We start from the raw sequence: 44395 nt of genomic DNA on the forward strand, positions 1-44395 counted from the left end.
TACCAACTGAGCTACGCCCACCATATCGCGTTACTTGTGCCAAAGCTGCCTAATGGCGCACCCGGCAGGACTCGAACCTGCGACCATCCGCTTAGAAGGCGGATGCTCTATCCAGCTGAGCTACGGGCGCCTTGTTAGCTGTACCCTTGGAGGACTACAAACTAAGTGCTTTCCAGTCTCGCAAAACCTTGATTTCGCTCGACCTTCTTAACCAGTGCTAGGCTGTGCCCGACAAGTGCGACGAATAGTATAGAGCGACCTGCAGGTCGTCAAATCCTTTTTGAAAAAAATTCATTTAATTAAAGGGCTTAGGGGAATTTGCTGACCAAGCGCCTTTGCCCTCACCGTTTGACATGCGAGAATGCGTTCTCTTTTTTTCCCCTCTCGATGGTTAATCACGCGCAATGACTGCACAACTAATCGACGGCAAATCAATCGCCGCCAGCCTGCGCCAGCAGATCGCCCAACGGGTAGCCGAACGTCGCGAGCAAGGCTTGCGCACTCCCGGCCTCGCGGTGATCCTGGTCGGCAGCGATCCTGCCTCTCAGGTTTATGTCTCGCACAAGCGTAAAGACTGTGAAGAGGTCGGCTTCCTCTCCCAAGCCTACGACCTGCCTTCCGAAACCACTCAGGAAGCACTGACCGATCTGATCGATCGACTGAACGACGACCCGGCAATCGACGGCGTTCTGCTTCAACTTCCTCTGCCTGAGCACCTGGACGCGTCCAAGCTGCTGGAGCGTATCCGCCCGGACAAGGACGTCGACGGTTTCCATCCTTATAACGTCGGCCGTCTGGCCCAGCGCATTCCGCTGCTGCGTCCGTGCACGCCGAAAGGCATCATGACCCTGCTGGAAAGCACCGGTGTCGATCTGTACGGAATGGATGCAGTGGTCGTCGGCGCTTCCAACATCGTTGGCCGCCCGATGGCCATGGAGCTGCTGCTGGCCGGCTGCACCGTGACCGTGACTCACCGCTTCACCAAGGACCTGGCCGGCCACGTCGGCCGCGCCGATCTGGTGGTGGTTGCCGCCGGCAAGCCGGGCCTGGTCAAGGGCGAGTGGATCAAGGAAGGCGCGATCGTGATCGACGTCGGCATCAACCGTCAGGACGACGGCAAACTGGTCGGTGACGTCGTGTACGAAACCGCCCTGCCCCGCGCCGGCTGGATCACACCAGTACCGGGCGGCGTCGGCCCGATGACCCGTGCCTGCCTGCTGGAAAACACCCTCTACGCGGCAGAAACCCTGCACGCTTAAAGCGCTTTTTCCGCTCCAGAAGAACCCCGCCTTGTGCGGGGTTTTTCGTATCCTCGAAAAAACCTTTACCGTTCGCCGGAAACCCCTATTTTTACAGGGCTTTTCACGACTTTTTCATGCCCTTCAAACAACCATCGACAGATCTTCAGCCATACTCCTAGAATGCGTCGTTTTACGACACAGTCCGTTACAAAAAACGGCATTTCCAACCTTCATGAGTTCGCCCGCGTGAATATTCGTCTGTCCATCCTGAGCCTGGTTTTTGCATTTTCAGGCACGCTCCTCACGCCAACGGTCAACGCCGCCGAAACCACCGCTGCCCCCCGAGACGCTTCACAGTTGAAGATTGCCTCCGGCAGCGCCCTGCTGATGGATCTGCAGACCAACAAAGTCATCTATTCCAGCAATCCGGACGTGATCGTGCCGATCGCTTCCGTCAGCAAATTGATGACCGGCCTGGTCGTGGTTGAAGCCCACCAGAACATGGACGAATGGATTGACGTCGACATCAGCCACACCCCGGAAATGAAAGGTGTGTTTTCCCGGGTCAAACTGCGCAGCGAACTGCCGCGCCGGGAGATGTTGCTGATCGCTTTGATGTCCTCGGAAAACCGCGCCGCCGCCAGTCTCGCCCATCACTATCCGGGCGGTTATGCAGCCTTCATCGCGGCGATGAACGCCAAGGCCAAGGCGCTGGGCATGACCAGCACCCACTTTGTGGAACCGACCGGCCTGTCAGAGCGCAACGTTTCCACCGCCCGGGACCTGAGCAAATTGCTGATGGCTGCGCAAAAGCATCCGATCCTGACCGAACTCACCACCACCAAGGAAAAGACCGTCTCGTTCCGCAAACCCAACTACACCCTGGGTTTCCGTAACACCGACCACCTGGTCAACAAGGCCGACTGGGACATCAAGATCACCAAGACCGGCTTCACCAATCCGGCCGGCCATTGCCTGGTGCTGGTGACCCGGATGAGCAACCGCCCGGTCGCCCTGGTGATTCTCGATGCGTTCGGCAAGTACACCCACTTCGCCGATGCCAGCCGCATCCGCAGCTGGGTGGAAACCGGCCGGAGCACCAACGTTCCGGCGGTGGCCCAGCAATACAAGGCCGAGAAGAACCTCAAGGGTCGCCAGAGCGGCGTGGTCGAAGCGTCCAAGTAAATCGCGACACGAAAAAAAGCCCCGAACATTCGGGGCTTTTTTTCGTCTTCCGGTTCAGTCGTTGGGCAGCGGCATCTGGTCATCATCGGGAATACCGTCGCCGGCACTGGGGTCGCGCCGATGTTCCGGGGTTACTACGGCAGGACGAGCCAATGGATCGCGTAGCGGACTGTCCGGATCCAGCACTGGATCAACATCCGGTTCCGGCGTAGTCGGCACACTGTCCGGTTTATGGTCGTCAAAGCTCGAATCGGTACTCATACGCACCTCTCATTCGGGTAATCACCCGAAAAAACGGGCGTTACCCTTAAGAGCGTAGCTGCGCGCCAGGGTGCCCGTCAGGAGACGGACGGAACCTCACTTCGCTTCCAGTGCCTTGCGCGCCTGCGCCGCCTCACGCTCCTGGCCGGCCTGAGCCAGTTCATCAGCCGCTTTCAGCCAACGCTGACGATCGACTGCTGCCGGGAGCTGCGAAGGCTTCTGAATCAATACCGCCCAGCCACCCGACTTCTCGAGCGCCGATTCAAAAGAACTGAAACTCATCAGTTCACGACGGTTCATCCCCGCGCGCAGCAGAACTTTCTGCTTCTTGCGGTCATAGCCGGAAAGGATTGCGTACCGCGGCTCGGCCCAGAACGCCGATCCCTCGCTGAAACGCACCATCACCGGGTAACCCGCCGCGACCTGGGTCAGCAGCGCCGGCAAACGGGCATCTACCGGGTACACGACCATGCCGTATTCGCGGGCCAGGTTCTGCATATTCTGCTGAAGCTTGTCCTCGGCGCCCGGCAGGTGCAGAGGCTTTTCCAGCAACCCCGGGGTGATCACGATGCCTTGCTGCGACAACAGACTGGCCAACACCTGCGGCCCGCTCTGATTGGCTTCGCCCCGATAGAAGGTGCCGCTGAGCTCGACCCGCTCCGGCAGACGCTGGACTTCCGGCGCCACACTGCCCGCACACCCCACCAAAGCTGTCACGCAACCGGCCACCAGCAGTGCCATGCGAATCCGGGAAAATAGCTGCACCATCGTCACTCTCTTGATCAGTTACCGGTCATCGTGTTCCGGCTTGGTCGAGGATCATAGGACGGCGCAACGCTGCGGTATAGCCCAAAGGGGCAGATGCATCGGCTGCATAGAGCGAAGTGATTGGTCACCACCGACCTTTGGTCAATAGCCTGAAACACGCCAGCGACTAGACTGTCACTCGAAAGACAGCAAAAGAGTGAGCGCCCGACGCAGGGCAAAGAGGAGGCACCGATGAGCCTGACCATGACCATTGTGATGTTGATTGCCGGCTGGCTGGCCGTTGCCGCCGCCATGTTGTGGGGCGTGCTGCGGATTTCCCGTCGCCACCACTACCCTGTGCAACCTGCACCGATCAAGAAGATCGAAAAACACAACGCCCGTCACGCCACCGCGCACTGACGTCTTTCAATCGATTCAAACGAAAAAGGCCGCGTGACTCTTGCGAGTCAGGCGGCCTTTGGTTTTCCAGTGATTACGCTTGTGCGGCCAGTTTCTTCATCTTGGCGCGACGGGACATCATGTTCAGCACTTCAATCGCTACCGAGAACCCCATCGCGGCATATACATAACCTTTCGGTACGTGGGCGCCGAAACCTTCGGCGATCAGCGTCATGCCGATCATGATCAGGAAGCCCAGGGCCAGCATCACCACCGACGGGTTGTCGTTGATGAACTTGGCCAGCGGGTCAGCCGCAAACAGCATCACCAGTACCGAAACCACCACCGCGATCACCATGATCGGCAAGTGTTCGGTCATGCCGACTGCAGTAATAATGCTGTCGATCGAGAACACCATGTCCAGCATCAGGATCTGCCCGATGGCGGCGGCAAAGCCCAGAGTTACCGTCGAGGTCGCCGACTTCGGATCGTCCGGCACCGGGTCCATGCTGTGATGGATCTCGGTCGTCGCCTTCCACACCAGGAACAGACCACCGGCGATCAGGATCATGTCCTTCCAGGAAAACGCCTGACCCAGAACCTCGATGACCGGCTCGGTCAACTGCACGATAAAGGCGATGGTGCTCAACAGCGCCAGACGCATGATCAACGCCATGCCGATACCGAGGCGGCGAGCCTTCTGCCGATACTGCTCGGGCAGCTTGTTAGTCAGGATCGAGATGAAGATCAGGTTATCGATGCCAAGCACGATTTCCATCACCACCAGTGTGGCCAAGGCAATCCAGGCCGTCGGGCTGGAAGCGAGTTCTAACAGGTATTCCATGGGTCAGTCCTGACTCTTGTAAGACGATTTAGATGGTCTTGGAGGAAGATTCGGATTTTTCCGCATCTTTTTCCGGGGCTTCTTTTTTCTCGATCAGGCCGCCAGTGGCCTCGCTGAGTGCTTGTTCAGCAGCTTTGTGCGTGTCGTCAATCGCCTGCTTGGCGCTCTCGGCGGCCTTGCCCATCAATTGCTGGGCGCTTTTTTCGGCCTGGTCGCAACCCGCCATAAGCAGTAAAGACGTAAACATCAGTGCCGGGATCGTGTATTTCATAAGACTTCCTTCGAATGAACAGACAGGGTCGCAGACCGCCCGTCGATGGCTGGGCATTCTAGGGAGACAAACACTTCAGGAAAATTCGTATTTTTAGCGGCTATACTTCGATTTATACGAACTGTATTTGACGGACCAAACCCCATGCTCAATTACCGACAACTGCATTACTTCTGGGTGGTGGCCAAGACCGGCAGCATCGTGCGCGCCTGCGAGCAACTGAACCTGACGCCGCAGACCATCAGCGGGCAGATTTCCCTGCTGGAACAGACCTACGGCATCGAATTGTTCCAGCGGGTCGGCCGGCAACTCGAACTCACCGAAGCCGGGCGCCAGGCCCTGCCCTACGCCGAGCAGATGTTCCAGCTCGGCGGCGAACTGGAACTGATGCTGCGCGCACAACCCAACGAACAGCAGATTCTGTTCCGGGTCGGCGTGGCGGACGTGGTGCCCAAATCCATCGTCTATCGCCTGATCGCACCGACCATGGAATTGAGCGAACCGCTACGCATCACCTGCCGCGAAGACAAACTCGAACGATTGCTGGCGGATCTGGCGATCCAGCGCCTGGACCTGGTGATCTCCGACAGCCCGATGCCGTCGCACCTGGACATCAAGGGCTACAGCCAGAAACTCGGGGAATGCGGGATCAGTTTCTTCGCCACCGCCGAGCTGGCGGCGTTATACGGCCAGGACTTCCCCCGCAGTCTGCACGGCGCGCCGCTGCTGATTCCCGGCGCGGAAACCGTGGTACGCAGCCGTTTGCAGCGCTGGTTTGCCGAGCAGCAGATTCAGCCGAGGATTGTCGGGGAGTTCGACGACAGCGCCTTGATGCAGGCGTTCGGCCAGTCCGGCAGCGGGATTTTCATCGGCCCGAGCGTGATTGCCGATGAGGTGAAGCGCCAGTACGGCGTCGAGCTGATCGGCCAGACCGATGCGGTGAGTGAGTCGTTCTACGCGATCTCGGTGGAACGCAAGGTCAAGCACCCCGGCATCAAAGCGATTACCGAAGGTGCCCGACGCGAGCTGTTTACAGAGTTTTAAGCCGGCGCGCAGACGTCGCGCGGCTTGAGCACCATCAACACCATGGCGAGGAAGATCGACAACAGAATGAACCCGGCTGCGGCGAAACCGACGAAGCCCAGGCCGGCACTGTCAATCACCCGACCGCCAATGATCGCGCCCAGACCAATCCCGAGGTTGGCCCCGGCAATGTTCAGCGACGCGGCGAAGGCCGGCGCTTCAGGTGCCGCCTTCATCAAGCGCACGTGACTGACCAGAAACAACGCTGCTTGGGTCACACCCCAGATCCCCATGGCCGCCGCCAGACCCAGCGACGAATTGATGTTCGGCACCAGCGCCACCATCCCGGGGATCATGAACGCGCAGAACATCACCGAGGCCATCAGCGGATGGCGATCGACTGCGCGCCCGCCCAGCGAGTTGCCGATCAGGCCGACCGCGCCAAAGCCCATCAGACACCAACCGACCACGGTGCCATTGAAGCCGGCCAGACGCTCGAGGATGTCCGCCAGATAGGTGTAGGCCGTGAACATGCCGCTGAACACCAGGATCGACAGCAATACATGGCCAAGCATCAGCGGACTGCGCAGGATCTTGAACTGCGAAGCGAAGCTGACCTGATGCTGGTGCAGGCTGGTTTTCGGCAGGTAGACAAACAGCAGCAAGGCCTTGGCGAACGCGATCACCGCCAGAATGGCGAACGCGCTGCGCCAGCCGAACGCGTCGGAAATCAGCGTGCCCACCGGAATCCCGAATACGGTGGCGCAGACAATGCCGAAGCCGATCTTGGCAATGGCACGACCGGCGAAGTCCGGGCCGACGATGTCCACGGCGGTTTCACTGGCCAGCGCCCAGAACACCGGCAACCCCAGCGCCGGTATCAACCGCGCGAGGGCCATGACCCAGATGTTCGGCGCCAGCGCCGCCACGGTATTGGCCAGACCAAACATGATCAGGATGGTGATGAACAGTTTGCGCCGTTCGAAGCGGGCGAAATATGCGGTCAAGAAAGGACCGAACATGGCCACGGTGAAAGCGAATAGAGTCACCAGCAACCCGGCTTGCGGGATGGTGACGGCCAGGTCTCGGGCAATCGCCGGCAAAAGGCCGACGATGACGAACTCCGTGGTCAGCACCGTGAATCCGGCGGCAGACAACAGAAGGATGGGCAACAGCATGAGGAACTCCAGCAAAACGACGACACCAGCGTTGACCCGAGGGCCCGCCGGCAGAACTTGAAAATAAGGATGCGCAATCTTAACAGAGTGTTTCCCGAGTGACTTGCACAAACCTGTCTATGTTGCCGAACGTTTCGGTGGCAGATCGTCACAGGCCTGAAGGATAAGGCCCACGCTGTGATAAAGTCCGCGCCCTGCAAAACGTACACCCTGTTCAGCCGCCCGTTTAACGGCGTGGCTGTCGCGTCATTCCTTTCGGTTCGTGTCTGTGGCCTGCCCCCGATTCATCGCCCGGATCACGCAACCTTGCACCCTATAAAAAACCAGAGATGCCGTTATGACCGCTTCATCCCCTTCTCTATTGCAACGCCTGAAAAGCCTCAGCCTGGTCACGCAGATCCTGATCGGCCTGATTGCCGGCATCGCCCTCGCGCTGTTCGCGCCGGAAGCTGCCAAGGGCACCGCCTTCATCGGCAAGGTGTTCGTCTCGGCGCTGAAAGCCGTGGCGCCGATTCTGGTGTTCGTACTGGTGATGGCCTCGATTGCCAACCACAAGCACGGCCAGGAAACCCATATCCGGCCGATTCTCTTCCTGTATCTGCTGGGCACTTTTGGTGCTGCGGTAGTCGCTGTGGTTGCCAGCACGATGTTTCCGTCGCATCTGGTCCTGTCCACCGACAACGTCGCCGTGACGGCGCCGGGCGGTATCGGTGAAGTCCTGCAAAGTCTGCTGTTGAGCGTGGTCGACAACCCGGTCACTGCACTGATGAACGCCAACTTCATCGGCATTCTGGCCTGGGCCATCGGCATGGGCGTCGCCATCCGCCACGCCGGTGACACCACCCGCGAAGTGGTCAGCGACCTGTCGAACGGCGTGACCCTGATCGTCCGTGTGGTGATCCGCTTCGCGCCGCTGGGGATTTTCGGCCTGGTGGCCTCGACCCTGGCCACGTCCGGTTTTGGCGCCCTGGTCGGCTACGCCCACCTGTTGGCGGTGCTGTTGGGCTGCATGGCATTCGTGGCGCTGGTGATGAACCCGCTGATCGTGTTCTGGAAGCTGCGTCGCAACCCGTACCCGCTGACGCTGAAATGTCTGCGTGAAAGCGGCATCACCGCGTTCTTCACCCGCAGCTCGGCGGCGAACATTCCGGTCAACCTGGAACTGAGCAAACGCCTGGGCCTGCACGAAGACACTTATTCGGTTTCGATTCCTCTGGGCGCGACCATCAACATGGCCGGAGCGTCGATCACCATCACCGTGCTGACCCTCGCCGCCGTGCACACCCTGGGCATCGCCGTGGACATCCCGACCGCGATCCTGCTCAGCGTTGTCGCCGCAATCTGCGCGTGCGGCGCGTCCGGTGTAGCGGGCGGTTCGCTGCTGCTGATCCCGCTGGCGTGCAGCCTGTTCGGTATCCCGAGCGAAATCGCCATGCAGGTGGTGGCGGTCGGCTTCATCATCGGCGTACTGCAGGATTCGGCCGAGACGGCGCTGAACTCCTCCACTGACGTGCTGTTCACCGCTGCGGCTTGCCTGGGCGAAGAACAGAAAGCCCAACGTCCGGCGTAAACACCGAGCGCAACAAAAAGCCCGCCAAGGCGCAAACCTTGGCGGGCTTTTTTGTTGCCGGGCGGTTTAGAACGCGCCCATGTAATCGCGCTTGCCGACTTCAACACCGTTGTGACGCAGCAGGTCGTAAGCGGTGGTGACATGGAAGAAGAACTGCGGCAGACCGTAGCTCAGCAGGTAAGCCTGGCCGGAGAAGCGCTTCTCTTTCGGGGTGCCCGGACGGGTCACGATCTCGATGCCTTCCTTGCCATTGATTTGCTCAGGCTTGATCTCGCCGATGAAGGCCAGAACCTTGGCGATCAGCGCTTGCAGCTCGGCGAAGGTTGTTTCGGTGTCGTCGTATTTCGGGATTTCGACTTCAGCCAGACGCGAGGAAACGCCTTTGGCGAAGTCCACGGCGATCTGCACCTGACGCACCAGCGGGAACATGTCCGGGTACAGACGCGCCTGCAGGAAGGCGTTCGGGTCGATGTTTTTCGCGGTGGCGTGGGCTTCGGCCTTTTTCAGCACATCGCTCAGGGCGTTGAGCATTTGTTGGAAAACCGGGACGGATGCGGCGTACAGGGAAATGGTCATGGCAGTCTCACGTGGTGGCTGGGTGAATCGTGGGGCGATTATAGCCATGCTCGCGGGCCGCGCGACTTGTCTTTTATCCAGCAAGGATTAGGCTAGGCGCCTTCGACTGCAGAGGGAACGCGCGATGTCCACAGAACTTGAAACCAACGTCAACGAACCACGGCTCAACGCCACGGAAATCCGCATTCTGGGTTCGCTGATCGAGAAACAGGCCACCAGCCCGGAAACCTATCCGCTGACCCTCAACGCGCTGGTGCTGGCCTGCAATCAGAAAACCAGCCGGGAACCTGTGATGAACCTGACCCAGGGCCAGGTCGGCCAGAGCCTGCGCGCTCTCGAAGGTCGCGGTTTCGCCAAGCTCGTGATGGGAAGTCGCGCCGACCGCTGGGAGCACAAGGTCGACAAGGCGCTGGAACTGGTGCCGGCACAATTGATTCTGACCGGGCTGATGTTCCTGCGCGGCCCGCAGACCGTCAACGAACTGCTGACCCGCAGCGGTCGCATGCATGAATTCGAAGACGCCGAACAAGTGGTGCATCAGCTGGAACGCCTGATCGCCCGGGATCTGGCGGTGCTGATTCCGCGTCAGGCCGGCCAGCGCGAAGATCGCTACACCCACGCGCTGGGTGACCCGGCGGACATCGAGGCGATTATCGCGGCGCGACAGAATCCGAGTGATCGCGGCGCTGCCAGCGGTGTGTCAGTGGAGCGCATCGAAGAACTGGAAGCGCGGATTGCGGCACTGGAAGAGCGTCTGGCCCGCCTCGAATAAGCATAACGGGGCGGCGTTACTCGCCGTCCCAGTAATCCACCCCGTCCGACTGCCGCGCCACCGCAACGAATCCCGAGGCATTGCCCTCGGCATCGATGCTGAAGTTATCCATTACCGCGTATTTGTTCGAGTCCGGGTATTCACAGATGTCCGGCTGCTGCTGGGTGCTGACCGCCAGGTAACGCAGCTCCTGCGAGCTGGTGTTGATGATTTGATGCGCCTTTTCCGGGCCGCCCGGCGGGCAGGCGATCACGTCGCCGGCGCGGATTGGGAAACGCTCGGCGCCCAAGCGCACCTCCCCTTCCCCGGCCACCACGTAGAACATTTCCTCATTGACCCGATGACTGTGAAACGGGCTGCCGCGCATGCCCGGCGGCAGCGCATACAGCCGGTAACCGAGCTTCTGCGCGCCCAGTTGCTGACCGACCCGGGCGAACCGCTGCTGATAACGCCCGGCGGTTTCGCCTTCGGGGGCCAGGGCTTCGGGCAACGGTTCGAGTTCGACATCATTCAGGTTGAGAATGGGCGGGTGCATGCAAACCTCGGTTTTTGTCGTGGGGCAAGTCTGTGCCTGCTGATCCGGCAGTATAGGCAATGACCAACCCCGACACCGAGATCAATCAGCTGCGGGCAAACGCCACCGCTGCATCGAACTGCTCGACCATCGGCCGCACGCCGGTGTACAGCACGAACTGCTCCAGCGCCTGGATCGCGATCACTTCCAGCCCGGTAATCACTTTTTTGCCTTCGGCGCGGCCGCGCACGATCAGCGGGGTTTCGGAGGGGATCGCCACCACATCGAACACGGTGTCGGCAGACTTGATCACATCTACTTCAAACGCCAACTGCCCCGCTTCCGGGCCACCGTCCATGCCGACCGGCGTCACGTTGATCAGCATCTGCGGGCGCTCATCGCCCAGATCCGCCTGCCACCGATAACCCAGGGACTCGGCCAGCGCACGGCCGGCGCGCTCGTTGCGGGCGACGATCAGACCGTTCTTGTAGCCACCATCGCGCAAGGCACTGGCCACAGCCTTGGCCATGCCGCCGCTGCCGCGCAGGGCGAAAGTCGAGTCTTTCGGCACCGCGTGGGTTTCCAGCAGTTGGGCGATGGCGATGTAATCGGTGTTGTAGGCCTTGAGATGGCCATTGGTGTTGACGATGGTGTTGATCGACTGGATCGCCGCTGCCGACGCATCCAGCTCGTCGACCAGGGCAATGCAGGCCTCCTTGAACGGCATCGACACCCCGCAACCGCGAATGCCCAGCGCCCGGATCCCGCCGACGGCGCCCGGCAGATCCTGGCTGCTGAAGGCCTTGTAGTAGAAATTCAGGCCCAGTTGTTCGTACAAATGGTTATGAAAACGCAGACCGAAATTCCCGGGACGCCCAGACAGGGACATGCACAATTGGGTGTCTTTGTTGGGGTTCATCTGCATGGGAGTCTCCTTCGAATGCACTTTCGGATGGACGGGATTAGCCAGACCATCGGGTTCTGAACGATCATAAGGCGGTCTGTTCCGGGCATCACAGCCGTTGCCTGAAACCCGGTAAGCAAGCCGGTACAGACCTTACACAAAATTTACCCAGCCGCCGTGCTGTTTTTCCAAATGTTGCTGTCTTAGAAGTATCCCCGCGCTATCCCGAGCCTGTTGCAGGCCCGGACGCCGGGTCGAAGAACCGAGGATTAATCATGATTCGTAAACTCCCCATCGTGGCCTTGTTGATTGGTGCATTCGCGATCACGGGTCAGGCAGAAGCCCACGGCGGTGGCTGGCAGGGTCCGGCGGTATTTGGTGCGATCGTCGGCTCGGCCATCATCGGCTCGGCGCTCATCAACCAGGATCGTCCGGTGTATGTTCAACAGCCTGTTTACGCTCAACCGGCGCCGGTGTACGTGCAACAACCGCCACCACCGGTCTACTACCAGCCGGCCCCGGTTTACGTACAACAACCGGTTTATGTACCAGGCCCGGTCTACTACGGTCCGCCCCGTGGTTATTACGGCCACCCCCACTACTACGGTGGTCGCTGGTAAGCACACAGACAGAGCCCCGCTTTACAGCGGGGCTTTTTTTGGCCTCAAGAAAGCCAACCGTCCGTCGGCCAACGTCTGAAAAAATCTCGCCAAGGTCGCTGTGGGGACAGTTTGAACCGTTAAAGTCGGCATGATGGACTTGACCGTCGGGCCGAAACACAAAACGGTCATCTATTTGTCATGACGGAACCGCAATCTGAATCCGTCCGCATACAACAGGTTGATAAAAACAAGGACGACTGGAATGCCAACACAGAATCCGCACCGCATCGTCGGTTTATGCACCTCGAGCAAGGTGTACAACGCACTGACCGAGCTCAAGCACCTGGAAGGCCATCGCACGGCGAAGTTTGTGTCGCTGCTGGCGGAAAACCTGGTGCGCAAGGGCTTGCTCAACGAGCATGAGATCGTGCACATGCTCGATCAGGTGGTCGATTGACCCGGCCCTCAACGGCATCAATGTCCACTATCGAAAGCGTTGATTGTCCCTGAAACGGCCAAGTCCCTAAGGTAGCTCCATAGATTGATGGAGGTACTTTTCATGGCACAGGTTCAAATCATGTCCGTTGTCGGCAGCGCGGTTCCCGCATCCCTCAGAGAGCTTGGGCTGCTCGCCTGCTGGTATCTGGTGCGCGACGGCGAACCGGTCAGCGGCCCGCTCACCTCTTTGCCCGCCGCCCAGGCACTGTCGCAACGACTGATCAACGGCCCGTTCAAGGCTTAAGGCAACTGCACTTTCGGTCTGGTTTCGACGAACAGCGCCCAGCTCGACATGAACAATGCAGCGATCAGCGGCCCGATCACGAAACCGTTGAGACCAAACACCGCCATCCCGCCCAGCGTCGAGATCAGGATCATGTAGTCCGGCATGCGCGTGTCCTTGCCCACCAGCACCGGACGCAGCACGTTATCCACCAGGCCGATCACGAACACCCCGAACAGCCCCAGCACCACGCCCTGCCAGATCATCCCGCTGAGCAGGAAGTAAACCGCCACCGGTGCCCAGACAATCCCGGCCCCCACCGCCGGCAACAGCGAAAGAAACGCCATCAACACCGCCCAGAGCAACGCGCTGGGTATGTCGAGAAACCAGAAAATCGCCCCGCCCAGCGCGCCTTGCGTAATGGCCACCAACAGGTTGCCTTTGACCGTGGCGCGCACCACCCGATTGAACTTCAGTTGCAGGCGCCGCTTGTGGTGTTCCTCCAGCGGCACCGCCGTGCGCACCTTGCGCGCCAGTTCGGCGCCATCGCGCAGAAAGAAGAACAGCAAGTACAACATGATGAAAAAGCTCACCACGAAATCGAAGGTGCCCTGGCCGAAACTGAACGCCTGGCTCGCCAGCACCTGACTGCCCTGCATCGCCGCCTTGACGATCTTCTCGCGCAAGGCATTGAGTTCGCCCATGCCGAAACGGTCGAGCAGATGCTGAAAGTACGGCGGCAAGCTGTGCTTGAATTGCGCCAGATACGCGCCTATGTCGAGCTTGCCGCTTTCGATGTTGTCGTAGAGCATCGCCCCTTCCTGCACCAGCAACACGCTGATGACGATCACCGGCAGAATCGCGATCACCACGCAGACACTCAGAGTGCAAAGTGAAGTCAGGTTGCGTTGCCAACCGAACTTCTGCTGCAACCGGCGCTGCATCGGCGCGAACACGATGCCGAGAATTACCGCCCAGAACACCGCGCCGTAGAACGGCAGCAGGATCCAGATAAAGGCGACGGTCACCAGCAGCAACAGCACGGTGAGGGATTTGAATTGCAGACTCTTTTGGTTCATGTCCGGTCCATGTCAGTCAGGCGCCACGCGCACTCGCCCAACTTAGTCAGCCCACGCCCGCGCGAGTGCCATCTTTGTTCATGGAGCATAGATCCAGATCAATAAACCCTCGCCGCGCCTCGTTTACCCTCCCGCGCTTTTGCGACCGACACCGCCATGACGCCCTCCTTCACCCCGGAATTGCTCGCCCCCGCCGGCACCCTGAAAAACATGCGCTACGCCTTTGCCTACGGCGCCGATGCGGTCTACGCCGGCCAGCCGCGTTACAGCCTGCGGGTGCGCAACAACGAGTTCGACCACGCCAATCTCGCCCTCGGCATTCGTGAAGCCCAGGCCCAGGGCAAGCGTTTCTATGTGGTGGTCAACATTGCGCCGCACAACGCCAAGCTCAAGACCTTCCTCAAGGATCTGGCGCCGGTGATCGACATGGCACCGGACGCGCTGATCATGTCCGACCCCGGCCTGATCATGCTGGTGCGCCGGCACTTTCCGCAGATGCCGATTCATCTGTCGGTGCAGGCCAACACGGTGAACTGGGCGAGCGTCGAGTTCTGGCAGCAACAGGGGCTGAGCCGGATCATCCTGTCCCGGGAACTGTCGCTGGAAGAGATCGGCGAAATCCGCGAGCAAGTGCCGGGCATGGAGTTGGAAGTGTTCGTCCACGGCGCACTGTGCATGGCCTATTCCGGTCGCTGCCTGCTCTCTGGCTACATGAACAAGCGCGACGCCAATCAGGGCACCTGCACCAACGCCTGCCGCTGGAAATATTCGGCGCAGGAAGCCACCGAAAACCAGCTCGGCGAAATCGTACAGACCTTCGAACCGCAGCCGACCCTCGGCCTCGGCGCCCCTACCGATCAAGTGTTCCTATTGCAGGAAGCCAACCGCCCCGGCGAGATGATGCCGGCCTTCGAAGACGAGCACGGCACCTACATCATGAACGCCAAGGATCTGCGCGCGGTGCAGCACGTCGAGCGTCTGACCCGCATGGGCGTGCACTCGCTGAAGATCGAAGGCCGGACCAAATCCCACTTCTATTGCGCGCGCACCACCCAGGTTTACCGCCGGGCCATCGACGATGCGGTGGCCGGTCGCGAATTCGACCGCAGCCTGATGACCGATCTGGAATCCCTCGCCCAGCGTGGCTACACCGAAGGTTTCCTGCGCCGTCACGTGCATGACGAATACCAGAATTACCAGAACGGCAGCTCGGTATCAGAGCGTCAGCAATTCGTCGGCGAGTTGACCGGCGAGCGCCGGGACCGGTTGGCCGAGGTCAAGGTGAAGAACCGCTTTGCCCTGGGCGATCACCTGGAACTGATGACGCCCCAGGGCAACTTCCATTTTGATCTGCATGAACTGCAGAACCTCAAGGGTGACGGCATCGACGTGGCGCCGGGGGACGGGCACACGGTGTACTTGCCGATTCCGGATGCCGTGGATTTGCGCTTCGGCTTGTTGATGCGCGACGTGACCGGAGCCTGATCCGGCTCAGACAAACTCCTCGCGCAACATCGCCACAAACGCCTCACGCGCCGGGTGCACCCCGGCGTTTTCATGCCAGTAGAACAAGTTGTCGATGGCCGTCAGTTCGGGGAATTCGTAACCCGCACACCCCGCGCCTTTGGCGTACTGCTCGAACACACCTTTGGGCACCAGGGCCACGCCAGCGCCGGCACTCACGCAACCGACAATCGCCCCGTAACTGGCCAGGCTGACAATCGGCAACGCCAGGCCCTGACGCAGCAGCCAGTGCTCAAGCGCGGCGCGATATGGACAGCCCTGCGGCCACATGAACACGGTCTTGTCCTGCAAATCGTCGAGGTTTCGCACCGGCCCGAACGAGGTCGATGCGATCAGCAGCAATTCTTCGCGATACATCGGCGTGCGCTTGAGCTGGGAGCGCTCGACGTCCACCGCGACGATCGCGCCGTCCAGACGATGGCTGACCGTATCGTCGAGCAACTGGCCCCAGGTGCCAGTAGTCAGTTCCAGCGCCACATTCGGGTAGCGCTTGTGAAATTTCGCCAGCAGACGTGGCAGACGCCCGGTGGCCGAAGACTCGATGGCGCCGATGCGCAGCGGCCCGGACGGCTCGGCGGCGGGATCGACGGCGCGTTTGGCTTCGGCAGTCAGCGCCAGAATCTTCTCCGCGTAGGCGAGAAAGGTCTGCCCCGCCGGACTGATCCGCAGCCCTCGCCCCTCGCGCAGAAACAGCGCCACCCCCAGTTCCGCCTCCAGGGATTTGATCCGCGCCGTGATATTCGACGGCACGCAAAACAGCTTTTCAGCCGCCTTGGCGATGCTGCCGACCTCGGCCACGGTCTTGAACATGCGGATTTGCGCCAGCTCCATAATCATCACTCTGAGTGAACGGTTCGCGCAGTATAAGTCAGTTGTGGCGAATGATTGGCCGCCCGGATACTCGGTGCATCAACCTTCCTGGTGCCTCGCTCATGCCCTCCACTTCGCCTTTGAAAATCCTCTTGGCCATGGCCTTCGTCGTCGGCTGCTGGGCCTATTCGCCGACCGGCATCCACATCGGCCTGCAAGCCTACGATCCGGGTCATCTGGCGTTGCTGCGGTTTCTGCTGGCGTCGCTGTTCATGGCCGTGATTGCAGGCTTCAAGGGCATTCACCTGCCGCGCCTACAGGACTTGCCACTGTTGTTTGCCTTGGGCTTTTTTGCCGTCAGCCTGCATCACGTGGTGCTGAACATCGGCCAGCAAAGCGTCAGCGCCGGCGCGTCGAGCGTGCTGGCGCAATCGACGCCGCTGTTCAGCACGCTGCTGGCGCGGTTTCTGTTCAAGGATCGGGTCAGCGTCTGGCGCTGGGGCTGTGTGCTGACGGGATTCGTCGGCGTGGTGATTGTGGTGAGCGGCGATCGCGGCCTCGGCAGCATCGACGCCCACGGTTTGCTGATCCTGCTGGCGGCGGTGTCGTGGAGCGTTTACTTCGCCCTGCAAAAACACCATGCCCGGCGCTACGACGGGCTGACGCTGGTTTGCTACACGGTATGGTCCGGCACGCTGTTGCTGTTGATTTACTTGCCGGGGCTGGCCGACAGCGTGGCCAGTGCGCCGCTGCGGGTGCAATGGGCGGTGCTCGCTCTGGGCGTGTTTCCCAGCGCCCTCGCCTATCTGGCGTGGGCGTTCGTGCTCAAGCATGTGGACTTGAGCCGGGCGACGATGACGCTGTATCTGATTCCGCCGACCGCGATGGGGATTGCTTCGGTGGGTCTGGGCGAACGCCCGACGCTGCTGGTGCTGGTGGGTTCGGCGGTGGTGTTGATCAGTGTGCTGGCGTTGAATCTGGAGCGGCCGGCGGTGGTCCGGGCCATCGAGACTTGAGTCGCGCCGGCGTCAGGCGCCGCCCGCCGAAAACCGGTCACGACTGTTGCTCAGGTGCAGCCACATCGCTGCCCGCGCCGCCTCCGGATCCTGGCGTTTGATCGCGTTGAAAATCGCCTCATGCTCCAGGTTCGCCAATTGCCCGAGCTTGCTCAAATCCACCGCCCCGCGCTCGGCCGCATTGACCCGGGTGCGCGGAATCATCGCGCTGCCCAGGTGCTGCATGATTTCGGTGAAGCAGACATTGCCGGTGGCTTCGGCAATCAGCAGATGAAAGCGCCGGTCGGCCTCGACGCAGCTGTCGTTGTTGGCCAACAGACGCTGATAGTCGTCCAGCGCCTGGCGCATCTGCAGCAGTTGTTGCTCGGTGCGGCGCTGCGCGGCCAGTGCCGCCGCTTGCGTCTCCAGCCCCATGCGCAATTCGAGAATACTGCGCACGCCCAGCGCGGTGTCGACATTCAGTCGCAGCCCCTGCTCCGGTGCTCGCTCGATCACGAACGTGCCGATGCCGTGCCGCGTCTCCACCAAACCCGACGCCTGCAACTTGGAAATCGCCTCGCGCACCACGGTGCGGCTGACGCCGTGTTCCTGAACGATCGAGTTCTCCGACGGCAGCTTGTCACCCGGCAGCATCTGGCCAAGCAGGATGCTCTGGGTGAGTTTTTCCACCAGGTCATGGGCCAGGTTGTGCGCGCGTTTGCGGGCGGGGGCGTCGAGGTCTTCTTGCATGGTCGGATCCGGTGAACGGGGCAAGCCGATCGTAGCACTGCGGGCGATGACTTGTATGAGCTCCTATGATTTCAGGCGCTCAACTTGTATGACAACAAACAATTTTCGCTAGAAAACTTTCACTGGTTTCACGCCAGCACTCCACATTCGCTGGCCTGGCACTCTGCTCCTCGGCCCGCAACCACCCTTTAAAGCCCAACAAATACGGCACTTCAAATCCAGAAAAGCATAAAAACCCTTCGCCGTAGATAAATTTGATTGAGTGCACCCACTTGTAGGACAAAAAAATGCAGTTGTATGATGTCTATCAACAACGCAGCACCCAGCCACACCCCGCATAAAAATAACGAGTGGGAGAAAACCAAGTGAACTCATCCATTGCCGGGATGAACGAGGCCGCCGATTCGGTGCTGTCCTCCGCCATTGCCAAAGTCAAACGCCACGTCCTGCCGCTGTTCGTGATCATGTTCATCGTCAATTACATTGACCGGGTGAACATCGGCTTCGTCCGCACCCACATGGAACATGACCTCGGCATCGGTGCCGCGGCCTACGGTTTCGGTGCCGGGCTGTTCTTCATCGGTTACGCGCTGTTCGAAGTCCCTTCTAACATGCTGCTGCAAAAGGTCGGCGCGCGAATCTGGCTGACCCGCATCATGCTCACCTGGGGCCTGGTGGCCGCCGGCATGGCGTTCATCCAGAACGAAACCCACTTCTACATTCTGCGCTTCTTGCTCGGCGTGGCCGAGGCCGGGTTCTTCCCCGGGGTGATCTACTACTTCACCCGCTGGTTGCCGGGGGCCGAGCGCGGCAAGGCGATTGCGATCTTCCTCAGCGGTTCGGCCGTGGCCTCGCTGATTTCCGGCCCGCTGTCCGGCCTGCTGTTGCAGATAGAAGGTCTGGGTCTGCACGGCTGGCAGTGGATGTATTTCATTGAAGGGATGTTCTCGGTCGGCCTCTGCGTGTTCGTCTGGTTCTGGCTCGACGCCAAACCCCACGACGCCAAGTGGCTGACCTGCGCCGAGCAGGATGCGCTGGTCAAAGCCATCGACGACGAACAGAAGGCCCGCGAAGCCGCAACGCCGATCCGACCGTCCCTGGGCAAACTGCTCAAGGACCGCCAGATCATCCTGTTCTGCCTGATCTACTTCTTCATTCAATTGACGATCTACGCCGCGACGTTCTGGCTGCCGAGCATCATCAAGAAGATGGGCGAAATGAGCGACTTCCAGGTCGGCCTGTTCAACTCGATTCCATGGCTGCTGTCGATCATCGGCATGTACGCGTTCGCCTCGTTCTCGGCGAAGTGGAAACACCAGCAGGCATGGGTGGCCACGGCATTGCTGATCGCTGCTGCGGGGATGTTCATGTCCACCACCGGCGGGCCGATCTTCGCTTTTGTCGCGATCTGCTTCGCCGCACTGGGTTTCAAATCTGCATCGTCGCTGTTCTGGCCGATCCCGCAGGCCTATCTCGATGCGCGGATCGCCGCTGCCGTGATCGCGCTGATCAACTCGGTGGGCAACCTCGGTGGCTTCGTTGCCCCCACCACGTTCGGCTTGCTGGAACAACACACCGGTTCGATCCAGGGCGGCCTTTATGGTCTGGCCGCAACCTCGATCATCGCCGCGATCATCGTGTTCGCCGCCCGCATGACACCCAAATCCGTACCTGAAGTCGCCGTGGCCGATGCCGCGCCGAAACACGCTTGAAAGGACAACGCCAAATGACCGCACACGACATCGCCAAAGCCCCGATCATTACCGAGATGCAAGTCATCCCGGTGGCCGGCCACGACGGCATGCTGCTCAACCTGAGCGGCGCCCACGGGCCGTTTTTCACCCGCAACATCGTCATTCTCAAGGACAACGCCGGCCACACCGGCGTCGGTGAAGTGCCCGGCGGCGAACGTATCCGCCAGACGCTGGAAGACGCCCGCAGTCTGGTGGTCGGCAGCCCCATCGGCACGTATCAGAAGATCCTCAATCAGGTGCGCCAGACCTTTGCCGACCGCGACGCCGGCGGCCGTGGCCTGCAGACCTTCGACCTGCGCATCACCATTCACGCGGTCACTGGCCTCGAAGCCGCCCTGCTCGACCTGCTCGGCCAGCACCTCGACGTGCCGGTGGCCGCGTTGCTCGGCGAGGGTCAGCAGCGCGACGAAGTGAAGATGCTCGGTTATCTGTTCTACGTGGGCGATCGCCGGGAAACCGACCTCGCCTACCGCAGCGAACCGGATGCCGACAACGACTGGTTCCGCGTGCGTCACGAGAAAGCCATGACCGCCGACGCCGTGGTGCGTCTGGCGGAAGCTGCCCATGCGCGCTATGGCTTCAAGGACTTCAAGCTAAAGGGCGGCGTGCTCAGCGGCGATGCGGAAATCGAAGCGGTGACCGCACTGGCCGAACGCTTCCCCGACGCCCGCATCACCCTCGATCCGAACGGCGCGTGGTCACTGAAAGAAGCGATCCGTCTGTGCCGCGACCAGCATCATGTGCTGGCCTACGCCGAAGACCCGTGCGGTGCGGAAAACGGCTATTCGGGACGCGAAGTGATGGCTGAATTTCGTCGCGCCACCGGCCTGAAAACCGCCACCAACATGATCGCCACCGACTGGCGCGAAATGGGCCACGCAATCCAGTTGCAGTCGGTGGACATTCCGCTGGCCGACCCGCATTTCTGGACCATGCAGGGCTCGGTGCGCGTGGCGCAGATGTGTCACGAATGGGGCCTGACCTGGGGCTCGCACTCCAACAATCACTTCGACATTTCCCTGGCGATGTTCACCCACGTCGCGGCCGCCGCGCCGGGCGACATCACTGCCATCGACACCCACTGGATCTGGCAGGACGGCCAGCGCCTGACCAAGGCACCGCTGCAAATCGTCGACGGCTGCGTGCAGGTGCCAAAGAAACCGGGGCTGGGCGTGGAACTGGACACGGATCAGGTGGCCAAGGCCCACGAACTCTATAAAGGCATGGGACTCGGCGCGCGGGATGACAGCGTGGCGATGCAGTTTCTGATTCCGGGCTGGACGTTCGATAACAAGCGTCCCTGCCTGGTGCGCTAAGCCTGCGCAGCCTCCAGCAGCCAGTGCCTGAACGCCGCCATCGCCGAGGTTTCCGGCCGTGACTGCAACCGCGTCAGCCAATAGCTGCCGGTGGTGATTTCGATGGCAAAGGGTTGGCGGATCAAATCCGCCGCCAGTTGCCGGGCAAACATCAACGGCGGTGCCAGTGCCACCCCGCCGCCCTGCAACGCCGCCTCCATCATCGCCAGCGACGAGTCGAACACGATGCTCTGGGGCGGCGCGGCATGGGTCGCCAGACCGGCCGCATGAAACCAGTCCGGCCACTCATCGGTGCGATAGGAACGCAGCAAGCGCTGCTGCAAAAGATCCCCCGGCGTGTGCAATTGCCGGGCGATTTCCGGCACGCAGAGCACGGTCAACGGTGCCTCCAGCAAACGGGTCGCTTCGATACCGTGCCACGCCCCGGCGCCAAACCGGATCGCGTAATCCAGCCCTTCGGCGGCCACGTCCACCCGGTTGTTGTTGGTCGACAGCCGCAAATCTATGAGCGGATGTTTCGCCTGAAAGTCTGCCAGCCTCGGCAACAACCAGCCCACGGCGAAAGTACCCACCGCACCGACCGTGAGCATTTCCCGATATTGCCCGCCCGCCAGACGCTCGAGCATCTGCGCGATATGATCGAACGACGTGGTCAGCACCGGCAGCAGGGTTTCGCCCTCGCCGGTCAGCATCAGCCCACGGGGCAGGCGTTTGAACAGGATCACGCCGAGTTGCGCCTCCAGGCTTTTGACCTGATGGCTGACGGCGGCCTGGGTCACGCACAACTCCACGGCGGCGCGAGTGAAGCTCAAATGACGCGCAGAAGCTTCGAAGGCGCGTAATGCATTCAAAGGCAATTGAGGTCGAATCATGCCCAGTCCCAAATTTTTCTAATGGCTCGTCCGAGTTTTCATCGTTTGTCGAAAGACGCCGGACTGCCTAGATTTGGCGGCGCCGATCAGCCGGCCCGACGGAAAACGCTCGCAGTGTAGCGGGATAACACCATCAACACTCATGGAGAGTGGCCCAAGCATGTTTTCGATCAACCTGAACAAACTCAAGTCCGCCTGCGCTTTCGGACTATTCTTCAGTGCCGCCACCTGCCTGGCCGCCCCGCAAACCGACGATCAGTTGCAGGCGCTGGTCAAGGCCACCGTGACACCAGTCATGCAGAAACAGGACATCGCGGGTCTGGCCGTAGCCGTGACCGTCGATGGCAAAGCGCATTACTTTAACTACGGTGTTGCCGACAAGAGCACCGGGCAAGCGGTGAGTGAAAACACCCTGTTCGAAATCGGCTCGGTGAGCAAAACCTTCACCGCGACCCTCGGTGCCTACGCCCAGGCCAGCGGCAAACTGGAATTCGCCGACAAGGCCAGCCAGCACTGGCCCGAGCTGAAAGGCAGCGCCTTCGACCAGATCAGCCTGCTGCAACTGGGCACCTACAGCGCCGGCGGCCTGCCGCTGCAATTCCCGGATGCCGCGGATTCTTCCGACAAGATGCTCGGCTATTACCAACAGTGGAAACCGACTTATCCGGCCGGCAGCCAGCGCTTGTACTCCAACCCGAGCATCGGCCTGTTCGGTTACCTGGCCGCAAAAAGCCTCGGCCAACCGTTCGATCAGATCATGACCGAAACCCTGCTGCCGAAACTCGGGCTCAAGCACACCTTCCTGTCGGTGCCCGCGTCTGAACAAAAGCTCTATGCCCAGGGCTATGACAAGAACAACAAACCGATTCGAGTCAGCCCCGGCGCACTCGATTCCGAAGCCTACGGCGTGAAAACCAGCACTTCAGATCTGCTGCAATTCGTCCAGGCCAACCTCGACAGCGCCAAACTCGAAACACCGCTGCAAAAAGCCATCGCCCTCACCCACACCGGCTACTACACCGTCGGCGACATGACCCAGGGCCTGGGCTGGGAACGCTACGCCTACCCGATCAGCCTCGAGCGCCTGCTGGACGGCAACTCCACGCCAATGGCCATGGAACCGCACAAGGTCAAATGGCTGAATCCGCCACAACCTGAGCCAGCGAACGTGCTGCTGAACAAGACCGGGGCTACCGGTGGCTTCGGCGCGTATGTGGCGTTCGTACCGTCGAAGAAAGTCGGGATCGTGATTCTGGCGAACCGCAATTATCCGAATGGAGAACGGGTGAAGATTGCGCACAGGATTCTGGGTGAGTTGACCCGGTAATCACGCAATGAAAAATGGGCGACCTTCACAGGTCGCCCATTTTTTGTTTGGGGTTTGAAAACTACGCCTGTAGCTTCCAGCCCAGTACATCCATCAGGTCGCAGCTGTCGCGCAGAGGGATTGCCAGCACTCGGGCGAAATCCTGCAGCAGCAAGGCGTCGTGGCCGGTGCCTTCTCCGAGCGAAATGGTTTCCAGCAATTGGGTCACGCTGCGTAATCGGTAGGCGGCAGTGCCGTGGAGTACGTCCAACGGGGCTTCGCGGTCGATCAGGAGACAGGGGATCTGGCAGTCGATGCCGGTGATGGGGATGTAGCGGGGTTTGGTTGATTCGGTGGAAATGTCAGGTGATTCGAAATCCGTTTTCTTCATCCGTGAAACTCCATGGGGATTGTTAAGAAAAAGCTACCCATCTCACTTCCACATGAGGGTGGCAGCTGCACGCAGGTGTGGAAGACCGAGCCAATCACCCGAACCCGGCGCACTCGAAAGCGCTCCCGCGTACAGCCACCATAAGGCCGCGATGTTGACATAAAAAATGTCTCCATGCGTTTTACGAGGCTTGGTGAATGAGTCTGAAACCGGACTTCCACATCCGACCGCTGATTTTGCAGCGGCCCAATGAGGTTATCGGCGTACGACTCAAGCCACCAGTTCACCGAAGCCGCGTCGTTTCGAAGGAAATCTCCGATGGGGTTGAAGGGCATTGTTCTGGCTAATCTAGTGAGTCACGCGACTCGTTGAAGGGGTTACTGATCGAAACGTATGAATCTAAACTTCACCGAAACAATCCCTAGCCGGGGATGACATAATGTGTGCCACAGCTTTTTTACCGACTGACCCTCAAGGGCGTTGCAATGGAAATTAACATTCTCATCCTCAAGGATTTCGGTCGGTTCAACGATTTGAGTATCCCTTTAGCCCCAACACCCAATAACACCTCAAATATGACGGTGATTGTCGGAAATAACGGAGCCGGAAAGACGACGCTTCTAAAATCGCTGGCTACCTCGCTGAGTTGGCTAGTAGCTCGGATTAATACGGAGAAAGGTCTTGGTAGTCCGATTTCGGAAGTAGACATTCGAAATGGCACTCTAGGGGCTGTTATCACAATTGGGATAACCGACGAATCCCATCCACGTCCAAATCTTCCCGACGCGGCTATTGATGATGCTGGATTTGTGTGGAGCATTGCCCGAGGTCGCCTTGGACGGAAGAAGGCGCTTCATAGCTCATTGATAGAGGTCAGTCTTTTGGCGGATCACTATCGAACCCAGCTAACTGCAAACGACAAAGCTTCCCTGCCGTTGATCGCCTACTACCCAGTCGAGCGCTCTGTTCTCGAAATCCCGCTAAAAATCCGCACCAAACACACCTTCGACCAACTCGACGGCTACGACAACTCACTGAACCGAGGCGTCGATTTCCGTCGTTTCTTCGAGTGGTTCCGCGAGCGCGAAGACAGCGAAAACGAAACCGGCATTTCCGATTCAGCACTGGCTGAAATCTCCGAGAAATTCGGCCCGGACAGCGAGGTCTGGCAAACCCTGTCCAAACTGAAAGCCTCCTCCCGTGATCGCCAACTGACCGCCGTCCGCTCAGCCATCGCCGCATTCATGCCCGGTTTCACCAACCTGCGCGTGCAACGCAAACCGCGCCTGCACATGGCCATCGATAAGGACGGCGTCACTCTCAACGTCGCCCAGCTCTCGCAGGGCGAGAAGTCGATGATGGCACTGGTCGGTGACATCGCCCGCCGCTTGGCGATGATGAACCAGTCACTGGACAACCCGCTCCACGGCGACGGCATCGTGCTGATCGACGAAGTGGATCTGCACCTGCACCCGAAATGGCAACGCAGCCTGATCCGCCAACTGAGCGAAACCTTCCCCAACTGCCAGTTCGTGCTGACCACCCATTCGCCACTGGTCATCAGCGACGCAAAAGATGTTCTGGTTTACGTGCTCAATGACGGAGAACTCCACGAACACAACGGCCTGTACGGCCTCGATGCCAATCAGGTGCTGCTGGAAGTCATGGACACCGATATCCGTAACAGCGACGTTCAAAAGCGCTTGAACAATCTGCTCGAACGCTTGCAGGACGGCGATCTGGAAGCCGCACAGAAACTCTTCGCCGAACTGGCCGAGGAGCTTCCGGATGGCCATATCGAATTGGCCAAAGCCGCGCTATTGCTGCGCAAGCTGGAGTTACGTCGTGCGTAAGATCATCAAAGGAGCTGAGCCGAAACAACTGACCCAATGGAAGCGCGCCAACACCACGTTACGTTACCGGGACTTACCGGCGGAAGAACGGCAATCTGTTCGCAGCTCATGCATTGAGGAGCAATACGGCCTTTGCGCTTATTGCTGCCAGTCCATCGTCGTTGACGACGCACATAACGAACATATCGAAGCTCAGGACCGCGCTCCAAAACGAACATTGGACTTCACCAATATCGTCGCCAGTTGCCAACGTCCGAATCAGTGCGGTCATGGCCGCAAGACTCAACCCATTGATCTGACGCCGTTGATGGCTGAATGCGAATCCGAGCTGAAGTTTTATCTGTCCGGCCGCGTTGCCGGTCAGACCGAACGCGCGAAAGAATCCATCAAGACTCTCAACCTCGGCCATACAAACGAAAGCAATCGCGGACTGATCGGGGCACGAAAAAAACTCGTCGACGATTTGATTTTCACCGGCGGGATGAGTCCCGACGAGCTGGAAGACGAAGAACTGCTGGGCATTCTTCTGGAGGATTTGCTGAAACCCAAGGAAGGACGGCTCCAGCCCTTCTCCCCCGTGCTGGTCAACGTCATCCGCCACTACCTCGCTCAACCCTGACAAAAAGTTACACCCCAGCGCCAAAGATACCTCTGCACGACACCTCCCATTGCTTCCCCCCGTAAACCTTGTAGGATCGCGCCTTTTTTTCACTGCCCCACCACCACGCATCCGATCCGCCGGGCTCGTCAGCCCCTGAGGACTATGCTGAAACAGGGCCTGAGGGTTGATCCATGAAAGTGCTGTTGGTCGATGATCACGCGGTAGTGCGCATGGCGATCGGGATGATTCTGGCCCGCGAGGGCCATGAAATTGTCGGTGAGTGTGACAACGGTGTGGATGCGTTGAGCCAGGCGTTCGCGCTCAGGCCCGATGCGATTGTGCTCGACCTGGATATCCCGCAGCTCGACGGCATGGCGGTGATCGACCGCTTGCGCATCGGTGGCAGTAAGGCTCATGTGCTGGTGCACACTGGTCTGAAAAGCCAGGCCTATGCGGCGCAATGCCTGCGGGCCGGGGTGTCGGCGTTTTTGTCGAAGGTCGACGATCCGGTGGAGATCGTCACCGCGCTCAAAGCGGTGGCCAGTGGCAAGACGTGGTTTCCGGTCAATGCGCTGAATTCGGTGCGGGCCAGCGACTTTGCCCGAGACGATGCGCAACTGCTCGATGGCGTGTCGCGCCGCGAACTCAAGGTGTTGCACGGGCTGGCCCAGGGCAAGAGCAACAAGCAGATCGCCGATGACATGCTGCTCAGCAACAAGACCATCAGCACCTACAAGACCCGCCTGATGCAGAAACTCAACGCAGGCACGTTGCTTGAGCTGATCGATTTCGCCAAACGCAATCACCTGGTCTGAACCATGAGGTTCGGGCGATGGCTGAGCGCGTTGAGCCTGTCGCTGCTGGCGCTGGCGGCGAATGCCGGGCCGCTGAACCTGCTCAGCCGTGCCGGTGAGAATCGGCTCGATCTGCCCCTCACCAGCGCCCAGCACCAATGGCTGACCAACAACACCGTGTTGCGCGCCGGGGTCTATGCGCCGGATCGACCGCCGCTGGACCTCACCGCCAATCAAAAGGATTACGAAGGGCTGTCGGCCGACTATCTTGACCTGCTGACTCGCAGCCTCGGCCTGCGCGTGGAAGTCGAGCAATACGCCAGCCAGTCGGACGCCCTCGCCGCCTTGCAACGGGGTAATGTCGATCTGGTCCCGCGCATCAACCACCTCGAAGCGAACTACAACGATCTGCGCCTGAGTGCGCCCTACGCGTACGATCAGGCCGTGTTGATCAGCCATTTCGGCACCCATTGGCCGAATGACCGGTTACCGGCCGGCACCACGGTGCTGTTCGATCAGGACTGGATCACCGAGGAGCGGGTGGCGTCGTTGTTCCCTGGACACCCTCTTCAAGCCGTCGATTCGACCCAGCAAGGCCTCGGCCAAGTGGCCTATGGCGAAGGAATGGTGCTGCTGACCGATGCGATTTCCGCGCAATACCTGCTCGAACGCAGCTACCAGCAAAGCCTGAAACAGACCATCCAGCGCGACTCCGAAGGCCTGGGCTTCAGTTTTGCCACGCAGCAGGAAAATACGCGACTGCTGAACCTGCTCAATGCCGCCATGGCGAAGATCACGCCCCAGGAACGCACGGTCATCGCCCGGCGCTGGGGCATCGGCGCCAACCCGAAACTCGGTTACAACCGCCTGCAACTGACGGCCGCCGAACAGCAATGGATCAAGGACCATCCGCAGATCGAAGTGCTGGCCAACGACCTGTATTCACCGTTCAGTTTCTTCGACAACGAAGGCCAGCTCAGGGGCATGGCCGCTGATCTGCTGGAGACCATCAACGACCGTACCGGCCTGACGTTCCGGCCAAGCAAGATGTCGTCCATCGACGCCGTGACTGGTCGCGCGCAACGGGATCCGCCCAGTCTGATCGGAGCAATGACCTACAGCGCCCGTCGCGAGGAACATCTGGTGTTCTCCCGGCCCTATGCAATCAATCCGTTCGTACTGGTCACCCGCACCCAAGCGGAACGCCCAGGTCTTGCGGGCCTCAAGGGAAGACGCGTCGCGATCATCAAGGATTCGGCCGCCGCCAACTGGCTGGAGCGCGAGTGGCCGGACATCCGCACGGTGCAGGTCGACACGCCGATCGAGACCTATGAACTGCTCGCCGAAGGCCAGGTGGATGGCGTGATCCAGCCGCAAATGGGCGCGGCGTATTTGATTGATCGTTTTTTTCGTGGTCGCCTGCAAATCGATTCGGTGCTCGGTGCACAACCGGCGCTGATCGGTTTTGCCACCGGCAAACAGAACGCCATGCTGGTCTCGATTCTCGACAAGGCACTGCTCGATATCGCCCCGGACGAGTTAAGCGAACTGGCCAGCCGCTGGCAGAATTCCCAGGACAGCCAGGACACCTGGAGCACTTACAAGAACTGGATTCTGCGTGCGGTGTTGGCGCTGCTGACCGTGCTGCTGGTGATTCTGGCGTGGAACCTGGGTTTGCGCCGGCAGATCGCCGAGCGGCAAAAGGCACAAAAAGCCTTGAGCGATCAGTTGCTGTTCATGCAGGTGCTGGTCGACGGCACGCCGCACCCGATCTACGTGCGTGACCGCAAAGGCCTGCTGCTGAGCTGCAACCGTGCGTATCTGCAAGTGATGGAAGTCGAGCCGCAGCAAGTGCTGAACAAAGGCCTGATCGAGGCGAATATCCTGCCGCTGGACACTGCCCACCAGTACAAACGCATCCACCGCGCCACGCTGGAAAGCGGTGAACCGTCGTTCGACAACTTCACCATGACGGTCAAGGACAAGACCTACCACATCTACCATTGGGCCCTGCCCTACCGTGATTCCGACGGCACCATGACCGGCGTGATCGGCGGCTGGATCGACTTCACCGAGCAACAGCATCTGCAACATGCATTGCTGGCGGCCAAACATCAGGCCGAGGCGGCCAACCGGGGCAAGAGTCATTTCCTCGCAGTGATGAGCCACGAGATCCGCACACCGATGAGCGCATTGATCGGCGTGCTCGAATTGCTGCGTCACCAGTCCGCCCCGCGTCCGGACGACACCGAACTGATCGATATCGCCCAGCAATCTGCCGGCGGCATGATGGAATTGATCGGCGAGATTCTCGACCTGACCCGAATCGAGGCCGGCCAGTTCGAACTGCGCAACAGCCGCTGCCATCCCGAACCGCTGGCGCGCACGGTGATCGAGGGATTCGCCAGTCTGGCCCGGCAGAAAAACCTCGAACTGAACTTCATCAGCGACCACGCCGACAGCGCCTTGGAGCTGGACTCACTGCGGTTTCGGCAGATTCTTTCCAACCTGCTGAGCAATGCGATCAAGTTCACCGCTCAGGGAACCGTCACGGTCGAGCTGCGTTTGGAGCCCGACGGCGAACTGGCCCGACTGCGCCTGACGGTCCGCGACACCGGTATCGGCCTCGACGAACAGCAGCGCCAACGCCTGTTCCAGCCCTACACCCAATTCGAGATCAGTGATCGTGAGGTTCAGGTCGGCAGCGGTCTCGGGCTGTCGATCTGCCGGCAATTGACCGAGCTGATGGGCGGCCGACTGACCTGCGAGAGTCAGCCGGGACAAGGCGCCTGCTTCACCCTGGAACTGCTGGTCAAGTGCCTGCCGGACGACGAGGCAACTCAGGTAACCAACGATGAAACGCTGCCGCCACTGCCTGTGCGCCATGTGTTGATCGTCGAGGATCACGAGTTCAACCGCGTGGTGCTGCAGCGTCAGCTGGAGTCCCTGGGGATGCGCGTCACTTGCGCCGAAAACGGCATCGAAGGCCTGCGTCTGTGGCGGGAAGACACCTTTGATTACCTGATCACCGACTGCAACATGCCGCTGCTCAACGGCGACAAAATGACCCGCCAGTTGCGTGCCATCGAAGCCGCCGAAGGCCGTGCACCGACCCATGTGCTGGGGCTGACGGCCAATGCCCGCCCCGAGGAGATCCAGCGCTGCCTCGAGGCCGGAATGAACGACTGCCTGTTCAAACCCCTTACCCGCCCTGTGCTCGAACGCTACCTGCGCGAAGCCGAACGGGCCATTCAGGCCACTGCGCCGTGCTTCGATCTGTCGAAGGTCACTGCCATCACCGCAGGCGACCTGAGCATGACCCGGCAACTGCTCGCCACGGTGCTGCGCACCAACCAGGAAGATTTCGAAACCATGCAGGCGCTTTTCCAGGCCGGTGATTTATCCGGGATGAAACGCTGCTGCCACAAGATCCTCGGCAGCGCGCGGATCATTCATGCTGCACCGTTGATCGCTGCATGCGAACAACTGGAAGCGACCTGCGAAGTCAGCACCACACGCCAGGAGGTGCATCGCCTGTTCGAAGCTTTCGGCCAGCAGATGAAGCGTTTGCAGTCGCACCTGCAAGTGGCCTTGCACAGTGCTTCTGTGTAGGACGCTTCCTACAAATACTTGGGAAGTGCCTGCGTTACCCTGACTACTCGCCTGAGCAGAATTCGCCGCCTCTTACAACGGTTGTCGGCGGATCATCATGCTTGCGTTGAATGTACGGTTTTCTCGGGTTTCGCTTTCCGGTGCCCTGCTGGTGCTCAGTGCCGCACCCATGGTGGCGCAGGCTGCCAGTTGCGACGGTTTGCCTTGCCTGACCTCGCCACAAAGCAACCTGTTGGTCGATAACGGCTCGACTGTCCTGGCCGGCACCGGCGCAACACTGACCGACAGCATCGTGACCCTTGGCACCCTTCAGTTGCTTGATGAGAGCGTGGCCAGCGGCACCACGATCAAGGACAGCGGATGGCTGGAAGCCCGTGACAGCGCGAAGCTCACCGACACCCTGATGGAAAACGGCACACTGGTATTGATCGGTTCTGCCACAGCGCTGACGACCCGGGTCAACGACGGCTTTTTTGAAGTGACGCAAAACGCCGCAGTCAGCGACACCCGGCTCGACGGTGGCCAGATGTATGTCTACGGCGATGCGCTGGCCAAAAATACCCGCGTCGCCAACAGCCTGATGACTGTCTACCAGAATGGTCATGCGCAACAGACCACGGTCAATGCCGGCGGCGAACTGGCAGTCAACGACACCGCATCGGTCGACGATACGCGGATCAATCTGGGCGGCACGATGACCAGCGTGGCCGGCACGACGGTCTCCAATACCACGGTCAACCAGGGCGGCTTGATGGTGCTGGGCGCCGCAGCCACCGCCAGCGACACCACACTGAACGACGGTGCCCTGCTGCGCCTCAAAGGTGACGCCGCATTGAACGGAGCCAACCGCCTCGATGGCCGGGTCGAATTTGCCGACCCCGCCGTTACCGGCGCATTCCACACCCTGACCATCAACGGCCCGCTGACCGGCAACGGAACGTTTGCAATGAACACCGATCTGGCGTCGTTGCGCGGCGACCTGCTCAAGGTGCAAGGCACAATCAGCGATCTGCACACACTGGTGGTGGCCGACTCCGGCAACGCACCGAGCGGCGCACAGCAAGCTCTGAAGCTGGTCGAGGGCAATGGCGGCAGCGGTGATTTCCAGCTGTTCGGCGGCACGGTCGATGCCGGGGCCTACCGCTACTCGCTGCAGAAACAGGGGAATGACTGGTATCTGGGCAAACCGGCGATCAGCACTCCGGATGAAAGTATCCAGGAGCCGCAGGTTCCACCGGTCGATGGCCAACCGGAAACCGTGGTGCAACCGGTGGTGATTGAACCGACAGTGACGCCCACGACGCCTCAGCCTCAGCCGCAGCCGCAACCGCAACCGCAACCGCAAATACTCAGTAAAGGCGCGAACGCCGCCGTCGCCAGCCAGGCCGCCACCGCCGCGCTGCTCGATGCGCAAAACGGCAGCACCCGACAGCACTTTTCCGATTTGCGTTCGGGCAAGGATCAGGGCGGCATCTGGGCTCGCGGTTACGGCGCCGAACAAAAACTCGACACCCGCACCAGTCGCGCTTTTCAGCAACAGGCCAACGGCATGGAAATCGGTGCCGACACCGCGCTGCCGACGGCCAGCGGAACGTTGTATGTCGGCGCCCTGTTCGGCCTGGGTCAGGGCCGCCAGGATTTCGGTGAGCGCAGTAAAGGCACGATCGACAGCACCACGCTGGGCGCCTACGCCAGCTATCAGGATCAGGACGGGTTGTATGTCGACGGCGCCCTGAAATATTCGCGGCTGAACAATGAGATCAAGATCACCAGCAACCTCGGCGAACCGGTCAAGGCTCATTACGACAACCATGCGGTCAGTGCCGAGGCACAGATCGGCAAGGTCATCGATCTGGGCCGGGACTGGTTCGTCGAACCTCAGGTCGGCATGCAGGTGACGCGCATCAGCGGCGGACGTTACACCGCCAGTAATGGACTGGATGTACAGCAGGATGCGATGACCTCGGTGCAGAGTCGGGTCGGTGCGCAGTTCGGGCGCGAGCTGCAACTGGACAAGGGCCTGCGGATCAAACCGTACGTCAAGGCTGCATGGGTCACCGAACATGCCGGCGACAGCGAAGTGAAGGTCAACGGCGCACGCCTGGACAGTCGCTTGCCGGGATCACGGGCGGAACTGGGTGGCGGGTTGGTGCTGACGGCAGCGCAAAACCACCATGTGTATGTCGAGGGGCAGTACGCCAAAGGCCGTGATATCGAACAGCCCTGGGCGGTGAATGTCGGGTATCGCTACAACTGGTAATTTGCGGGCAATAAAAATGGCGAACGGAAAAATCCGTTCACCATTTTTTGTTCAGGTCACCCGAACCGTGCTCTCAATCATCCGGCATTTCCGGCGGCTTGGCGGGCTTCGCAGGTTTTGCCGGCTTGCCGTTCTTCGTTCCCTTGGCCGGTGCCGCCTCGGTGGCCGCTGGAGGTGGAGGCGCGGCGACCAGTTCCTTCTCGGCGGCGGGCAATGCATCGATGGTGTCGAAGACTTTCTTCAGGTCCACCGACTTCGCCTCGTCCCCGGCGGCCGACAGTTTGGTTTCCCCGTCCTTGCCCATCAGAAAGACTTTCGGATAGGCCCCGGCGCCCAGCTTCAGCGAGCGCAGCAACGCCATGGTGTCCTGTTGGCCAAGATCCTTGCCGTCGAGCTGCCCGGCCATATTGAGGATGGTGTAGACCTTGAGCTTGCGGTCAGCGATCCCCTGCTTGTTGGCCGGATCCTCAAGGGACTTTTTCAGGCTCACCCAGACCGGGTCGACCGTACTGCTGGCGATGACGATCAAGGGGCGGTAATTGCCTTTGTCGACATCCAGAGGGGAATCGTTGTCCCCGGCGAACAAGGGGCCGGCAATCGCCAGCAAGAGTGTCAGGGTCAATGACCTGATGAGCATGCGCATCTCCTTTTGATATCCACGCTCTAATGATTGCGCATCGTGGCGATTGTTCCGGGGTTGCCCGGCAAATATGTTTCGCCTTGTTCAAAGCGTAGGTCAGCAACGATTTTGCGCAACCGCATGCGCTCGATCATGTCGCGCATTTGATTACCTTTTATGACCGTATCGGGATGACGATTCAGCCAGAAGTGCTCGCCTGGAGCAGTGCCGAATCCAGCGCCGCTTCCAGCCCGGACGAATCGACACGTCGGCCTTCAAGCCGCAGCGCTCCATCAGCGAGGCTGACGCTCAAGGTCACCGCAGGCATGTCGCCCGGATACTTGCGCAGCAACAGGTCGATGCCGTCGGCTGTTTCTTCACTGGAGATCAGATCCCACTGGCTTGCGCTCAAGTCCAGCAACGTCTGTTGGCGCTGCTGATCGACGACGAGTGGCGCGTAGAGCCAGTGGCTCATGCGCATTTCCCGGGGCTCGACTTTGATGGCGAGGCGGCCATTGCAATGGAATGTTGTTTCGCTCATGGCTGCCTGCCGATCAGAACGCCAGTTTGTAACCGATCAGCACCAGCATCGTCGCCAGGCACGGACGCAGCAGTTCATCGGAGACCCGACCGGTCAGGTGGCTACCGAGCCAGATGCCCGGCAACGAACCCACCAGCAGGAAGCCCAGCACGCCCCAGTCCATGTTGCCCATGCTGGCGTGACCGAGGCCGGCGACCAGGGTCAGCGGTACCGCGTGGGCGATTTCGGTGCCGACCAGGCGGCGGGTCGGCAGCAGCGGATAAAGGATGAACAGCGCGACGGTGCCGAGGGCGCCGGCGCCGATGGAGGTCAGGGCGACCATGGTGCCGAGGATCAGACCGGTGATCACGGTCATGATATTCAAGCGAGTGCCGCTGGGGTTGTAGTTGCCGCCGGCGCGTTTGTGGGCGAATTCCAGCAGGCGCTTCTTGAACAGAATCGCCAGCGCCGTGGCGAACAGCACGAAGCCCAGCGCCTGCTTGATGATGGCGTTCATCGCATCCGGCGCGGTGTGCAGGGTACTGAGGAACCACAAGGTCATCGCCACCGCCGGGACACTGCCCAGGGTCAGCCAGCCGGTGATGGCCCAGTCGATGTTCTTGTTCTTCCTGTGCACCAGCACGCCGCTGGATTTGGTAATGGCGGCGTACAGCAGGTCAGTGCCTACCGCCGTGGCCGGGTTGATACCGAACCACAGCAGGATCGGCGTCATCAACGAACCGCCGCCGACACCGGTCATGCCGACGATAAAGCCCACCACCAGCCCGGCAATCACCAGGCCGAAATTTGCCAATTCCATGAAGACATCCAGAAGACGACAGGAAAAATCTGGCCCGCAGCATAGCGATTTTTCTTATAACCACCTATATCGATCCGATCTATCGTTATGCCATTTCGTGCTTCAGTGCTGCCGCCGGCCAGGTTTGAAACTGTGGGTGGAATTGATCCACACCGTGGCCAGCGCAATCAGCGACAAAATCAACAGCGCCCACGGAAACGACATCGCCCCCGCCCGGTCCAGCAGCAACCCGCCAAACAATCCGCCGCCGGCAATCGCCACGTTCCATGAGGTGGTGAGCATCGCCTGCACCACATCGACATGTTCACCGGCAGAGTCCGCTGCGGCGGTGAGCAGCAACGTAGCCGAACCGCCGAACGACAATCCCCACACCGCCATGCAGGCATAAATCAGCCACGGCGACGGTGCGGCCAGCGCCAGCACCAGTGCGGTCACGGCAAACACCGCGAGGCTGATCAGGGCCAGTCCGCGCAACCAGCGATCCACCAGCAGACCGATGATCCAGATTCCCAGCAGCGAGCACAGACCGAACACCAGCAACACCAGATCGACCCGCTCGGCGAGGCCGGCCTGCATCAGGAACGGGGCGATATAGGTGTAGAGAATGTTGTGGCCGAGCATCCAGGTCAGCACCACGAACAGTACCGGGCGTACGCCGGGCAAGCGCAGTGACTGCATCAGCGGCAAACGTTCGGCACGGGCCTGACCCGGACGGTCCGGCACCGCGATAACGATCCACGCCGCCAACACCAAAGCAAGTGCCGACATGATCCCGAACGAGGCGCGCCAGCCGATCACATTGCCCAGCCAGGTGCCGGCCGGCGTGCCCAGCGACAACGCCACCGGGGTGCCGAGCATGGCAATCGCCAGCGCCCGGCCCTGCTGATGCACCGGCACGATGCCCCGGGCGTATCCGGCCATGATTCCCCACGAAAGCCCTGCCGCCATCCCGGCCAAAAACCGCGACGCCAGGGTCACGCCGTAATGAGTGGAAAACGTGGTGACGGTGTTGAACAGCAGAAACCCGCCGACCGTCATCAGCAGCACCCGCTTGCGCCCCCAGCCTCGGGTGGCGACCGTCAGCGGAATCGCCGCGACAATCGAGCCCAGCGCATACAGCGTCACCAGTTGCCCGGCCAGCACTTCGCTGACGTTGAGGCCAGCGCCGATCTGCGGCAACAGACCGGCCGGCAGGGTTTCGGTGAGGATGGCGATGAAGCCGGTCATGGCAAACGCCAGCAGCGCGGCGTAAGGCAGTTTGTCGGTGCGGGTGGCACGTTCCAGGCTAGTGTATTCGGCGCTTGCGGGGTCGGTCATGACAGGTGCAGCTCCCTTTGAGTCAAATCGGACGAAAGATTGTATACAAACCTTGTCATCCGCCACTCTACCCGACCTGGCTTACTGCACGGGCAAAAAATTCAAAAACAGCAAGCTCTGGGCGTAATTCAAACCGATGCGCCGGTAGCGCTCGTCAAGCATCTGGGTCAGCAGGTCCAGGCGCGCCACGACTTTGCCGAACTCGGTAGCGAAGCTCAGGTTGCTGCCCTCCTCCGATATCTCATTGGAGAACAGCAGCGGCTGACCTTCCTTGTTCTGCCGCTGGGCGAGGATCCAGGTGGCTTTCTCGATGTTGCGCGCGGCGTTGTTGACGAAGGTCGGGTTGATCGCATCGGTCATGTAGAACTCGGTGCGATTGCCGTGGGCGGTGACCAGCATGCTGCCAATGGCATAGATGAAGGCGCCGACCCGGTCACCGAGAAACTCCGGGCTCATCGCATAGCTCAACGCTGCGAGATCTTTTTTTCCGCCCAGCGTCGGCAACGGTTGCTGCTGTTCGATCGCCAGCCGCACCTGCTTGACCGCCGTGCGAATGTCGAGGAAGCCGGATTTGCGCAATTCGTCCGGGTTGCGCAGGTACAACTTGCCCATCAGGCGATAGAGGCTGTCGAGGTTGTCGCGCATCGCCAGCGTAGCCATGCGGTCGACGCTGGTCTGGAGAAACTCCTGGGGCCTGCCCTCGCGCATCTGGGTGATGAAATTGTTGCCGTCCTGATGACTGCAAGCGCCGAGCAACAGGGTCGACAGGCAGGCCAGCAACAGGCACGGGCGATGAATGAATGCAGCGATGGGGTGCAAAACTCTCGGCATGAATTCTTTGACGGACACATTCCTGTGCGGCGGGAGTCACCGCAACCTGGCCATGGATAGAGCCGGGGATTGCGCAAAAGTGCAGTGCCGCAGCGTTTTCCCGACTTTCGGCGTTTGGCGCCTCACCATTTAGTCCGACTTTATTTTTGCAATAAACGTTTAATCGTCTATAAATTTTCATTCGAACGATAATTAGCATGACTATTTAATGATTTTGAAAACAACAACAAAAAGGAAGGTCAACCATGCTTCAATCCCGACACTCACTCTGCGGCCTCGGACTGTCCCTGATGATCGCCACCCTCTCCGCCCAGGCCGCCGGCCTGTCCAGCGAACACAAAGCCTTCGGCAAAACCAATGACGGCACACCCGTCGAGCAATACATCCTGCGCAACAGCCACGGCATGCAAGCCACGGTCATCACCTACGGCGCGACCTTGCAGGCCCTTCAGGTGCCGGACAAACACGGCAAGCTCGACGACATCGTCCTCGGTTTCGACGATGTGCAGGGTTACCAGAAAGGCACCGCGTACTTCGGCGCAACCATCGGCCGCTTCGGCAATCGCCTGGCCGATGGCGCCTTCGAGCTCGACGGCAAACGCTATCAAGTGCCACAGAACGACAAGACCAATGCCTTGCACGGCGGCACTCAGGGTTTCGACAAAAAAGTCTGGAAGGCGACGGAAACCAAGGACAAGGATTCGGTCGGCGTGACCCTGACCTACCTGTCGGCGGATGGCGAAATGGGTTTCCCCGGCAACCTCACCACCGAAGTGACCTACCGCCTCACCGACAGCAACGAACTGCGCATCGACTACAAGGCCAGCACCGACAAACCGACGGTGCTCAACCTGACCAACCACAGCTACTTCAACCTCGCCGGCGCCGGCAACGGCGACATCCTCAAGCAGGTCGCCACCCTGCACGCCAGCCATTACACCCCGGTCACCGCCAAACTGATCCCGACCGGCGAACTGGCGCCCGTGGCCGGCACGCCGATGGACTTCACCAAACCGACCGCCATCGGCCAGCACATTAAAGCCGATCACCCGCAACTGAAATTCGCCGAACCGCAACACGGTGGCTTCGATTTCAACTGGGCGCTGGACACCAAGGGTGACGTCAGCAAACTCGCCGCCGAAGTCAGCGACCCGCAATCCGGTCGCCACCTGCAACTGTTCACCAACGAACCCGGCGTGCAGTTCTACACCAGCAACTTCCTCGACGGCACGGTCAAGGGCAAGGGTGGCAAGGTCTATCCGCACTGGGGCGCGTTCACTCTGGAGACTCAGCATTACCCGGACTCGCCGAACCAGCCGAACTTCCCGAGCACCCGACTGGATCCGGGACAGACCTACACCCAGAGCGTGGTGTTGAAGTTTTCTGCGAAGTAAAAGCAAAAGATCGCAGGCTGCGGCAGCGCCTACAGGGGAAAATTAATCCTGATGTAGAGCTGCTGCAGGCTGCGATCTTTTTGCTTTTTGAAGCCTTGGACTGGCGCTGCCCACTCTAAATATCGATCAAGGCAGACAGAAGTAACCGAAATTCAGGGACTCAGCTGATTACGGCGCCTTTCGGGCCACTGGAAATCAACGCGGCTCCACAGGCGGTTTTCATGCCGTCCAGCGCGATGGGCACGCCATCGACGGTGTAGGTGCTGCTGCCCTCGGCAATAGGGAAACCCCCTTTGCATAAGGGACAGCTGACTTTGTGACCCACCCCGGCAATTGGCTTACCGTTGAGGTTGGTTTGGGAGAATGCTTCGAGCACCTTCCCACCGTGAGTGGTGGAGTCGCCCAAGCGGATTGCGTCTTTCATCACGTCACTCCATTGACAAGTATTGATTACTCATACTTCAACGTTGTCTTGAGCAGCATTGAAACCGGTTTTCCTCCGGTTCCTATATTTATCGTTTCTCAGTCATCCATACGTCTTCATACCCTTGCGCATCAGTAATGAACTTTGCCCCTGTGGGCAGAGAGAGAAAGCTCACCGTCTGCGGCAGAATTTCATTCAAGTGGCGAACATGGACAGCCTGGTAAAAATCATCCGCCGCAGCGCAATACTCTCCGCAGTGAATGAACCAACTTACATTTCCTCCCTCGGGCGGCTCCACTCTACTGCCGTAAATGGGAGATCGGCCGAGTGTCTTCAGGGCGACAGCAACCATGTCCTCAGGGGGCTGGATGGCGAGCCCATATTTTTCACAGAGTATTCTCTGAGACGAGTCGGGAGTGGTCGTTTCAAGCTCGCTCAAGAGATTTTCCTCCGACCACCGTGTTGTTCTTCGCCCATCACTTCAACTCTGAAGCCACCAGTTCAGAAGCGTCTCGTCCTCGTCGTCATCAATGTTTTTATAGATGTTTGCGTAATACCATTGGATGCCGGTTTTCTCGCTAAACCGATCAAAAAACTGATTGATCTTATCCATCCCATTGATCGCCGGGACGGCTAGCGAGAGGTTGCCCTCATGTACACCGTCCAGTGTTCCACCCAGCTCAAGACCGACACCTCGTTCAAGTCCGTCTATTTCCTCAGGGGGAATGTAATCGGCATAAATGTGGATGCAAAAATTGCCACCTCGCTTCAACACGTCTGCATGGGCGTTTTTGTTCTTGATCGAGATCACATCACCCCGTGCCAGATTCAGCGCCAGGCCCGGAGAGGAAAGCAGCTCATATGTATCCTCCGCAACCTGTCGAGCCGGCAGTTCCTCGTACACCGGGCCATCGTCATCTGCGACGAATACTTGAATCAAAACAGGTGCGCTTCTATCGTCCATACGGTGCTCCGCAGCTTCCACGTTCAACACACGACATACCTTCTTTCACGTAACCACTGTTCCCAGCGCTCAGGTTACAGGATGCACCCTCAAGATCCACGTTTACATCGGCGAGGTTGCCACCATTGGACGTCGCCACGTTCTTGTGGCCCAAGTGCATGTCATCCGGGTTTGTAGAGGTATGTCCACAACGCCAGCACTTGTAGACACCCACAGGCTTGCTCTTGGCAATAAGCTTTTTGCGGCAAGCAGACTGCCCTTTCCGACTGCCACCACCGACCTTGCTCGCCGCCATGTCTTGAGCCGATGCTCCATGACCATCTTTCAGTGCGACCTTTGACGGGGCTTTTTTCACCAGACCAAGCGGGTCGATCCACTGGGTTGGATTAGGTGCGTATTGGTGAAGGTTGATACCACCAGCCAGGCCTATCGGATCCTTCGAGATGAAGCGCCCGACCTGCGGATCGTAGTATCTGTAGCGGTTATAGTGCAGACCCGTTTCATGGTCGTGATATTGCCCCTGGAAACGTATGGGGTTGGTCAATCCGTGCTGGACAGCAAAACTGGTCTTCTCTTCCTTTACTTGTCCCCACGCCTGGTAACGAGCTGCCCACACCACCTGCCCCTTTTGGTCTGTCAGCTCGAGGGGAGTCCCCAGATGATCACACTGATACCAGGCCAACACATCGAAGGGTTGCGCCTTCGGCTCATGAGCCCATAACGGGTCATCATCGAGGCTGTAACTCCCGAGGTACTCAGGCTGACCAACCAAATTGATCGGACTCTGTCGAAGCGCCTGCGCTATGGGTATAAACGTGCCCGGCTCATAAATGTAATGCACGGTACGCCCGGTACCGCCGTCCATGTCGGCAGGGCTGCTTTCCCACGACAAATTGTCTCCATCCCAGCCGTAGAGTGTCAGGCTGCAACCGAGCTCACGCTGTATGCGTCCCTGTTCATTTCGATTCCAGTGCGAACCGGCTTCGTGACGATGCTTGAAGTGCGCCGTCGAATTCTTGTAAATCCGACGCCCCAGCGCATCGTAAGCAAACTCGACAGAGAGACGAGAGTCTTCAAAATGAACCAGTCGATCAAACAAATCCCACCGCATTTGACTGCGGTTGCCATTGTGCCAACGCAGCGTCTGATTTCCGCGCTCGTCGTATTCATAGTGGGTACCGGCATACTCGCGTATCAGGTTATCCAGAAGCTTGCTGCGTGGAGGATCGAGTTCCAGAGGCCTGCGTACCTCTGAAGCCTTTTCATCGAGCAGGTTACTGGCCGGGTCGAAAGAGAATGTCTCCAACCCATTACGGCTCACGGCACTGAGCAATCGCCCGACCGGATCATAGCGATAGACTGCTGGGCCTCGGCGACTATCGTTGAGCTCGGACAATTGGCCGACAGCGTCATACTTGTATTCGCGCTTGAGCAATGTGGACTTGTCATCCACTCGCGCCAGTAATTGCTCTTGCAGACGACCAGCAGGGTCCCACTTCTGCGTTTGCAATAAATGGTTGCCCTGATGACGGGCAACCTCTCGATGCAGGTCGTCACGCTCATACCCGACCAGCTCGTGCTCATCCAGACGCAGCGCAAGCAAGTGGCCACTGCCATAGGTCAGCCAACTGACACGGTGACCGTCTGGGCGAGTCGTCGCAACGCATTGATTGAGCACGTCATACTCATGCTTCCAGATAGCAACTGTCGGCTGCTCAAGACCCAGATAGTGCTGGTGCTCTCTCGTCAGATTGCCCGCCGGATCATAGAACCACTGCAGGCGGCTCTGATCGTTCGTGGCCATGACCATGTTTCCATTGCCGTCGTAAGCAAAGGTCTCGCTTTGAGCTGTCTCGCCAAGACTCGCGTGACGCCCGATCAATCGTCCCATCGGATCGAATGTCATCGAGATAACGCGCTCTGCGGATACAGCCTGAGCCAATCGGCCAGTTTCGGGATCGTACTGATATCGAGTCGTGCGACCGTCGAACCCCGTCTCCTCAAGGAGTCGTCCTACCGGATCGTAATGGAACTGGGTACGTTGATTGTTCTCGTTTTCGAGTGCCACCAGGCGCCCCAGCCGATCCCAGCGATAACAAAGACTCTGTTCGCAAGCATCGACTCTCTCGGCGATCAACCCCGCTGCCGTGTAAGTCCAGGTCGTGCAGCGATCCAGGCCATCAACATGGGTCAGCAAACGCCCTTCGGCGTCGCGTTTAAAGTGTTCTTCAGTTTTATCGGAATGCGTAACAAGTACAACGTGTCCCGACTCGTACTGGTATTCAGTACTCTGTCCCGCTGCATCAGTGAAGCAGATCATCTGACCGCGTTCGTTGTATTCCCAGGCACTGGCCTTACCCGAACAGTCTGTGTATTTCAGCAACAAGCCTGCATCGTTGTATTCGAGTTTCTTTTCGTTGCCATTGGCGTCCTTGATAGCAACAGGTCGACCAGCCTTGTCATAGGCATACTCCGTCTTATTGCCCAATGGATCGACGGACTCCACCAGATTTCCAGCGTCATCGTAGGCGCGTTCCCACTGCCCCCCCTCCGCATCGCTGATCCTGATCAACTGATTCTGATCGTCATAAGCGTAGTGAGCCACACTTCCGTCGGGACTTATGTGCTCGAGCAAGTTACCTCGCTCGTCATAACTGTAACGTTCAGTACTTCCGTCGGTATGAACGTGACGAATCACATTTTTGGCTTCATCGCGGAAGAACCACTCCGATCGTTCGTCCGGATATCGAATTCGATAGGTGTAGCCCAAAATGTCGTAGTAATGCCAGGTCTCGTTGCCGTGTGCGTCAGTAACGTACGTGAGACGAATGTTTTCGTCCCAATCCAGGCGAGTATCGAAACTGCCGTCGTCAGCCCATTCGCGAACAGCTTTGGCATCAGCGGTGTGCCCTTGCCATTGCAGATTCATGCCACGGCCGGTGCGATCGGTATATCGGGTGAGTAGATGGTGTTGGTATTGGTATTCCCAGGTCGCCCCGTTCTCGTCTTGTGCCTGAACCAAGTCCCCGAAGTCATCGTACTGATAGTTGCAGAGTTGCCGCCGGGGTGCACCATCGCAAATTTCCCAAAGGCCTGTTATCCGGCCATGGTCGTCGATGAGAGTACCTACATGTAGGAGAACCTGAGTCACGTCATCCTGATAAGTGATCAGATCTGAAAGAACAGAGACATCACCGTGGCGATGCTCGTAATGCAGCATCAACCCGGCACCATTACGCATCACCACATTCGTCAGCCAGTAACTGCGACCACGGCGCACATAGGTTTCTTTTCGCTCCAAACCAAAGCAAACCAAAAGTTGATCTTCGCTCAAGCGTACGAGTGTGACGTTTTCAACGGCGCTGTATTGGAATTGGCCAACCTTGGGCAATGGAAAGTCAATACTTCGACCGTCGGCGCCAAAAAACACTAATCCGTCACCCCGACAGTCAAACCGGGTAGAAAACTCCGTCACCCACCGTGCTCCCAACTCGCTCGTGTCAAATGCATCAAATCGAGAGCTGTAAGTACGCACCCATTCAATCGGGAATGGACCGGGCAGGCTGAAGTCGGTGTGGCTCAAGGATTCTGAGCCCAATGCAAAGTTGATACTGTTGCAAGTACCGGTACAGCAACCGTTCTTATCCCCCTTCGCGGCCTGACTTGCCGGGCTTTCCTTATTGCTCGCGCCCAGTTGACCATCAGTACCCTGACGTTGAGCTTTACTGGTCGCACCCGGTTTGACACTGGCGCTCTGTCCATGAGCATTACGCTTGCGCCAGCTGGCAACGGCCCCAGTCAGCATGACGAGCAACCAACCGATCGAATGCTGGACACCTGGGTCACTCAGCTTGGTCAGTTGACCGCGCAGTTCCGGCCCCATTGCTCGCAAGGTAGAGGTATGGCTCAGTACCAGGTGTTTGACCTCGTCAGGCATCAGAGCCCGCGAGGCGCTATTGGCCAGCCCTTTACCAGCAGCTTTGTATGCGCTGAATACCGCTCCGAAAATGTTGCCTATGGCAGCCTTCGGATCACTGAGCAGTTTGTCGCCAGCAGCGCTGATCTGCTTCTTCGCAGCCTGCACAGAGCCCTTTGTATCGAGCTCACCTTTGACAACGGTTTCAAGTCCTTTCGCAATCTCGTTGATCGCACTCTCACCAAGCTTGCCTGCATCAGAAAGTATGCCGGCCAACTTTCCCTGGGCCTGTTTCGCGAAGTCGTCAATAGTACCGACGATCGTGGCATTCAGATGACCAATCAAGACTTCGATCAATGAGTCGCCGAGCAACATCTTTGCGCTGCTACGCAACTCCTGTCTAACCAGGAACAACGTGGGCCGCAGACTCATGCGTGCCGCAGCCATGCTAGGTGGTGCAGGCAGCACGCCTATCAAGTTGATGCCCAGACTGACCCAATCGAGCACTTCGCGCTTTTTGCTCTTGGATAACGTAACGATGTCACCCAATGCGTCGACCAGCGCCATGATGTTGCCAACCACCGGCAACGAGCCCGCAACGTTTTTAATCCGGTCAAGCGTAACAACACCTCCGCTGATGGATTGGAGCCAGGCATCGAATTTAGCCGCTCCGCGTCCAACATCCTTTGCGTCGATAACATTGAGCGGAACGACGGCAACCTGAGGCTCACGTTTCACAACAGCAGTTTCAGTGGTCATGACAGCATCTCACCCGCCGGCAGGCCCGCGGTTTTAATAGAAGTTTTTGGCAGGGTTGGAGCCGGAAGCGTTGGCAACTTGCCCGCCTTGCTCGCCGCCCCGAGAA

At 59.5% G+C, this 44395-nt stretch carries 42 protein-coding genes and 2 tRNA genes (1 of these 44 running past the window's edge); 20 read left to right on the forward strand and 24 right to left on the reverse strand.

Going from position 1 to position 44395, the window contains the following annotated elements; genetic code table 11:
- Both AC07NR_RS22765 and AC07NR_RS22770 read right to left on the reverse strand, forming a co-directional pair.
- A tRNA-His gene (locus tag AC07NR_RS22765) sits at positions 1-21 on the reverse strand (it extends 155 nt beyond the left edge of the window).
- A 32-nt stretch (positions 22-53) separates the two neighbouring features.
- Positions 54-130 (reverse strand) — tRNA-Arg (locus AC07NR_RS22770).
- A 274-nt stretch (positions 131-404) separates the two neighbouring features.
- Between AC07NR_RS22770 and folD the strand changes: the two genes are divergently transcribed.
- Positions 405-1259, forward strand: a complete 855-nt coding sequence (gene folD, locus AC07NR_RS22775; protein ID WP_085712473.1) for a bifunctional methylenetetrahydrofolate dehydrogenase/methenyltetrahydrofolate cyclohydrolase FolD — start codon at positions 405-407, stop codon at positions 1257-1259.
- A gap of 228 nt (positions 1260-1487) precedes the next feature.
- A complete protein-coding gene (gene pbpG / locus AC07NR_RS22780) occupies positions 1488-2426 on the forward strand; it encodes a D-alanyl-D-alanine endopeptidase (protein WP_085712474.1) in 939 nt (312 codons plus the stop codon).
- A gap of 54 nt (positions 2427-2480) precedes the next feature.
- On the opposite strand, the gene AC07NR_RS22785 is transcribed toward pbpG, so the two are convergent.
- The gene (locus tag AC07NR_RS22785) at positions 2481-2687 is read right to left on the reverse strand and encodes a hypothetical protein (RefSeq protein WP_102621718.1); all 207 of its coding nucleotides are present in this window, start codon (positions 2685-2687) and stop codon (positions 2481-2483) included.
- A 96-nt stretch (positions 2688-2783) separates the two neighbouring features.
- Positions 2784-3455, reverse strand: a complete 672-nt coding sequence (locus AC07NR_RS22790; RefSeq protein WP_114884145.1) for a peptidase C39 family protein — start codon at positions 3453-3455, stop codon at positions 2784-2786.
- A 231-nt stretch (positions 3456-3686) separates the two neighbouring features.
- On the opposite strand from AC07NR_RS22790, the gene AC07NR_RS22795 reads away from it, so the two are divergent.
- Entirely contained in the window at positions 3687-3854 is a 168-nt protein-coding gene (locus tag AC07NR_RS22795; RefSeq protein ID WP_248741114.1) for a hypothetical protein, read from the forward strand.
- Between the two features lie 73 nt (positions 3855-3927).
- Here the strand turns inward: AC07NR_RS22795 and AC07NR_RS22800 are convergent, their stop codons facing one another.
- Together AC07NR_RS22800 and AC07NR_RS22805 are read right to left on the reverse strand one after the other, a co-directional pair.
- Entirely contained in the window at positions 3928-4677 is a 750-nt protein-coding gene (locus tag AC07NR_RS22800) for a TerC family protein (RefSeq protein ID WP_495079520.1), read from the reverse strand.
- 28 nt (positions 4678-4705) lie between these two features.
- A complete protein-coding gene (locus tag AC07NR_RS22805) occupies positions 4706-4948 on the reverse strand; it encodes a hypothetical protein (RefSeq protein WP_114884147.1) in 243 nt (80 codons plus the stop codon).
- Positions 4949-5092: 144 nt separating this feature from the next.
- Between AC07NR_RS22805 and nhaR the strand changes: the two genes are divergently transcribed.
- Entirely contained in the window at positions 5093-5992 is a 900-nt protein-coding gene (gene nhaR, locus AC07NR_RS22810) for a transcriptional activator NhaR (RefSeq protein ID WP_085712480.1), read from the forward strand.
- Here the strand turns inward: nhaR and AC07NR_RS22815 are convergent.
- Entirely contained in the window at positions 5989-7149 is a 1161-nt protein-coding gene (locus AC07NR_RS22815; RefSeq protein ID WP_495079521.1) for an MFS transporter, read from the reverse strand. The genes nhaR and AC07NR_RS22815 overlap by 4 nt on opposite strands.
- A 337-nt stretch (positions 7150-7486) precedes the next feature.
- On the opposite strand from AC07NR_RS22815, the gene sstT reads away from it, so the two are divergent.
- Positions 7487-8719 carry a serine/threonine transporter SstT gene (gene sstT, locus AC07NR_RS22820; protein WP_423203873.1) on the forward strand — a complete coding sequence of 411 codons (1233 nt, stop codon included), beginning with the start codon at positions 7487-7489 and terminating at the stop codon, positions 8717-8719.
- 66 nt (positions 8720-8785) lie between these two features.
- Here the strand turns inward: sstT and AC07NR_RS22825 are convergent, their stop codons facing one another.
- On the reverse strand, positions 8786-9295 hold the full coding sequence (locus tag AC07NR_RS22825) for a DUF1993 domain-containing protein (protein WP_495079522.1): 510 nt from the start codon (positions 9293-9295) through the stop codon (positions 8786-8788).
- 124 nt (positions 9296-9419) lie between these two features.
- On the opposite strand from AC07NR_RS22825, the gene AC07NR_RS22830 reads away from it, so the two are divergent.
- Positions 9420-10067: a YceH family protein gene (locus tag AC07NR_RS22830; RefSeq protein ID WP_495079523.1), complete on the forward strand. Its 648-nt coding sequence runs from the start codon at positions 9420-9422 to the stop codon at positions 10065-10067.
- Positions 10068-10083: 16 nt separating this feature from the next.
- Here AC07NR_RS22830 and AC07NR_RS22835 read toward each other — a convergent pair whose 3' ends face one another.
- Entirely contained in the window at positions 10084-10602 is a 519-nt protein-coding gene (locus AC07NR_RS22835; protein WP_085712484.1) for a cupin domain-containing protein, read from the reverse strand.
- Between the two features lie 85 nt (positions 10603-10687).
- Entirely contained in the window at positions 10688-11506 is an 819-nt protein-coding gene (locus AC07NR_RS22840; protein WP_495079524.1) for a shikimate 5-dehydrogenase, read from the reverse strand.
- 254 nt (positions 11507-11760) lie between these two features.
- Between AC07NR_RS22840 and AC07NR_RS22845 the strand changes: the two genes are divergently transcribed.
- From AC07NR_RS22845 to AC07NR_RS22855, 3 genes are all read left to right on the forward strand, one after another.
- A complete protein-coding gene (locus AC07NR_RS22845) occupies positions 11761-12105 on the forward strand; it encodes a hypothetical protein (RefSeq protein WP_025108898.1) in 345 nt (114 codons plus the stop codon).
- Between the two features lie 244 nt (positions 12106-12349).
- Positions 12350-12544: a hypothetical protein gene (locus tag AC07NR_RS22850; protein WP_085712486.1), complete on the forward strand. Its 195-nt coding sequence runs from the start codon at positions 12350-12352 to the stop codon at positions 12542-12544.
- Between the two features lie 102 nt (positions 12545-12646).
- Positions 12647-12829 carry a hypothetical protein gene (locus AC07NR_RS22855; RefSeq protein WP_085712487.1) on the forward strand — a complete coding sequence of 61 codons (183 nt, stop codon included), beginning with the start codon at positions 12647-12649 and terminating at the stop codon, positions 12827-12829.
- Here the strand turns inward: AC07NR_RS22855 and AC07NR_RS22860 are convergent.
- A complete protein-coding gene (locus tag AC07NR_RS22860; protein ID WP_495079525.1) occupies positions 12826-13887 on the reverse strand; it encodes an AI-2E family transporter in 1062 nt (353 codons plus the stop codon). The genes AC07NR_RS22855 and AC07NR_RS22860 overlap by 4 nt on opposite strands.
- A gap of 156 nt (positions 13888-14043) precedes the next feature.
- On the opposite strand from AC07NR_RS22860, the gene trhP reads away from it, so the two are divergent.
- Positions 14044-15372 (forward strand): prephenate-dependent tRNA uridine(34) hydroxylase TrhP, encoded by a 1329-nt coding sequence (gene trhP, locus AC07NR_RS22865; RefSeq protein ID WP_495079526.1) that lies wholly within the window; start codon positions 14044-14046, stop codon positions 15370-15372.
- Positions 15373-15378: 6 nt separating this feature from the next.
- On the opposite strand, the gene AC07NR_RS22870 is transcribed toward trhP, so the two are convergent.
- Complete coding sequence (locus tag AC07NR_RS22870) at positions 15379-16242, reverse strand: LysR family transcriptional regulator (RefSeq protein ID WP_262195084.1); 864 nt, start codon at positions 16240-16242, stop codon at positions 15379-15381.
- Between the two features lie 101 nt (positions 16243-16343).
- Between AC07NR_RS22870 and AC07NR_RS22875 the strand changes: the two genes are divergently transcribed.
- Positions 16344-17237 (forward strand): DMT family transporter, encoded by an 894-nt coding sequence (locus AC07NR_RS22875; RefSeq protein ID WP_423203877.1) that lies wholly within the window; start codon positions 16344-16346, stop codon positions 17235-17237.
- 12 nt (positions 17238-17249) lie between these two features.
- On the opposite strand, the gene AC07NR_RS22880 is transcribed toward AC07NR_RS22875, so the two are convergent.
- The gene (locus AC07NR_RS22880; RefSeq protein ID WP_423203878.1) at positions 17250-17966 is read right to left on the reverse strand and encodes a FadR/GntR family transcriptional regulator; all 717 of its coding nucleotides are present in this window, start codon (positions 17964-17966) and stop codon (positions 17250-17252) included.
- A 365-nt stretch (positions 17967-18331) separates the two neighbouring features.
- Here AC07NR_RS22880 and AC07NR_RS22885 point away from each other — a divergent pair, with 365 nt between their 5' ends.
- Together AC07NR_RS22885 and gudD are read left to right on the forward strand one after the other, a co-directional pair.
- Positions 18332-19678, forward strand: a complete 1347-nt coding sequence (locus AC07NR_RS22885) for an MFS transporter (protein WP_495079527.1) — start codon at positions 18332-18334, stop codon at positions 19676-19678.
- Positions 19679-19692: 14 nt separating this feature from the next.
- Entirely contained in the window at positions 19693-21036 is a 1344-nt protein-coding gene (gene gudD / locus AC07NR_RS22890; protein ID WP_495079528.1) for a glucarate dehydratase, read from the forward strand.
- On the opposite strand, the gene AC07NR_RS22895 is transcribed toward gudD, so the two are convergent.
- Positions 21033-21908 (reverse strand): LysR family transcriptional regulator, encoded by an 876-nt coding sequence (locus AC07NR_RS22895; protein WP_305834003.1) that lies wholly within the window; start codon positions 21906-21908, stop codon positions 21033-21035. The genes gudD and AC07NR_RS22895 overlap by 4 nt on opposite strands.
- Before the next feature lie 160 nt (positions 21909-22068).
- On the opposite strand from AC07NR_RS22895, the gene ampC reads away from it, so the two are divergent.
- The gene (gene ampC, locus AC07NR_RS22900; RefSeq protein ID WP_495079529.1) at positions 22069-23235 is read left to right on the forward strand and encodes a class C beta-lactamase; all 1167 of its coding nucleotides are present in this window, start codon (positions 22069-22071) and stop codon (positions 23233-23235) included.
- A 61-nt stretch (positions 23236-23296) separates the two neighbouring features.
- On the opposite strand, the gene AC07NR_RS22905 is transcribed toward ampC, so the two are convergent.
- On the reverse strand, positions 23297-23605 hold the full coding sequence (locus tag AC07NR_RS22905; RefSeq protein WP_495079530.1) for a hypothetical protein: 309 nt from the start codon (positions 23603-23605) through the stop codon (positions 23297-23299).
- A gap of 485 nt (positions 23606-24090) precedes the next feature.
- Here AC07NR_RS22905 and AC07NR_RS22910 point away from each other — a divergent pair, with 485 nt between their 5' ends.
- The 5 genes from AC07NR_RS22910 (at position 24091) to AC07NR_RS22930 (ending at position 32725) form a co-directional block, all read left to right on the forward strand.
- Entirely contained in the window at positions 24091-25458 is a 1368-nt protein-coding gene (locus AC07NR_RS22910; RefSeq protein WP_495079531.1) for an AAA family ATPase, read from the forward strand.
- On the forward strand, positions 25451-26077 hold the full coding sequence (locus AC07NR_RS22915) for a retron system putative HNH endonuclease (protein WP_495079532.1): 627 nt from the start codon (positions 25451-25453) through the stop codon (positions 26075-26077). The genes AC07NR_RS22910 and AC07NR_RS22915 overlap by 8 nt, the downstream gene beginning before the upstream one ends.
- A gap of 173 nt (positions 26078-26250) precedes the next feature.
- Positions 26251-26874 carry a response regulator gene (locus AC07NR_RS22920; RefSeq protein WP_495079533.1) on the forward strand — a complete coding sequence of 208 codons (624 nt, stop codon included), beginning with the start codon at positions 26251-26253 and terminating at the stop codon, positions 26872-26874.
- Positions 26875-26877: 3 nt separating this feature from the next.
- Positions 26878-30465 carry an ATP-binding protein gene (locus AC07NR_RS22925; RefSeq protein ID WP_495079534.1) on the forward strand — a complete coding sequence of 1196 codons (3588 nt, stop codon included), beginning with the start codon at positions 26878-26880 and terminating at the stop codon, positions 30463-30465.
- Between the two features lie 97 nt (positions 30466-30562).
- Positions 30563-32725 (forward strand): autotransporter outer membrane beta-barrel domain-containing protein, encoded by a 2163-nt coding sequence (locus AC07NR_RS22930; RefSeq protein WP_495079535.1) that lies wholly within the window; start codon positions 30563-30565, stop codon positions 32723-32725.
- A 73-nt stretch (positions 32726-32798) separates the two neighbouring features.
- On the opposite strand, the gene AC07NR_RS22935 is transcribed toward AC07NR_RS22930, so the two are convergent.
- From AC07NR_RS22935 to AC07NR_RS22955, 5 genes are all read right to left on the reverse strand, one after another.
- Positions 32799-33362 carry a DUF4174 domain-containing protein gene (locus tag AC07NR_RS22935; protein WP_248741134.1) on the reverse strand — a complete coding sequence of 188 codons (564 nt, stop codon included), beginning with the start codon at positions 33360-33362 and terminating at the stop codon, positions 32799-32801.
- 181 nt (positions 33363-33543) lie between these two features.
- Positions 33544-33885: a hypothetical protein gene (locus tag AC07NR_RS22940; protein ID WP_495079536.1), complete on the reverse strand. Its 342-nt coding sequence runs from the start codon at positions 33883-33885 to the stop codon at positions 33544-33546.
- A gap of 13 nt (positions 33886-33898) precedes the next feature.
- The gene (locus AC07NR_RS22945; protein WP_169431041.1) at positions 33899-34684 is read right to left on the reverse strand and encodes a sulfite exporter TauE/SafE family protein; all 786 of its coding nucleotides are present in this window, start codon (positions 34682-34684) and stop codon (positions 33899-33901) included.
- A 102-nt stretch (positions 34685-34786) separates the two neighbouring features.
- Positions 34787-36001 (reverse strand): MFS transporter, encoded by a 1215-nt coding sequence (locus AC07NR_RS22950; RefSeq protein WP_248741136.1) that lies wholly within the window; start codon positions 35999-36001, stop codon positions 34787-34789.
- A gap of 81 nt (positions 36002-36082) precedes the next feature.
- Positions 36083-36832 (reverse strand): hypothetical protein, encoded by a 750-nt coding sequence (locus AC07NR_RS22955; protein WP_495079537.1) that lies wholly within the window; start codon positions 36830-36832, stop codon positions 36083-36085.
- Between the two features lie 245 nt (positions 36833-37077).
- On the opposite strand from AC07NR_RS22955, the gene AC07NR_RS22960 reads away from it, so the two are divergent.
- On the forward strand, positions 37078-38226 hold the full coding sequence (locus tag AC07NR_RS22960) for an aldose epimerase family protein (protein WP_495079538.1): 1149 nt from the start codon (positions 37078-37080) through the stop codon (positions 38224-38226).
- A 160-nt stretch (positions 38227-38386) separates the two neighbouring features.
- Here the strand turns inward: AC07NR_RS22960 and AC07NR_RS22965 are convergent, their stop codons facing one another.
- From AC07NR_RS22965 to AC07NR_RS22980, 4 genes are all read right to left on the reverse strand, one after another.
- Positions 38387-38650 (reverse strand): PAAR domain-containing protein, encoded by a 264-nt coding sequence (locus tag AC07NR_RS22965; RefSeq protein WP_495079539.1) that lies wholly within the window; start codon positions 38648-38650, stop codon positions 38387-38389.
- An 88-nt stretch (positions 38651-38738) separates the two neighbouring features.
- Positions 38739-39089: an immunity protein Imm33 domain-containing protein gene (locus tag AC07NR_RS22970; protein ID WP_134827452.1), complete on the reverse strand. Its 351-nt coding sequence runs from the start codon at positions 39087-39089 to the stop codon at positions 38739-38741.
- A gap of 42 nt (positions 39090-39131) precedes the next feature.
- Entirely contained in the window at positions 39132-39614 is a 483-nt protein-coding gene (locus tag AC07NR_RS22975) for a DUF4265 domain-containing protein (RefSeq protein ID WP_065259374.1), read from the reverse strand.
- Complete coding sequence (locus AC07NR_RS22980) at positions 39604-44289, reverse strand: RHS repeat-associated core domain-containing protein (RefSeq protein ID WP_495079540.1); 4686 nt, start codon at positions 44287-44289, stop codon at positions 39604-39606. Before AC07NR_RS22980 ends, AC07NR_RS22975 begins: the two co-directional genes overlap by 11 nt.
- Positions 44290-44395: the final 106 nt, after the last annotated feature.

This window comes from Pseudomonas sp. GW821-FHT09C09 (assembly GCF_059418105.1).

What these genes read in the sequence shown, in the direction of transcription:
- folD (WP_085712473.1), top strand. Translation starts at nt 405, where the DNA reads ATGACTGCACAACTAATCGACGGCAAATCAATCGCCGCCAGCCTGCGC.
- AC07NR_RS22785 (WP_102621718.1), bottom strand. Translation starts at nt 2,687, where the DNA reads ATGAGTACCGATTCGAGCTTTGACGACCATAAACCGGACAGTGTGCCG.
- AC07NR_RS22790 (WP_114884145.1), bottom strand. Translation starts at nt 3,455, where the DNA reads ATGGTGCAGCTATTTTCCCGGATTCGCATGGCACTGCTGGTGGCCGGT.
- AC07NR_RS22795 (WP_248741114.1), top strand. Translation starts at nt 3,687, where the DNA reads ATGAGCCTGACCATGACCATTGTGATGTTGATTGCCGGCTGGCTGGCC.
- AC07NR_RS22800 (WP_495079520.1), bottom strand. Translation starts at nt 4,677, where the DNA reads ATGGAATACCTGTTAGAACTCGCTTCCAGCCCGACGGCCTGGATTGCC.
- AC07NR_RS22805 (WP_114884147.1), bottom strand. Translation starts at nt 4,948, where the DNA reads ATGAAATACACGATCCCGGCACTGATGTTTACGTCTTTACTGCTTATG.
- nhaR (WP_085712480.1), top strand. Translation starts at nt 5,093, where the DNA reads ATGCTCAATTACCGACAACTGCATTACTTCTGGGTGGTGGCCAAGACC.
- AC07NR_RS22815 (WP_495079521.1), bottom strand. Translation starts at nt 7,149, where the DNA reads ATGCTGTTGCCCATCCTTCTGTTGTCTGCCGCCGGATTCACGGTGCTG.
- sstT (WP_423203873.1), top strand. Translation starts at nt 7,487, where the DNA reads ATGACCGCTTCATCCCCTTCTCTATTGCAACGCCTGAAAAGCCTCAGC.
- AC07NR_RS22825 (WP_495079522.1), bottom strand. Translation starts at nt 9,295, where the DNA reads ATGACCATTTCCCTGTACGCCGCATCCGTCCCGGTTTTCCAACAAATG.
- AC07NR_RS22830 (WP_495079523.1), top strand. Translation starts at nt 9,420, where the DNA reads ATGTCCACAGAACTTGAAACCAACGTCAACGAACCACGGCTCAACGCC.
- AC07NR_RS22835 (WP_085712484.1), bottom strand. Translation starts at nt 10,602, where the DNA reads ATGCACCCGCCCATTCTCAACCTGAATGATGTCGAACTCGAACCGTTG.
- AC07NR_RS22840 (WP_495079524.1), bottom strand. Translation starts at nt 11,506, where the DNA reads ATGCAGATGAACCCCAACAAAGACACCCAATTGTGCATGTCCCTGTCT.
- AC07NR_RS22845 (WP_025108898.1), top strand. Translation starts at nt 11,761, where the DNA reads ATGATTCGTAAACTCCCCATCGTGGCCTTGTTGATTGGTGCATTCGCG.
- AC07NR_RS22850 (WP_085712486.1), top strand. Translation starts at nt 12,350, where the DNA reads ATGCCAACACAGAATCCGCACCGCATCGTCGGTTTATGCACCTCGAGC.
- AC07NR_RS22855 (WP_085712487.1), top strand. Translation starts at nt 12,647, where the DNA reads ATGGCACAGGTTCAAATCATGTCCGTTGTCGGCAGCGCGGTTCCCGCA.
- AC07NR_RS22860 (WP_495079525.1), bottom strand. Translation starts at nt 13,887, where the DNA reads ATGAACCAAAAGAGTCTGCAATTCAAATCCCTCACCGTGCTGTTGCTG.
- trhP (WP_495079526.1), top strand. Translation starts at nt 14,044, where the DNA reads ATGACGCCCTCCTTCACCCCGGAATTGCTCGCCCCCGCCGGCACCCTG.
- AC07NR_RS22870 (WP_262195084.1), bottom strand. Translation starts at nt 16,242, where the DNA reads ATGGAGCTGGCGCAAATCCGCATGTTCAAGACCGTGGCCGAGGTCGGC.
- AC07NR_RS22875 (WP_423203877.1), top strand. Translation starts at nt 16,344, where the DNA reads ATGCCCTCCACTTCGCCTTTGAAAATCCTCTTGGCCATGGCCTTCGTC.
- AC07NR_RS22880 (WP_423203878.1), bottom strand. Translation starts at nt 17,966, where the DNA reads ATGCAAGAAGACCTCGACGCCCCCGCCCGCAAACGCGCGCACAACCTG.
- gudD (WP_495079528.1), top strand. Translation starts at nt 19,693, where the DNA reads ATGACCGCACACGACATCGCCAAAGCCCCGATCATTACCGAGATGCAA.
- AC07NR_RS22895 (WP_305834003.1), bottom strand. Translation starts at nt 21,908, where the DNA reads ATGATTCGACCTCAATTGCCTTTGAATGCATTACGCGCCTTCGAAGCT.
- ampC (WP_495079529.1), top strand. Translation starts at nt 22,069, where the DNA reads ATGTTTTCGATCAACCTGAACAAACTCAAGTCCGCCTGCGCTTTCGGA.
- AC07NR_RS22905 (WP_495079530.1), bottom strand. Translation starts at nt 23,605, where the DNA reads ATGAAGAAAACGGATTTCGAATCACCTGACATTTCCACCGAATCAACC.
- AC07NR_RS22910 (WP_495079531.1), top strand. Translation starts at nt 24,091, where the DNA reads ATGGAAATTAACATTCTCATCCTCAAGGATTTCGGTCGGTTCAACGAT.
- AC07NR_RS22920 (WP_495079533.1), top strand. Translation starts at nt 26,251, where the DNA reads ATGAAAGTGCTGTTGGTCGATGATCACGCGGTAGTGCGCATGGCGATC.
- AC07NR_RS22925 (WP_495079534.1), top strand. Translation starts at nt 26,878, where the DNA reads ATGAGGTTCGGGCGATGGCTGAGCGCGTTGAGCCTGTCGCTGCTGGCG.
- AC07NR_RS22930 (WP_495079535.1), top strand. Translation starts at nt 30,563, where the DNA reads ATGCTTGCGTTGAATGTACGGTTTTCTCGGGTTTCGCTTTCCGGTGCC.
- AC07NR_RS22935 (WP_248741134.1), bottom strand. Translation starts at nt 33,362, where the DNA reads ATGCTCATCAGGTCATTGACCCTGACACTCTTGCTGGCGATTGCCGGC.
- AC07NR_RS22940 (WP_495079536.1), bottom strand. Translation starts at nt 33,885, where the DNA reads ATGAGCGAAACAACATTCCATTGCAATGGCCGCCTCGCCATCAAAGTC.
- AC07NR_RS22945 (WP_169431041.1), bottom strand. Translation starts at nt 34,684, where the DNA reads ATGGAATTGGCAAATTTCGGCCTGGTGATTGCCGGGCTGGTGGTGGGC.
- AC07NR_RS22950 (WP_248741136.1), bottom strand. Translation starts at nt 36,001, where the DNA reads ATGACCGACCCCGCAAGCGCCGAATACACTAGCCTGGAACGTGCCACC.
- AC07NR_RS22955 (WP_495079537.1), bottom strand. Translation starts at nt 36,832, where the DNA reads ATGCCGAGAGTTTTGCACCCCATCGCTGCATTCATTCATCGCCCGTGC.
- AC07NR_RS22960 (WP_495079538.1), top strand. Translation starts at nt 37,078, where the DNA reads ATGCTTCAATCCCGACACTCACTCTGCGGCCTCGGACTGTCCCTGATG.
- AC07NR_RS22965 (WP_495079539.1), bottom strand. Translation starts at nt 38,650, where the DNA reads ATGAAAGACGCAATCCGCTTGGGCGACTCCACCACTCACGGTGGGAAG.
- AC07NR_RS22975 (WP_065259374.1), bottom strand. Translation starts at nt 39,614, where the DNA reads ATGGACGATAGAAGCGCACCTGTTTTGATTCAAGTATTCGTCGCAGAT.
- AC07NR_RS22980 (WP_495079540.1), bottom strand. Translation starts at nt 44,289, where the DNA reads ATGACCACTGAAACTGCTGTTGTGAAACGTGAGCCTCAGGTTGCCGTC.